The organism is Treponema socranskii subsp. socranskii VPI DR56BR1116 = ATCC 35536, from assembly GCF_000468115.1.
Classification (GTDB): domain Bacteria; phylum Spirochaetota; class Spirochaetia; order Treponematales; family Treponemataceae; genus Treponema_D; species Treponema_D socranskii.
The window spans coordinates 1-57,671 of sequence record NZ_AVQI01000016.1; the positions used below are offsets into that span (position 1 = coordinate 1).

The 57,671-nt window shown below is 50.4% G+C and carries 47 protein-coding genes (1 of these 47 running past the window's edge); 19 read left to right on the top strand and 28 right to left on the bottom strand.

From position 1 onward, the window contains the following. The first annotated feature begins 417 nt into the window (after positions 1-417). Together HMPREF0860_RS02175 and araD are read left to right on the top strand one after the other, a co-directional pair. Positions 418-2,022 carry a xylulokinase gene (locus tag HMPREF0860_RS02175; RefSeq protein ID WP_021495469.1) on the top strand — a complete coding sequence of 535 codons (1,605 nt, stop codon included), beginning with the start codon at positions 418-420 and terminating at the stop codon, positions 2,020-2,022. 28 nt (positions 2,023-2,050) lie between these two features. Then, on the top strand, positions 2,051-2,776 hold the full coding sequence (gene araD, locus HMPREF0860_RS02180; RefSeq protein ID WP_021329352.1) for an L-ribulose-5-phosphate 4-epimerase AraD: 726 nt from the start codon (positions 2,051-2,053) through the stop codon (positions 2,774-2,776). Between the two features lie 40 nt (positions 2,777-2,816). Here the strand turns inward: araD and HMPREF0860_RS02185 are convergent, their stop codons facing one another. The 8 genes from HMPREF0860_RS02185 to HMPREF0860_RS02220 all read right to left on the bottom strand — a co-directional run bounded on the left by HMPREF0860_RS02185 (position 2,817) and on the right by HMPREF0860_RS02220 (position 10,484). Further along, a complete protein-coding gene (locus tag HMPREF0860_RS02185; RefSeq protein WP_021495461.1) occupies positions 2,817-4,295 on the bottom strand; it encodes a peptidase U32 family protein in 1,479 nt (492 codons plus the stop codon). 18 nt (positions 4,296-4,313) lie between these two features. Continuing rightward, the gene (locus tag HMPREF0860_RS02190; RefSeq protein WP_021329824.1) at positions 4,314-5,318 is read right to left on the bottom strand and encodes an alpha/beta hydrolase; all 1,005 of its coding nucleotides are present in this window, start codon (positions 5,316-5,318) and stop codon (positions 4,314-4,316) included. 52 nt (positions 5,319-5,370) lie between these two features. Continuing rightward, complete coding sequence (locus tag HMPREF0860_RS02195; RefSeq protein ID WP_244870187.1) at positions 5,371-5,910, bottom strand: L-2-amino-thiazoline-4-carboxylic acid hydrolase; 540 nt, start codon at positions 5,908-5,910, stop codon at positions 5,371-5,373. A 47-nt stretch (positions 5,911-5,957) separates the two neighbouring features. Further along, the gene (locus tag HMPREF0860_RS14190; protein WP_021329747.1) at positions 5,958-6,560 is read right to left on the bottom strand and encodes an extracellular solute-binding protein; all 603 of its coding nucleotides are present in this window, start codon (positions 6,558-6,560) and stop codon (positions 5,958-5,960) included. Continuing rightward, positions 6,550-6,990 (bottom strand): type 2 periplasmic-binding domain-containing protein, encoded by a 441-nt coding sequence (locus HMPREF0860_RS14195; protein ID WP_021329756.1) that lies wholly within the window; start codon positions 6,988-6,990, stop codon positions 6,550-6,552. Before HMPREF0860_RS14195 ends, HMPREF0860_RS14190 begins: the two co-directional genes overlap by 11 nt. A gap of 73 nt (positions 6,991-7,063) precedes the next feature. After that, positions 7,064-8,734 carry an ABC transporter permease gene (locus tag HMPREF0860_RS02210; protein ID WP_021329775.1) on the bottom strand — a complete coding sequence of 557 codons (1,671 nt, stop codon included), beginning with the start codon at positions 8,732-8,734 and terminating at the stop codon, positions 7,064-7,066. After that, positions 8,731-9,843 (bottom strand): ABC transporter ATP-binding protein, encoded by a 1,113-nt coding sequence (locus tag HMPREF0860_RS02215; protein WP_021329792.1) that lies wholly within the window; start codon positions 9,841-9,843, stop codon positions 8,731-8,733. Before HMPREF0860_RS02215 ends, HMPREF0860_RS02210 begins: the two co-directional genes overlap by 4 nt. Positions 9,844-9,872: 29 nt before the next feature. Continuing rightward, positions 9,873-10,484, bottom strand: a complete 612-nt coding sequence (locus HMPREF0860_RS02220) for a GntR family transcriptional regulator (RefSeq protein ID WP_021329755.1) — start codon at positions 10,482-10,484, stop codon at positions 9,873-9,875. Between the two features lie 163 nt (positions 10,485-10,647). Here HMPREF0860_RS02220 and metA point away from each other — a divergent pair, with 163 nt between their 5' ends. The 14 genes from metA to HMPREF0860_RS02290 all read left to right on the top strand — a co-directional run bounded on the left by metA (position 10,648) and on the right by HMPREF0860_RS02290 (position 26,177). Beyond that, positions 10,648-11,580, top strand: coding sequence for a homoserine O-acetyltransferase MetA (gene metA / locus HMPREF0860_RS02225; protein ID WP_021329812.1), 933 nt, complete (start codon positions 10,648-10,650; stop codon positions 11,578-11,580). Next, positions 11,568-13,235, top strand: a complete 1,668-nt coding sequence (locus HMPREF0860_RS13150) for a sensor histidine kinase (RefSeq protein WP_021329759.1) — start codon at positions 11,568-11,570, stop codon at positions 13,233-13,235. The genes metA and HMPREF0860_RS13150 overlap by 13 nt, the downstream gene beginning before the upstream one ends. 2 nt (positions 13,236-13,237) lie before the next feature. Further along, the gene (locus tag HMPREF0860_RS02235; RefSeq protein WP_021329786.1) at positions 13,238-14,014 is read left to right on the top strand and encodes a response regulator transcription factor; all 777 of its coding nucleotides are present in this window, start codon (positions 13,238-13,240) and stop codon (positions 14,012-14,014) included. Between the two features lie 144 nt (positions 14,015-14,158). Continuing rightward, positions 14,159-15,142, top strand: a complete 984-nt coding sequence (locus HMPREF0860_RS02240; protein WP_021329840.1) for a tripartite tricarboxylate transporter substrate binding protein — start codon at positions 14,159-14,161, stop codon at positions 15,140-15,142. Between the two features lie 115 nt (positions 15,143-15,257). Further along, positions 15,258-15,704, top strand: coding sequence for a tripartite tricarboxylate transporter TctB family protein (locus HMPREF0860_RS02245; protein ID WP_021329777.1), 447 nt, complete (start codon positions 15,258-15,260; stop codon positions 15,702-15,704). Positions 15,705-15,722: 18 nt separating this feature from the next. Further along, positions 15,723-17,243, top strand: a complete 1,521-nt coding sequence (locus HMPREF0860_RS02250; RefSeq protein WP_021495466.1) for a tripartite tricarboxylate transporter permease — start codon at positions 15,723-15,725, stop codon at positions 17,241-17,243. 2 nt (positions 17,244-17,245) lie between these two features. Beyond that, complete coding sequence (locus HMPREF0860_RS02255) at positions 17,246-17,941, top strand: MgtC/SapB family protein (RefSeq protein WP_021329770.1); 696 nt, start codon at positions 17,246-17,248, stop codon at positions 17,939-17,941. A gap of 119 nt (positions 17,942-18,060) precedes the next feature. Continuing rightward, positions 18,061-18,405 carry a type II toxin-antitoxin system RelE family toxin gene (locus HMPREF0860_RS02260; RefSeq protein ID WP_021329764.1) on the top strand — a complete coding sequence of 115 codons (345 nt, stop codon included), beginning with the start codon at positions 18,061-18,063 and terminating at the stop codon, positions 18,403-18,405. A gap of 135 nt (positions 18,406-18,540) precedes the next feature. After that, a complete protein-coding gene (locus tag HMPREF0860_RS02265) occupies positions 18,541-19,569 on the top strand; it encodes an extracellular solute-binding protein (RefSeq protein ID WP_021329817.1) in 1,029 nt (342 codons plus the stop codon). Continuing rightward, positions 19,562-21,247 carry a sensor histidine kinase gene (locus HMPREF0860_RS02270; RefSeq protein ID WP_021329800.1) on the top strand — a complete coding sequence of 562 codons (1,686 nt, stop codon included), beginning with the start codon at positions 19,562-19,564 and terminating at the stop codon, positions 21,245-21,247. Before HMPREF0860_RS02265 ends, HMPREF0860_RS02270 begins: the two co-directional genes overlap by 8 nt. Next, the gene (locus HMPREF0860_RS02275; protein ID WP_021329813.1) at positions 21,244-22,041 is read left to right on the top strand and encodes a response regulator; all 798 of its coding nucleotides are present in this window, start codon (positions 21,244-21,246) and stop codon (positions 22,039-22,041) included. Before HMPREF0860_RS02270 ends, HMPREF0860_RS02275 begins: the two co-directional genes overlap by 4 nt. Positions 22,042-22,256: 215 nt before the next feature. Beyond that, positions 22,257-23,297: an ABC transporter substrate-binding protein gene (locus HMPREF0860_RS02280; protein WP_021329798.1), complete on the top strand. Its 1,041-nt coding sequence runs from the start codon at positions 22,257-22,259 to the stop codon at positions 23,295-23,297. Between the two features lie 74 nt (positions 23,298-23,371). Then, on the top strand, positions 23,372-25,087 hold the full coding sequence (locus tag HMPREF0860_RS02285; RefSeq protein ID WP_021495452.1) for an ABC transporter permease: 1,716 nt from the start codon (positions 23,372-23,374) through the stop codon (positions 25,085-25,087). A 13-nt stretch (positions 25,088-25,100) separates the two neighbouring features. Beyond that, entirely contained in the window at positions 25,101-26,177 is a 1,077-nt protein-coding gene (locus HMPREF0860_RS02290; protein ID WP_021495458.1) for an ABC transporter ATP-binding protein, read from the top strand. A 98-nt stretch (positions 26,178-26,275) separates the two neighbouring features. Here HMPREF0860_RS02290 and HMPREF0860_RS02295 read toward each other — a convergent pair whose 3' ends face one another. The 11 genes from HMPREF0860_RS02295 to HMPREF0860_RS02350 all read right to left on the bottom strand — a co-directional run bounded on the left by HMPREF0860_RS02295 (position 26,276) and on the right by HMPREF0860_RS02350 (position 38,826). Beyond that, entirely contained in the window at positions 26,276-28,870 is a 2,595-nt protein-coding gene (locus HMPREF0860_RS02295) for an ATP-dependent Clp protease ATP-binding subunit (protein ID WP_081688180.1), read from the bottom strand. A 21-nt stretch (positions 28,871-28,891) separates the two neighbouring features. Continuing rightward, positions 28,892-29,977 carry an ATP--guanido phosphotransferase gene (locus HMPREF0860_RS02300; protein WP_021329794.1) on the bottom strand — a complete coding sequence of 362 codons (1,086 nt, stop codon included), beginning with the start codon at positions 29,975-29,977 and terminating at the stop codon, positions 28,892-28,894. Further along, positions 29,970-30,506, bottom strand: coding sequence for a UvrB/UvrC motif-containing protein (locus HMPREF0860_RS02305; RefSeq protein WP_021329754.1), 537 nt, complete (start codon positions 30,504-30,506; stop codon positions 29,970-29,972). The genes HMPREF0860_RS02300 and HMPREF0860_RS02305 overlap by 8 nt, the downstream gene beginning before the upstream one ends. 15 nt (positions 30,507-30,521) lie before the next feature. Continuing rightward, positions 30,522-31,850 carry an ABC transporter permease gene (locus tag HMPREF0860_RS02310; protein WP_021329771.1) on the bottom strand — a complete coding sequence of 443 codons (1,329 nt, stop codon included), beginning with the start codon at positions 31,848-31,850 and terminating at the stop codon, positions 30,522-30,524. A 3-nt stretch (positions 31,851-31,853) separates the two neighbouring features. Further along, a complete protein-coding gene (locus HMPREF0860_RS02315) occupies positions 31,854-32,534 on the bottom strand; it encodes an ABC transporter ATP-binding protein (protein WP_021329781.1) in 681 nt (226 codons plus the stop codon). Continuing rightward, entirely contained in the window at positions 32,527-33,834 is a 1,308-nt protein-coding gene (locus tag HMPREF0860_RS02320; protein WP_021329779.1) for an ABC transporter permease, read from the bottom strand. Before HMPREF0860_RS02320 ends, HMPREF0860_RS02315 begins: the two co-directional genes overlap by 8 nt. Then, complete coding sequence (locus HMPREF0860_RS02325) at positions 33,818-34,633, bottom strand: hypothetical protein (protein ID WP_038080602.1); 816 nt, start codon at positions 34,631-34,633, stop codon at positions 33,818-33,820. Before HMPREF0860_RS02325 ends, HMPREF0860_RS02320 begins: the two co-directional genes overlap by 17 nt. Before the next feature lies 1 nt (position 34,634). Beyond that, positions 34,635-35,513 carry a signal recognition particle-docking protein FtsY gene (gene ftsY / locus HMPREF0860_RS02330; protein WP_021329769.1) on the bottom strand — a complete coding sequence of 293 codons (879 nt, stop codon included), beginning with the start codon at positions 35,511-35,513 and terminating at the stop codon, positions 34,635-34,637. Between the two features lie 10 nt (positions 35,514-35,523). After that, on the bottom strand, positions 35,524-37,161 hold the full coding sequence (locus HMPREF0860_RS02335) for a hypothetical protein (RefSeq protein WP_156002019.1): 1,638 nt from the start codon (positions 37,159-37,161) through the stop codon (positions 35,524-35,526). A 97-nt stretch (positions 37,162-37,258) separates the two neighbouring features. Continuing rightward, a protein-coding gene (gene prfB, locus HMPREF0860_RS02340) for a peptide chain release factor 2 (protein WP_156002022.1) occupies positions 37,259-38,396 on the bottom strand; the annotation gives its coding sequence in 2 pieces (ribosomal slippage) (positions 37,259-38,326 and positions 38,328-38,396; 1,137 coding nt in all). Between the two features lie 109 nt (positions 38,397-38,505). Further along, positions 38,506-38,826: a CRISPR-associated endonuclease Cas2 gene (locus tag HMPREF0860_RS02350; RefSeq protein ID WP_021329760.1), complete on the bottom strand. Its 321-nt coding sequence runs from the start codon at positions 38,824-38,826 to the stop codon at positions 38,506-38,508. A 101-nt stretch (positions 38,827-38,927) separates the two neighbouring features. On the opposite strand from HMPREF0860_RS02350, the gene HMPREF0860_RS02355 reads away from it, so the two are divergent. Further along, positions 38,928-39,833, top strand: coding sequence for a tetratricopeptide repeat protein (locus HMPREF0860_RS02355; protein ID WP_021329772.1), 906 nt, complete (start codon positions 38,928-38,930; stop codon positions 39,831-39,833). Positions 39,834-40,213: 380 nt separating this feature from the next. Here HMPREF0860_RS02355 and HMPREF0860_RS02360 read toward each other — a convergent pair whose 3' ends face one another. The 5 genes from HMPREF0860_RS02360 to HMPREF0860_RS02380 are packed head-to-tail and all read right to left on the bottom strand — an operon-like array spanning position 40,214 to position 46,377. After that, a complete protein-coding gene (locus HMPREF0860_RS02360; RefSeq protein ID WP_021329768.1) occupies positions 40,214-42,409 on the bottom strand; it encodes a tetratricopeptide repeat protein in 2,196 nt (731 codons plus the stop codon). Position 42,410: 1 nt separating this feature from the next. Further along, entirely contained in the window at positions 42,411-43,214 is an 804-nt protein-coding gene (locus HMPREF0860_RS02365) for a hemolysin family protein (RefSeq protein WP_021329778.1), read from the bottom strand. A gap of 8 nt (positions 43,215-43,222) precedes the next feature. Further along, complete coding sequence (gene ybeY / locus HMPREF0860_RS02370) at positions 43,223-43,705, bottom strand: rRNA maturation RNase YbeY (protein WP_021329819.1); 483 nt, start codon at positions 43,703-43,705, stop codon at positions 43,223-43,225. Further along, complete coding sequence (locus HMPREF0860_RS02375) at positions 43,698-45,458, bottom strand: HD family phosphohydrolase (protein WP_231364298.1); 1,761 nt, start codon at positions 45,456-45,458, stop codon at positions 43,698-43,700. The genes ybeY and HMPREF0860_RS02375 overlap by 8 nt, the downstream gene beginning before the upstream one ends. Further along, positions 45,436-46,377 carry a PhoH family protein gene (locus HMPREF0860_RS02380; protein ID WP_021329758.1) on the bottom strand — a complete coding sequence of 314 codons (942 nt, stop codon included), beginning with the start codon at positions 46,375-46,377 and terminating at the stop codon, positions 45,436-45,438. Before HMPREF0860_RS02380 ends, HMPREF0860_RS02375 begins: the two co-directional genes overlap by 23 nt. Before the next feature lie 583 nt (positions 46,378-46,960). On the opposite strand from HMPREF0860_RS02380, the gene HMPREF0860_RS02400 reads away from it, so the two are divergent. Next, on the top strand, positions 46,961-47,974 hold the full coding sequence (locus HMPREF0860_RS02400) for a CarD family transcriptional regulator (protein WP_021329788.1): 1,014 nt from the start codon (positions 46,961-46,963) through the stop codon (positions 47,972-47,974). A gap of 39 nt (positions 47,975-48,013) precedes the next feature. Continuing rightward, positions 48,014-49,192: a 2-C-methyl-D-erythritol 2,4-cyclodiphosphate synthase gene (ispF, locus tag HMPREF0860_RS02405; RefSeq protein ID WP_021329773.1), complete on the top strand. Its 1,179-nt coding sequence runs from the start codon at positions 48,014-48,016 to the stop codon at positions 49,190-49,192. A 57-nt stretch (positions 49,193-49,249) separates the two neighbouring features. Here ispF and HMPREF0860_RS02410 read toward each other — a convergent pair whose 3' ends face one another. From HMPREF0860_RS02410 to HMPREF0860_RS02425, 4 genes are all read right to left on the bottom strand, one after another. Next, positions 49,250-53,686, bottom strand: a complete 4,437-nt coding sequence (locus tag HMPREF0860_RS02410) for a SpiroCoCo family coiled-coil protein (RefSeq protein ID WP_021329785.1) — start codon at positions 53,684-53,686, stop codon at positions 49,250-49,252. Positions 53,687-53,779: 93 nt separating this feature from the next. Further along, entirely contained in the window at positions 53,780-54,463 is a 684-nt protein-coding gene (locus HMPREF0860_RS02415) for an HAD family hydrolase (protein ID WP_021329757.1), read from the bottom strand. A 261-nt stretch (positions 54,464-54,724) separates the two neighbouring features. After that, positions 54,725-56,821 carry an elongation factor G gene (locus HMPREF0860_RS02420; RefSeq protein WP_021329821.1) on the bottom strand — a complete coding sequence of 699 codons (2,097 nt, stop codon included), beginning with the start codon at positions 56,819-56,821 and terminating at the stop codon, positions 54,725-54,727. 135 nt (positions 56,822-56,956) lie between these two features. After that, a protein-coding gene (locus HMPREF0860_RS02425; RefSeq protein ID WP_021329806.1) for a hypothetical protein crosses the window boundary here: on the bottom strand, positions 56,957-57,671 show its 3' portion. The gene runs 647 nt beyond the window's last position; only the last 715 of its 1,362 coding nucleotides appear in the window; the start codon falls outside the window, past its right edge; it ends in the stop codon at positions 56,957-56,959.

Below are 57,671 nucleotides of genomic sequence, written 5' to 3' on the forward strand. Positions count from 1 at the left end.
TTTGCAATCGTAACGGACACTTCGATTGTATCGTTCATACCCTGTATGGACGAAGTGTAGGTTCCGTTTTTAATCGATTTACCGCCGCAAGAAATCAAACCCGCAACGGCAAACGCGATCAGTGCAAATGAAAATACCTTTTTTTGCATTACTAATGCCTCCAAATAATAATAACCGATCGCTACAACACATAGCGATTCCTTTCCATATTATGAACTTATATCCGATTTGTCAAGAAATATTCCACCCATTCCATCCGGGTAAAAGATAGTCTGTGTTCGCATACACTTCGCTACCGTCTGCACTCGACAACTTAACGCATTGTTTTCTCATCTCTTGACAATAAGTACCGAAAGATTATACCGTAATCACGGATAAATTATACGGGTACATCAGTTTTTAGGAGTATGAATATTTATGGAAGCAAAACTCATCGCAGAAGAAATACGATCGGGCAAAGCGATTCTCGGTATCGAACTCGGTTCGACGAGGATAAAATCGGTGCTCATCGATACGAAAAACGTCCCCGTCGCACAGGGCGCTTTCGATTGGGAAAACTCCTTTATCGACGGCATCTGGACGTATCCGCTCGATAAAGTGTACGAGGGTATTGCGGAAAGCTACGCTCGAATGAAAGAAGATGTCATGCAAAAGTACGGCGTAGAGCTCACAAAACTGCGAGCGCTCGGCATCAGCGCGATGATGCACGGCTACCTCGCCTTCGACAAGTCCGGCAATCTGCTCGTCCCGTTCCGTACTTGGCGCAATACGATCACGACGGAAGCGGCGGCAAAGCTTTCGGCGCTCTTCGATTACCCCGTTCCCGAACGATGGAGCATATCCCATCTGTATCAGGCTGTTTTAAACGGCGAAAAGCACGTCGGAGACGTCGCGTTTATGACGACGCTCTCAGGCTACGTGCATTGGAAGCTGACAGGGAAAAAAGTGCTCGGTGTGGGAGATGCGTCAGGTATGTTCCCGATCGACATCGCAACAAAAAATTACAATAAAAAAATGCTCGCACAGTTTTCATCGCTCGTCGCGGAAAAAAAGTACGGCTGGAATATCGAAAGCGTTTTGCCCGAAGTGCTCGTTGCGGGAGATAACGCGGGTTCTCTTACGAAAGAAGGTGCCGCTCTGCTCGACAAAGACGGTATGCTCGAAAGCGGCATTCCTCTCTGCCCGCCCGAAGGAGATGCGGGCACCGGCATGGTCGCAACGAATTCGGTCGCAAAGCGCACGGGCAATGTTTCGGCAGGCACCTCCGTATTCGCGATGGTCGTGCTCGAAAAAGAGCTTTCAAAAACGTACAGCCGCAAAATCGATTTGGTGACGACGCCCGACGGTTCGCTTACGGCAATGGCACACGCGAACAACTGTACAGGAGAATACGACAGCTGGATCGGCGTTTTCGGCGAAGCGGCGGCAGCTCTCGGCGCTCGCTTCGACAAGAGTACGCTCTACGATGCGCTGCTCGGCCTCGCGTTGAAAGGGGACAAAGACTGCGGCGGTCTCATGCCGTACAACTATATTTCAGGCGAATCGATGACGGGTCTCGAATCAGGACGACCGCTTTTTGTGCGAACGCAAAGTGCCGGCTTTAGCCTTGCCAATTTTATGCGCGCCCAACTCTTTACCGCACTCGGCGCGCTGCGTACCGGCATGGACATTCTGTTCGACAAAGAGCACGTCGCCCTCGATACCCTCGTCTGCCACGGAGGATTCTTCAAAACGGCGGAAACCGGTCTTCGCGTTATGGCGGCGGCAATGCACACCAAAGTCGCCGCTCTCGACACAGCGGGCGAAGGCGGCCCGTGGGGAATCGCCCTCCTCGCTTCATATATGGTACATAAAAACGGACGCAGCCTCGCGCAATTTTTAAACGAAGACGTATTTGCATCGAGCGAATCGAAAACCGTCGTACCCGATCCCGCCGACGTCGAAGGATTCAATACATTCTTTACGCGCTATACGAAGGGATTGCCCGTCGTAAAAGCCGCGACGGAGTACATCGATTGGTAAGAACGGCAATTTTTTACGGGAGACAAATATGGCAGGTGCATATCAAAGTTTAAAAGAAGAAGCATACGAAGCGAATATGGAAATCCCCAAACACGATCTCGCCGTGTACACGTGGGGCAACGTTTCCGCATTCGATGCGGGAAAAAGCGTGTTTGCGATAAAGCCGTCGGGCGTCCCTTATTCCGAATTGACGAGCGCCGCTATGGTCGTCGTCGATTTGGACGGAAAAATCGTCGAAGGGAAACTGCGCCCGTCTTCGGATACGCAGACGCACATCGTTTTGTATAAAGAATTCGCTGTAAAAGGCGGATGCAAAGTCGGCGGAATCATCCACACGCATTCGCCGGCTGCAGTCGGTTGGGCACAGGCGATGCGCGCCGTTCCGCTCTTCGGTACGACGCACGCCGATCACATCCAAACGGAAATCCCGTGTACGCCCTATCTTTCAAAAGAAGCCGTCGAACGCGATTACGAAAAAGAGACGGGTACGCTGATCGTCGAACATTTTAAACAACACGGCTACAATCCGGCCGAAACGAATATGGTACTCGTCGGCGGACACGGCCCCTTTGCGTGGGGAAGCGATGCGGCAAAAGCGGTGTACAACGGTGTCGTCCTCGAAGAAGTGTGCAAGATGGCGCTCAATACGATACTCGTCAATCCGGGCGCGATGCAGCTTCCCGACTACATCGTCAACAAGCACTATATGCGAAAGCACGGTCCCGGCGCATACTACGGACAGCAAAACAGATAGAGGCAATTTAAATTGCTCGACAGCCCGCCGAATAATCCGTCTACCGTTTCGATGCTTTCGCCCGCTCAGGTAGGTACGCTTCGTCGCGGATACGAACGAGAGAAGAGCTTTCAAGCGCCGTCGAACTGTAGAGCACACACGGATGTCCGTCGAATGCCCATGAACGAAGCGTGCCCGTTTCGGAATCGATGAGGAGCCACTCGCCCGCTTCCGCTTTTCGAAGCGCGCATCCGGGCGAAATGATTTCAAGCGTATCGGCCGTATCGATTTTATTAAAAGGCGTAAACTCATACATACGCCAGCCGTCTTTTTTTTCGGCTGCGGCGGGTATTTTTTCAGGATGATTTTTTAAATCGCGTTCGCGCGCAAAGCGCGCTTCGTTACACAAAGCCGCAAGCGATTTTTGAAAATCGCACACCGTTTTTTTCCCGCGCAAAAAGATCACACTTTGCTCCGCTTCGCTCACTTCGCTTCCGATTTCCGCCGCAAGCGCATAGGGACTGTCCGACGCGCCGCTTGTCGTCACGTCGGCGTCTTCGCGGCTGTAGTAAAATCCCGTCGTCGATTCCCGATGCGGCACATTGTCGAGCTCTGCGATAAAAGGAAAAGCCTCTTCGAAAGAAATTTTGCCGTCGAGTGCGTCGAGCGCTTTACGGTACGCCCTCGTTACGAGCGCAACGTAATACACGCTTTTCATCCGCCCTTCGATTTTTATCGCGTCGATACCCGCGTCTTTCATATCCGAAAGCTTATCGATCATATTGAGATCTTTACTCGAAAGGACTGCGGTAAAATTATCACCTTCAAAAATCGGAAAATATTCACCTGCTCTTTTTTCTTCCGAAAGCCGCAATACACCCGATGAGGCGAGGCGCTTCGCAGCATCAGAATCGAAAAACCGATTTTCGTCCGCGCTCACGCTGAAATTCCAGCGGCACGTATGAGAGCAAAAACCGCTCTGAGCGCTCCTACCTGTAAGATAGGCGCTCATGAGGCAGCGACCGGAATAGGCGATGCACATGGCGCCGTGACAAAAGGCTTCGAGCTCCATATCGGGAACGGCGTCTTTAATTTCGCGGATTTCTTTAAGCGAAGCTTCCCGCCCGAGCACGATGCGTTTAAATCCGAGCCGCTTATAAAACAAAGCGGCGGAAGCGTTGACGCAGCTCGCCTGCGTGCTCAAGTGAAGCGCCGCGTCGGGGAACTCTTTTTGCAAAATCGGCACGATGCCCAAATCCTGCACGATAAACGCATCGATCGGATAGCGCTTAAAATAATCGATATTGTTTTGAAAAGAAGCGATATCGTCATTGTGAAAGGCGATGTTGAGCGCGCAGTAGAGTTTTTTTCCGGGAAAGCGTTTTTTGAGCTCGCATACTTGCTCGTATTCGTCGTCGTAAAAATTGTCGGCTTTGACGCGGAGCGAAAAATGCTTGAGACCGATGTACGCGGCATCCGCTCCGTATGCGTATGCACAGTATAATTTTTTTACATTACCTGCAGGCGAAAGAAGTTCCATCGCAAATCGCCGCGCGCGCTACGCGTCCGCCTGCAAAGAGTTTTCGAGACGCGGCTTATTGTGAAAGGATGTGCCCGCATCCGTATCGCCTTCTCCGGATATGACGCTGCCCGCCTTTCCGATCGCGAGGTGCGTTTCCCACAGGTGATCGTCGGCAAACTGAAAAAACGGCATCATCTTCGGCCACACATCGAGTTCGCACTCGACGCCGTTCGATACGAGCAAATTCGAAAACCGTTCGGTATCGCCGAGTAAAAGCTCCTTTTCGCCGCACTGTATATACACAGGCGGAAAATCGGAAAGCTGTTCCTTTGCCGCATACAGAGGAGAGACGAGCGGATTCGTTAAATTGGAAGCAAAGGTATATATCTCCCCGCAGCGCAAAAGCGTTTCTCCGTTTATCAATTCGTCCGAAGCTTTTTTACCCTTTGAAGCGGCAGCCTCTTCGGAAAAATCGAGCCACGGAGAAAGAAAGACGAGGCGGGAAACACCCGTACGGTATTTTTCGCGGATGCTGAACAGGAGCGCGCAAGCGATGGAAGCGCCCGAGCCGTCGGCAGCGATGACGATCTCGGGATGAGCGGCAGCTTTTTCCGCAGAAGCGTCGAGCGAACAGGCCACCTGCAATTCCGTGTACACCGTACGGAACACCGCCTGCACGTCTTCGAGCGCAGCCGGATAGGGATGAGCCGGTGCGAGGCGAAATTCCGGCACGACGACGCGGCTGAAAGATTTTGCCGCAAGGCGCGCGCAAAAACCTCGCCATGAAGCGCGGGAGCCTGCGATAAAGGAGCCGCCGTGAATATAGATGACGATGCGCCTCGAAGAATATATTTCCGGCGAAAGGACGTCACAGGAAACTCCTCCGTAATTGTAATCGGCGCAGTCGACGTGATTGGGCAAAACGGGACAGGCAAAACCTTCTTCCATCCTGCTTCGGAACGAGTCGACGTTTAATTTCGGAGCGTAGACGAGAAGCTTGAGCCGTTTGAGCGCCGCGCGTCTGTCCTGCTGTACTGCCATTGGATCAGTATAGCATTTTGCACGGAATTAGGCTATCATTTTTACGGCTATTTTACTTGTTTTTACGATAATGTAATTTACACGCAGCCGCTCCGTCGGCAATCGTATCTGCGATATCGAGCTCAAAGCCCATAGCTTTTGCGATTCCTCTATCACCGTCCATTGCAATATCACATAAGGTCGCGCGAGTTTGTTCATCCAACCCCAATTTATCCCACGCTTCACACAGCGGGCAATATTTAAAGGAAAGATGCACATCGTCGTAACCGGAACTGACAGGATCCATATTGAATGTCGCCTGACCGGTTTTACTCGGTGTCTTATCCGCAAACTGTCTCATATCTTGCGGATCTGCGCATGCATTCTTTATCTTTTCTCCCTTGATAGTACCGTAGCGGGTTATAGCTTTCCTCAGTATTTCTTCCGTATTTTTAATTCCCGCTCTCAGCATTTCGTCATATATCAAAGCAAGCCATGTCGCCCTTACTTCGATTTGATTTCGATTCACTTGAATATCCTTGGCAACTTGATTCGCGACATTATTATACGACATAGTTCCAGCCTCACATCCGTTAATTAATAAAATTTTCAAACCGCTTTCTTATCGAAAAAAATCCGATAAGAAAGCTGAAAGCATAATCAATTCAAACTCGCCCAGATTTTTGTCCATGCGTCTTTGATCTTTGCAGTATTTTCACCGACAAAAGCCTTGTTGTAATCAAGCAAATGAATCGTATCGAGCGGGGCAAGGATAGGATTAATCGGAACTTTCGGGTGAACGGGACGACCGCCGTATTTTTCGGCATATATTTGCTGTCCTTTTTTGCTGACAATCCATTCCACAAAATCTTTGGCGATCTCCATATTCTTTGCATTTGCGACAACGGCTGTTGCAAACATTCCGACAATCGATCCCTCTTTGGGGTATACGATGCGGATATTATTTGCTCCATCGAGAAGCTGCTGCGTAATTGCGCTTTCATACGAAAGCCCGACAACATATTCTCCGTTCATAACCTGTTTGTAAACTGTAGATGAAGAGTTTGTCGTAACGCCTTTCAAATTTGTAATAAACGATTTCAGATAATCGGTAAAACGGGTACTTCCGAGTCCTCCGTAAATTTCTTCCATATTCACAAGATGTCCCCACGCGCTGGAAGAGGAAGTCGGATTGGCATTGATGATTTTTCCCTTAAGTCTCGGATCGAGCAACGAATCGTATCCGGTAATCTCAAAGCCCAATTTTTTTCTCCAGATCTTTATTGACGACAAAAACGCTGATCTGCATAGCATAGGGATTCAAATATCCCGTCGGATCGATAGCATACGAGGGATATTCTTTCGTACTCGGGCATTGATACGGTTCGATAAACGATTGAAATCCTCTAACGCCTTCATATGTCAATGCGCCGAGAACCGCATCCGCTTGAGGATTGTCTTTTTCCGCTTTTAATTTCGCAATCAATTCACCGGCGGAACCGGTAACGATTTCAATATCCAAATCGGGATGCTTTTCCTTAAAGGGAGGAATAACCGCTTCCAGCTGAGCATCGTTACAAGTCGTGTAAAGAACAAATTTGTTATTTACCTTTCCCGCATCTTCGCCTCCTCGTGCAAAGACAAAACCCGTTGTAATCGCTGAAACAACCGCAATAAGCAAAGCTTTTTTCATAAAAAACCTCCTTTTCTAAAATCATCACAGATGATTTCCCTATATATGTCGTCACAAGACGAACGATATCAAATCAAACGGATATTTCACCGTCTTTCGATACAAACATATAGACTGCTATCGAAATCATTGTCAGCAGCATTAACATGGTTGCATACGCAGTAGCTATCCCTTCCGTACCACGAACAATATTCGTATACACGGCAAGGGTGAGTGTCATGGTCTTATTACTGTACAGAATTATCGCAGAGGACAATTCGGTTATGATCGCTACCCAGCTCATAATTGCACCTGAAATGACCCCGCCCGACATCATAGGAACCGTGATTCCCCAAAATGTTTTCATCTTGCTCGCACCGAGGTTTATCGAAGCTTCTTCAATGCTCATAGGTATCTGCTGTAAGATGGCGACAGAAGAACGAATCGTATACGGCATTCTTCTAATGACGACGGAAACGATCATTATCGTCACCGTTCCCGTCAATATAATAGGCTTCGTATTAAACGCCATTATCATCGCTATGCCCACAACGGAACCGGGGATAATATACGGAATCATTGAAAGCGTATCGATCATATTGTTTACCGTTCGCTTTCTTCGTACGACAAGATATGCTATCAGAATTGCGAACAACAAAATTAAAAACAATGCCAAGCCGCCGACTTTCAGAGTATTGCCCATATATCGAAACGCGCCCTTACTTACGGCTCCCTTGTAATTATTCAAAGAATATCCGGGCAGCATCACTTGATTTTTCATATTTCGAAACGAAGCCGCGATCACATAGATTTGCGGTAAAAAAGCAAGAGCAACGACTGCATAGGAAAATATATGCGCAAAAACATTTACGCTGCAAACCGTTTTTTTTGCAACGATCGAATGCATGGAATTGATTGTAAATCCGAATTTTCGCGCTATAGTCTTTTGAAAAAGAAAGACCGCTGCCGTTATGAGAATTGCAATTACGCTTATCGCAGCGGCAAAATTGTTATTCCCTCCCATTTCATTTAAATATTGATTGTATATTTCAACGGTAAAGGTTCTGTATCCCTCCCCGATTAAAAGCGGTACTCCGAAATCGGAAAACGATCGCATAAAAACCAAAAGAGAGGCGGCAAGGATAGTCGGCATGGTGAGCATGAGCGTCAGGTTAAAAAAACATCGAATCCCCGATATGCCGAGATTTTCAGATGCTTCCAATAAGGAATTATCGATATTTTTAAATGCACCTATCATGTATATGAATACGAGGGGAAACAACTTTAAAGACTGAACCAGAACAATACCGTGAAAGCCGTAGATGCTTCCCAACGTCATCCCGAACGCCGAAAAAAGTTTGGTTATCATGCCGTTCCTTCCCAACAGAAGGATCCAAGAATACGCACCGATAAAAGGAGCGCTCATAGAGCAAAGAATACATAGAATGTATAAAATTTTTTTGCCTTGAAGCGGGAAAAAACAATAAAAATATGCCAACGGTATACCAATCAATAAGGAAAAAAACGTAACGAAGATACCGACTTTAAAACTGTTGACAAGCGTCGCAAAATAATATTTTTGACTGAAAAATTGAAGAAAATTTGCAAACGTAAAATTTCCTTCGCTTGAAAAAAAAGCCTGTCGAACAATTTTTAACAAAGGGTAACAAAGAAATAATCCGAACAACAGTAAAAGCCCGATACTCACAAAAGTCCAGATATCAATATTTTTTATCCGTTCCGCGAACGTTTTATATCTGTTCATATACCGGTTTCCTCTTTATTTTTTTTTACACACATGAAAATATTTTTTTCGGTTTCTTTGTCGAAAATATTGATCTTCGATGCCTTGACGGTAAGCACAACGGAAGAGCCGACGGGAAGGATTTCATCGGTCGTCGATTCTTGAATTATTTCAACGCTTTGTCCGCAATCCAGATTTACGAAATAATGCGTATTCAAGCCGAGAAATACACTGTCTTGTATAATACCTTTGAGTCCCCGGCTGCCGGTTTTATTTATCATAAAGTCTTCCGGTCTGACACAAACGACGACGTCCCGCTTTCCAAGCGCTTCTTTTTCCGCGTTTTCCATGCCGACTTTATAAGTATCGTCAAATAAAATATCACCGCCGCTTTGCAACTTCGCATCTAAAAGATTCGATTTTCCGATAAACGAGGCGACAATTAAATCTACCGGTCGTTGATAAATATCTTTCGGAACTCCGATTTGATGAATTACCCCGTCTTTCATGACCGCTATGCGATCCGAAATAGCCATCGCTTCTTCCTGATCATGGGTCACATAAACCGTTGTAATCCCGATAGTATGCTGTATGTTCTTGATAACAGCTCGCATTTCAACTCTCAGTTTTGCATCAAGATTCGACAGCGGTTCGTCCATAAGCAACACATCGGGCTTTATGACAAGAGCTCGTGCAAGAGCAACCCGCTGCTGCTGACCTCCCGAAAGCCGCTCGGGCATACGATCCGCATATTCCGCGATCTGCATAAGGTTGAGAAATTTTGCAGCTTCTTCACGTATCGTTTTCGGATCCAGATGTCTCGCTTTGAGACCGTATTCAACATTCTTTCTGACAGTCATATTCGGGAAAATAGCGTAGTTTTGGAAAACCATTCCCGTATTCCGCTTTGCAGGATTCAAATCGTTTACTCGAGTATCATTAAAAAGAAAATCACCCCCTTCGATCGTATTAAAACCCGCGATCATTCTCAGCAGCGTTGTTTTTCCGCATCCGGAAGGTCCCAACAAAGTAAAAAATTCACCTTTGTTGATTTTCAGATTCAAATTCTTAATAATTGTCTTATCGCCGTATTTTTTTACAGCATCTTTGATCGTTATATTTACGCTCATATATGAATCCTCCGCATTAAAGTTTATATTCAAACATATTTTATCATTGCAAATTTTCGCGCTTCTTCAAGATGCGTTCGAACCGCTTGAGCCGCTCTTTCAAAATCGCCGCGCAGTACGTATTTCGCTATAGTAATATCTTCACTAAAGCTTTTGTTTAAACGTATTTCATTCGGATGATACGTTCGATTTCTGATATTTTGACTTTCAAGATTGAGCAATATTTCACGCAAACGCCGATTCGGACACGAATTATACAAAATCGAATGGAATTCCATATGCAAATGAAGTTTTTGTCCTAAAGATGAAACGCGCTCGCATTTTTTGATAAATTTCTCCAGTTTTGATTTATCAAGCATATCGCCGTATCGCCGTACCAATTCCGGTTCCAAAAGAAGCCGTATATCCAACACTTCAAGCATATCTTTGAGTGTTATCCCGCAGACAATCGCCCCTTTTTTCGGAATAAGAGTAACAAGATTTTCACTTTGCAGCTTAGCCAAAGCATTGTGGACGGGTGTTCTGCTCACGCCGATATCTTTAATGAGTAAGGTTTCATTTAACACGGTTCCGGGTTCGTATTTACAATCGAGAATATTTTTTTTGATTATTTCATAGGCAGTATCTTTTAAATATTTCATACACGATATATTCCATTTTTGTGTTATGCATATTCAATAACAGATGCATACATCTGAATTCGATTATACCTCATCCTGCCGACTTGTCAAGAAAAAAATCAAAAAGTTTATTAAAAATGCGTAGGCTAGCAGTATAAAGCATTTTCCGCTATACTTATTCACTATGCCAATTAAGATTCAATCGGATTTGCCGGCGCGCAGTATCCTCGAGCGCGAAAACGTATTCGTCATGACCGACACGCGGGCTAAAGCGCAGGATATCCGTCCGTTGAAAATCGCGATCGTCAATCTTATGCCGGTAAAAGAAATAACGGAAACGCAGCTTTTGCGCGTTTTGGCAAACACGCCGCTGCAAGTCGAAATATCGCTCGTGCGCATGGAAAATCACGTGTCGCGCCATACGAGCCGCTATTATCTCGAAAAGTTTTACATCACGACGAGCGCGCTTTTAAATCACAAATTCGACGGCATGATCATAACCGGCGCACCCGTCGAACAACTGCCCTTCGAACAAGTCGATTACTGGGACGAACTGTGCGCCATCATGGACTACGCGAAGACGAACGTGTTTTCGACGCTGTACGTGTGCTGGGGCGCGTTCGCGGGATTGTATCACCTGTACGGTATCGATAAACATCCGCTCGACAAAAAAATGTTCGGCGTATTTATGAACACGCGCCTTACGAACGCCGATCCGCTGCTGAGAGGCTTCGACGACAGTTTTCCGATTCCGCAGTCGCGCCACACAACGATCCGAGCCGAAGACATCGCTTCTTGCAAAGCCCTCGTCGCCCTCGCTTCTTCACGAGAAGCGGGAACGACGCTCATCAAATCGAAAGACAACCGCGAAATCTTTATGACCGGTCACCTCGAATACGATACCGACACGCTTGCCGAAGAATATGTCCGCGACAAAAAAAAGAATCTTCCGATCGCAATCCCCGAACACTATTTTCCGGGCGACGATCCGGGGGAAAAACCCTCTTCGACATGGAGAAGCACGGCTCATTTATTCTATTCGAATTGGCTCAACTATTACGTCTATCAGGAAACGCCGTTCAATTTCGTCACAAGTTGTAAACGATGCGTGCTGTAAAACACGAAAAAAACAGTTTTCACGATGCGATGCTCCGTATCGTCGCCGTTTCGTCTCTCCTGCCTCTTTTTTCGGCAGCGGTCGCATTTTTTATTTTCGCCTATATTTATTTCAACGCAGGTGTCCTTGCGGAAAACAAAGGAGACAACGAAGCGGTCGTGCGCGAATTGCGTTCGATTTTTCAAACGTATGCGCAGGAATTGAATTCGTCGGCTTTCGACTTTGAAGCGAAACTGCCGCAAGATAAAAACGACAATACCTTTTTGACGCTCGAAATTCAATTTATGAACCGGCAGGGACATTCGGCCGATTTTTACCTCTTCGACGACGCTTCGCGCCTGATCCTTTCTTCGACTTCCATGCCGCTCTCCTTTATGCCGCCCGATGTCGGACGGAACTGGGGTGTATACAAGCGGATGACGGATCGGCCGGGCACCGTTCAATGTGCATTTTTCCGCGGTAATTTCCTCATCGGAAAAAAGCTCGCCGAAAGCTATGCCGTATTTGTCATCCCCGCATTCTATTTTATAAACCACACGCTCGAGCACGTTTCAAATATCGTCGTCGCAAACCGTTACGGAGAAATCGCGCTTGCATCGACGGCGATGTTTACCGGTAATTTTAACCGCTTGAATCCTCAGACCGCAAAAGCATCGTCTTTTTTTTCTTTTAAGAACAACCGCTATTTTAAAACGGAGCGCCGCATACGTCTTGCAGATGAAGCGCTTATCGTTTACGCCTTTTCCGCCGTAAAACGGAGTTTCGCGATGCTCGTCTTAGGCGGTTCGATATTGCTGTGCATCATCGCGCTTTCAGGCGTCATCACCTATGCGGCCGTCGCGCGTTCGGTTACAAAGCGGACGGAATCGATCGACAAAATAACGGCGTGTTTCGATGAAGTGCAAAAAGGCAATTTAACAAAGCGGATGATACTCGAAGAAAACGACGAATTCGGCGTCATCGCGGATTCGTACAATACGATGATTCAAAGCATCGACGAGCTGCTGCGGAAGAATAAGGAGATAAACGAAGAGACGACGAGGGCGCAAATCAAACAGCTTGAAAGCCAATTCAATCCGCATTTTCTGTCGAACACGCTGCAGGTTATCAAATACATGGTAGCCCTCGAACCGGACGCCGTCCCTGCGATCATCGATCATCTTTCAAAACTGCTCCGCTACAGCATAAACGCTTCGGAAGCTCGGTGTACGCTTGCCGAAGATTTGGAATACACGAAAAACTACATCGCGATCCAGCGCTTCCGTTTTACCGATACGCTCGACTGCAAAATCGATGTTTCAGAAGCGGCGCAAAGCTGCATCGTGCCGAAACTCCTCGTGCAGCCGCTCATCGAAAACGCAATCCAATACGGTTTTGCCGCCGAAAAACGAAAATTATTAATTATTATACGCGCTCATATCGAAAACGGAAACCTCGTCATCAACGTTACGGATGACGGTAACGGCATGGACGAAAAAAAAGTTTCCGAACTGCACGAGATGCTTTCCGAGCGTACGCGGACGACGAATCACTTCGGCCTGTACAATATCGCAAAACGCATACGCTTGCTCTACGGAGAAAAATCGGATATGATTATTAAAAGCGGTTTGCATCGCGGAACTTCAATAACGCTATCTTTTCCCGCAGTATTTTGATTATGTATAAAGTGCTTATCGCAGAAGATGAAGAATTGATCCGACGAGGACTGGTCTACACGATAGATTGGCTTTCACTCGGCTGTACCGTCGCAGGAGAAGCGGCGGACGGCCTTGAGGGCTTGCAAAAGATCAAAGAGACGCATCCCGACATCGTCATCGCCGATATCCGTATGCCGGGCATGAGCGGCCTCGAAATGATTGAAAAGGCCAAAGCCTGCGGTGAGCGTTTTTACGCGATCATCCTGTCGAGCTACAGCGAATTCGATTATGCGAGACAGGCGATCCTCCTCGACGTCGGCGAATACTTGGTTAAACCGATCGTCGACGACGAACTCGAAGAAGCGATCGAAAGAGCAAAAGAAAAAATCGGCGAATCGGCGAAAACCGATATCGACGGAACGGCAAAAACGGAAGTCGATCAAAGCGGCCGCGTGCTTCGGTTTTTCAACGGCAGCGTACAAAGCGGCAACTTTTACGTTGCGGAAACGATCAAACACATCAAAGACGACTACCGAACAAAGATTACTATAGAAGATATAGCGGCCTCTCTCGGCGTTTCCGTAAGCTATTTGAGCAGAAAAATCAAACAGGAAACGAATATGACCTTTGTCGATCTGCTCAACGGCTTGCGTATCGCAAAGGCAGCCGAATTGCTGAATACGGGAAAATACCGCATGTACGAAATCGCCGAAATGACGGGCTTTACGAATTACAAATATTTTTGTACGGTTTTTAAGCGCTACACGGGTTACGCACCGTCAAAGCTCGTCCGATAAAAGTCTCGACGCAGAGGATTTGCACGGCAAACGAAGACGCAGGCACAAACGTGCGAAGTTCATTTTTTCGAACCTTTTTACCGAATTTTAGGATTGTGTTATTAATAAAGGGGAATTAAAATTAATAAATAAGAGGTATTAACTATGAAACGAAGCATTATTTTAACGGCGGCTCTTGCGGCCGCCGTGCTCGCAGGCTGCTCGAAAAAATCGGGAAGCGGCGCGGAAAGTGCAGCTTCGAGCTGGAAGCCGGAAAAAGACGTAACGGTTATCGTCGCATACAAAGCCGGAAGCGGTACGGATACGGGCGCACGTATTCTGTGCTCGGTCGCCGAAAAATACGTCGGCAAAACGCTCATCGTCACGAACAAAGAAGGCGCCGACGGAAAAATCGGATATACGACGCTCGCAACTTCAAAGCCAGACGGCTACACGATCGGCTTTATCAATCTGCCGACCTTCAGTTCGCTTTCCATCCAGCCGAACAGCCCCTTTACGAAAGATTCGATCGTTCCGATCTGCAATCACCTGTTCGAACCCTCGGTCGTCGTCGTACGCAAAAACGCGCCGTGGAACACGATCGAAGAATTGATCGAATACTGCAAAGCGCACAAAAACGAAGTAAAATGCTCGACGAACGGCGTCAAAGCGTCGAACCACATCGGCGCGCAGCTTTTGGCAAAAGCGGCCGGCTTTGAAATCAGCTGCATCCCCTACGGCGGAACCGCCGACCAGCTTCTCGCGCTTCGCCAGGGTGAAGTCGATATGTCCGTTCCGAAATCGGCCGACGTTGCGCCGCTCATCGGAGATAACGGAGAGCTCAAAGTGCTCGCGACTTACACGGAAAACCGTCTCGCAGAAATGCCGGACGTTCCGACGCTGAAAGAAAAAGGCTACAATCTCGTCTACGGTTCGGCACGCGCCCTCGTCGCGCCGAAAGGTACTCCGCAGGCTGCAATCGATTTCTACGTCGATGCGTTCGAAAAGACGATAAACGATCCCGACAATATCGAAAAGAGCAAAAACGCGGGTCTCGCCCTCGACTTTATGTCGCCCGATGCGCTCGGCCAGTTTATGGACGCGCAGGAGGACTTCGTCAAAAATACGCTTCCCACATTGTTTAACTGACGAAGCGACCATCAAGCGCCGATTGATCCGCATGGCACCGATCGGCGTTTTCAAAAAGCTGCGGTCGGCTGTTTTATGCCGACGCGGCTTTACCCTCTCCTTCTTCGGAGGTTATATGAAAAAAAGCGACATCATTTTAGTTGCGGCGGTCTATGCGATTACCGCTTTTTTCTTTGTTATGGTGCTGCAGTACCCGAGCGATGTGCGCATCTATCCGATCTTTATCATGACAGTGCTCGCCGTATTGACGACGATGCATTTGGTCGGCTGCCTCGTAAAATTCGCCCGGGAGAAAAAAATCGAAAACGATATGCCCCTTCTCTTCGAGCATTTTAAAGCCAAGCAATTTTTTACCGTTTTTGCAATGTTGTCCGCATACGTCGTTTTAATAAGCATACTCGGTTTTTACATTTCAAGTCTTTTGTTTATCGCGGGAACGCTTATATTTTTTAAGATCAAACCGCTGTACATCATCATAACGACCGCCGTGTTTCTCGTTTTAATCTACGGCGGATTTTCAACGTTCCTGCATGTTCCGCTGCCGCGCGGTCTGCTGCTCTAAAAAGGCGGGAGGTACTTTATGGATTTTTCATTAATCGGCGCGGGATTCGTCAACGCACTTATGCCGCTCAATCTGCTTGCCATGCTGTTAAGCACGACGATCGGCATCATGATCGGAGCCCTTCCCGGTCTTTCGGCTGCTATGGGTGTCGCGCTCATCATTCCGATCACCTTCGGTATGCCGCCTTCGACCGGTCTCATCGTACTCGCAGGCATTTACTGCGGTGCGATTTTCGGCGGATCGATTTCAGCGATATTGATTCACACGCCCGGTACTCCCGCTTCCGCAGCGACTGCGATCGACGGTTATCAGCTGACGCTCCAAGGCAAAGCGGGCAAAGCGCTCGGAACTGCGGTTATCTCGTCTTTTTTCGGCGGGCTTTTAAGCTGCATTTCCCTTTACTTTTTTTCGCCGCCGCTTGCAAAGCTCGCGATGGCCTTCGGAAGCCCGGAATATTTTTGGCTTTCGATTTTCGGTTTGACAATCATCGCCGGCGTCAGCTCCGACTCCATGATAAAGGGGCTCATCTCCGGTGCATTCGGTCTTTTGCTTTCGACGATCGGTATGGATACGATGAACGGCGTATTCCGCTTTACCTTCGGACAGGCGGCCTTGTATGAAGGGCTTCCGTTTACCGCGACGCTCATCGGTCTCTTTTCGATGTCGCAAGTCCTCGTACTCGCCGATCACAAAATCCGCAAAGCCGGAGAATTGGTCGAGTTCGACGACCGCGTCCTCCTCAACAGAAAAGAGATGAAGCTGATCGCGCCGACGATTTTGCGCTCGTGGATTATCGGCAACGTCATCGGTATCCTCCCGGGAGCGGGCGCGTCGATTGCGTCGTTCCTCGGCTATAACGAAGCGCGGCGTGCATCGAAGCATAAAGAAGCGTTCGGGCACGGAAGCATCGAAGGAGTTGCCGGCTCCGAAGCGGCGAACAACGCGGTTACCGGAGGTTCTCTCATTCCGACGCTCACGCTCGGCATTCCCGGCGAAAGCGTTACGGCGGTTCTCATGGGCGGTCTTTTGATCCACAATATGCAGCCCGGCCCCGACCTCTTCAACAAATACGCTGCCGTCACCTATACTTTTTTTGCGGGCTTTGCGTTCGTGCAGTTTTTTATGCTCGCGCTCGGATTGTGGGGCAGCAGGTGGTTTGCAAAGATTTCGCGCGTATCAGACGCGATTTTGATCCCGATCATATTCGCGCTGAGCGTCGTCGGCTCTTATGCGATCCGCAACAGCATGGCCGACGTCGTCATCATGTTCGTATTCGGCGTCATCGGCTATTTCGTAAAGCTCTTCGGATTGAACTCCGCAGCGATCGTCCTCGCGCTCATCCTCGGCCCGATCGGAGAACGGGGGCTCCGCCGCTCACTCTTGCTTTCGAAGGGAAATCCTGCTATCCTGTTTTCAACACCGGTATGCTGGGTATTGATAGCTTTATGCGTATTCAGTATATTCTCTCCGATGCTCATGCAAAAACTGGAAAACAAATACAAGGAGCGCGATCCGAACGCGGATATGCCGAAAGACTGACAATGACGAATGCTGTTTTTGATTTGCCGGAAATACTGACATCGCTGAATACCGTTTCGGTGTTTGCACGCCTCGCACTCGCCGTAGCGTTCGGCGGTATACTCGGATTGGAGCGGGGCAGAAAGCATCGGCCTGCGGGTTTTCGCACGTACATGATCGTCTGCCTCTCTTCGGCTCTCGTTATGATCACCGATTTATACCTCGTCGAATTTTACGGTACGGGAGATCCCGCGAGGCTCGGTGCGCAAGTTATCAGCGGCATCGGTTTTCTCGGCGCCGGCAGCATTATGATAAGCAATATGCGCATCAAAGGTATTACGACCGCCGCCGGCCTTTGGGGATCGGCGGGATTGGGACTGGCGCTCGGCGCGGGGTTCTACATCGGTGCATTTATCACCGGAGTCTTTTTGCTTATCATCATGACGATTATGAGCCGGATCGACGCACGGATGAACGCGATGTCTCGCTCCATGATCATCTTCGCCGAATTCAAATCGACGGAAGCGCTTTCGTCGTTCGTAAAAGAAGCGCGTAAAATGAACTGTACGCTGTCCGACATCGAAATGAAAAAATCGCTGCTCGACGGTGATTACATCGGCGTCAACATCGCGATTTCGCTTCCGAAACGGCGAAATCACGCCGAAGTCATCCAGCAGTTCGGTGCGCTCAAAGGAGTAAAATACATCGAAGAACTGTAAAGCGCGGTAAACAATCGACTCAGGACAACCGCACGGAAATCAAGTTTTACCCAAAAGCGGTAACAATGCCTGAGGATTCATAAGAGCGCCGAACATAATGCCGTTCAAAGGCGAACGTCGTGGCCGCCGCAAATAAAAAAATTCATATCGAATTGATACGAAAAGAGCCGGAAGATTATAAAAAGCTTGGCAGCAGCGTGCGGAAAGACGTAGCAAAAAAAATTGATAAGCTGGCGGACAATCCTTTTGCAGGTGATTCGCTCGGCAACAAAGACAATATCGATTTAACCGGCTACTACAAACTCTATGCCTGCGATAAAAAGATACGTATCGTATACAGACTTATCACGCCCGAAAGAGTGGAAATCATAGAAATTGGGGGAATCGGGAAAAGAGATACAATGGCAATTTATAAAACGATCGGAAAAAGAATTAAAAATCATATCGAAAAACCGCAAACTTGATAGTTCTCCGACGATTTGCGGATCAGCGTATAAAGTGTATAGTACATTAAGAAAACTCTCTGAAAACCGAAGTTTATGGATAGCTCATAAAGTGCGCCCGTGTCAAACGAGGGCGATCCGTGCTATACTGGTATCATGCGTACCATTTATCGCGCGCTTTGTTTTTCCGCCGCGCTTTTCGTTTTTACAAGCTGCTTTCAAAAGGCGAAAGGATGCGATGATGAAAACACGCTCGTCGTCGCAAGCCCCCATCCGCTCGTGCTCATCGTTCCCGTCATAGAAAATTTCGAAAACGAAACGGGGATTCGAGTCGAACTCGTACAGGGCGGCACAAAAGAAATACTCAAAGCCCTTCAAATGCACCCCGACGCATCTCCGTACGATGTGCTGTGGGGCGGCTCCTACGCGTCGGTGCTCCCCGCTTCTTCTCTCTTCGATTCCTACATCAGCGTAAACGAAGCGTATATCCGAAGCGAATACAAAAACGTCGAAGGGATGATGAACCGCTTTTCCGACGTGCCGAGTGTTCTGATGATAAACAAAAAACGGTTGGGAGACGTCGCCGTTTCGGGTTACGGAGACCTCCTCAATCCGAAATTAAAGGGCGCGATCGCCTTCGGAAACCCGGAAACGTCGTCGTCGGCATGGGAACATTTAATAAATATGCTCTATGCCGAAGGCAAAGGAAATCTCGGCGTCGGCTGGGACTATGTGGCAAAGTTGTGTGCAAATCTCGACGGCACCCTCTTAAACTCTTCGAGCGCGGTGTACAACGGAGTAGCGGACGGGCGCTTTGCCGTCGGCTTGACCTTTGAAGAAGGCGGCGCCAATTTTGCCGAAAAAGACGACAACATCGCTCTCGTGTACATGCAAGAAGGCGTCGTCTTTACTCCCGACGGCGTCTATATGCCGAAAAAAATCCGGCACAAAGACAATGCCGTCCGATTTATCGATTATGTGACGGGAAAAAACGTACAAAGCTATATCGCAAAAAAAATGAACCGCCGCTCCGTGCGAAGCGACGTCGAAACGAAAAGCCTGCTTCCGGCAAAGAACGCAATCAAGTGCATCTCGGTAGATTACGCATATACAACTTCGCACCAAAGCGAATGGGTCGAACGCTTTCTCGATATCTTCGAAAGCGCGAGGCAAAGCGATGAATAATACTATGCACTTTAAAGAAGAGATACGCCGCTCGTTTATAGCGCACTCGCTCGTCCCGTCCGTTGCCTTTGCAAGCATCGTCATTTTCATATCCGCTTTGCTGTGGAACATCAATCTCTATCGTACCCTCGCGCGTGAAAACAAAAATGCCCTAGCCGTTTTGAGTGAAGCCGTAGCCTCATACGACGCTTTTATCAACGAACAAAGTTTTTTCCCCGAAGCGCTTTTTGACGACGCATCGTCCGTTTCCGGAGCATATACCATGCTTAAGGAGTTTATCCATACGCAAAAAATTCCCGCCGATTTTACGCTGCTTTCCCCGTCGTACGCCGTTGTGCTTGAGGGAAGCGCGGACAACGACTTTATAGTTCCCGAATGGCAAAATCAATTCATCTGGGGTGCCCTCGGCAGAATGCGGGAAAAGCCTGATCAAACGGTGATAGAACTCTCGTCCGAGTATAACGCGGGCGGCAAAAGCGAAATCGTCATCGGACGCGCACTCGACGCAAAAGACAGGATCGGCGGTTACATCGTCTTTACGATAGATGAAAAAGACATACGCGCATCGCTCAATCCGCTTCTTTCCTTTGCGATCACCGACAGAAAGGGTACGCTTTTTACGGCTTCTTTTCCGTATGCGGCGAACGCATTCGGAAAGCTTTCGGACAACTATCGAAGCGATAAGCGATATTATTTTACGGAAAACGAAGCGGTATTCCGCACGTCGACGGCAGACGGCGCCTTCGACGTCTATACGTTTCAAAGTACGCAGCAGATGCGAAGCGCTTTTTTAATAATCGCTTTGACGACGCTTTCGCTTCTCGCCTTGGTCATCGCAGGGCTTTTCGTAAGCGCGGGCAAAATCGCCGAAAAAGAATCGCGTTCTCTTATGCAGATCGCAGAAGGGTGCGCTGAAGTCGAACGCGGCAATCTCGCAGAGCGCCTTTCGGTCACGGGCAATATCGAATTCCAAAAGATCGCAAATGCGTACAACGATATGCTCGACACCGTACAGCGCCTCATCGATGAAAACAAAAAGGAAGCGCACGAACGCTACGTCGCCGAAATCAAACAGCTCGAAATGCAGTTCAATCCGCACTTTTTATACAACACGCTCGAAAATATTAAATTTTTAATAAAACTCGATCCCGATAAAGCGCAAAAAACGATCCTCCGTCTTTCGGAACTCTTGCGCTATAGTGTCGACAACGAAGCGCCGACTGCTCGGATCGGTGAAGACATCCGCCGCATCGAACATTATCTGTACATCTTAAAACTCCGTTTCGGCAAAAAATTCGTGTACGAAATCGACGTGCCGGACGACGTACAAAACTGCGTCGTGCCGAAGCTCATCGTGCAGCCCTTAATCGACAATTCCGTCAAACACGGCTTCGCAGACAGAGAGCGCATGAAAGTCTCGATCGGAGCGCATACGGTCGGGAAAAAACTGTATATTGTCGTGCGCGACGACGGAGCGGGCATGAGCGAAGATGCGCTTAAAGCGATGCGAAAACTCATTCGTTCACAGAGCAACAAAACGAATCACATCGGCTTATACAATGTCGAGAGACGCATCGAGCTTTTGTACGGAAGAGAATACGGCATGACGATCGACAGCGCATCGGGCAGCGGAACGACCGTGCACATAAGCCTGCCCGTCATTCGGAGCAAACTATGATACGCATACTGATTGCCGAAGACGAAGAGATTATCCGTTCGGGACTTTTGTATACGATCGACTGGCTTTCCATGAACGCCGTCGTCGTCGCTTCTGCAGCAACGGGTACGGAAGGACTCGAAAAGATAAAAAGCCTGCGCCCCGATATCGTAATCACCGACATAAAGATGCCGGGCATGAGCGGACTCGATATGATAGCGGGAGCGCAAAAAGAAAAAATCGATTTTATCCCGATCGTGCTTACAAGCTATTCCGATTTCAACTATGCGAAAAATGCCATCGCCCTCCGCGTCTTCGATTATCTTTTAAAACCCGTAGACGAAGAAAAGATCAAAGAAGTCGTATCCCGTGCAAAAGCGGAGCTTACAAAAAACCGCAGCGCGCAAAAAGCCGAACGCGAGGGAAACGCCGGCAGCGCCCCGTCGCCGTTTCTTCCGCCCTTGGTTTCCGACAATCCGTATATCGCAGCCTGCCTCAGCGCGATCGAACAAAACTACGCGGGGCATCCGAACATCGAAACGCTTGCCGAAACGCTCAAAGTGAGTGCAAGTTATTTGAGCAGATTATTTAAAAAACACACGTCGATGACTTTCCTCGATTTTTTGAACACGTATCGGATTCAAAAAGCCGTAAGCCTCCTTTCCGATCAAAAATACCGCGTCTACGAAGTCGCATCGATGACGGGTTTTTCGTCATACAAGCGATTTTACGAAGTGTTCAAATCCTATGCGGGTTTTCCGCCGACGGAACTCGCAAAGCCGGACGTAAAACGGAAAAACCGAACACCCGACTGAGTGCAGCTGATTTTTTACATTCACGTCATTATTTAGAAAATATAGTTTTCGGTACGCTTGTCCCGATCGGCTGCAAGCCTGCTTCGCCGTCTGTCCGCGTCGTACTCCGTTCGGTTCATTTTTCGGGATATTTTTATATAAAATCGGCATTGCGAATATGGAATTCCCCCCTTACAATTTTCTTAAAGATATTCAATATCCGGAGGATTTCCATTATGAAAAAGATTTGTGCAGTCATCGGCTCGCTTTTGCTCGCCGGCAGCATGCTCTTTGCCGCCGGCAACAAAAACGCCGGTTCTCTCGTCGTCTACGGCTCTTGCGAAGAAGAATACGTCAGCGCCGTATGTGCAAAATTCGAAAAGCTCACCGGTATCAAAACGAGTTACCAGCGCCTTTCGACGGGCGAAGTGCTCACGAAGATCGCCGAAGAAAACGGTAAGCCGTCGGCGGACGTATGGTTCGGCGGCACGACGGATCCGTACAACGAAGCTACGGCAAAAGGGCTTTTGCTCCCGTACAACGCAAAAAATGCAAAACACATTATCGCACCGCAGTTCAAAGATGCGAACAACAACTGGTTCGGAATTTACCGCGGCATCCTCGGCTTTTTTTGGAACACGGAAGAGATGAAGCGTCTCGGTATCCAGCCGCCGAAAGACTGGGACGATTTGACAAAAGCGCAGTACAAAGGCTTGATTTCGTTCGCAAACCCGAATACGGCGGGAACGGGAAAGCTCATCGTCAACACGATGGTGCAGATGAAGGGACACGACAAAGCGATGGAGTTCTTCAAAGCGCTCGATAAAAATATCGTACAGTATACGAAGTCCGGTTCCGGCCCGTCGAAGCTCGTTCCGACCGGCGAAATCGTCATCGGTATCGGCTTCCTGCACGACGTCGTCTATCAGATCGTCGACAACGGCTACGACAATTTGGGCATGACAGCTCCCTCGTCCGGCACGAGCTACGAAATCGGAGCGACGGCGATTTTCAAAGGCGCGAAAAACGTCGAAAACGCACAGAAATTCATCGAATTCGCGCTGTCCCCCGACTGCGTAAACCTCGCTCAGGAAAACGGTTCGTATCAGTTCCTCGTCATCGACAATGCGAAGCCCGTCAAAGCCGCCGTCAAAGCCGGCCTCGATAAAATCAAAACGATCAACTACGATTTCGAAGACGCGAAATACCACACGTCGCAGTACGTACAGGATTTCTTTAAAGTCATCGCAAGCGACGACCGCGTTAAGACCAAATAATAATTATTAATTTCAATTACCGCTGCGGTGCGATCCGTGCCGCAGCACATCATCTTTTTTCGTGGATTTTTATTATGACAAAACCATACAGCGCCGGAACGCAAAGCAAAACGCTCGAAAGAAAAAAATTGTTTGCCGATCCGATTCTCATCACCGCAATATTCGCAATATTTTTATTTTTGGTTTTATTTATCGTCTATCCCCTGTCGATTTTGCTTGTCGACAGCGTGTACGAAGAAAATCAAATCACGCTTTCCGTATTCGCCCGCATTTTCGGGATGTCGGGCTTCCGAAAAGCGATTTCAAATACGCTGCAGCTCGGTTTTATCTCAGGCATCCTCGCCACTCTTATCGGATTTCTGTTCGCATACGTCGACATGTACGTCAGCGTCGGAAACAAATTCGTCAAAGGCCTGTTTAAAATCGTTTCCGTATTGCCGGTCGTCTCACCGCCTTTCGTCCTCTCTCTTTCGGCGATCATGCTTTTCGGCCGTACCGGTATAATCACGCGAAGCCTGTTCAATTTGAGTACGACAAAATTATACGGCCTTCCGGGTATCTGCCTCGTACAGACGCTTACCTTTTTTCCCGTCTGTTACCTCATGCTCAAAGGCTTGCTTAAAAACATAGATCCTTCACTCGAAGAAGCCGCCCGCAACATCGGCGCTTCCCGGTGGAAAGTGTTTACGTCGGTAACGCTTCCGCTTTTGCTTCCCGGCCTCGGAAACGCCTTTCTCGTAACCTTTATCGAATCGGTTGCGGACTTTGCAAACCCGATGATCATCGGAGGAAACTTCGACACGCTCGCAACGTCGATTTATCTGCAGCTCACCGGCGCATACGATAAAAGCGGAGCCACGGCAATGGCCGTCGTGCTTCTCTTCATTTCGATGAGTTTATTCATCGTCGAAAAATATCGGCTTGAGCGGAAATCGGTCGCCACCCTTACGGGTAAAGCCTCTCGGGAGCGCATGCGCATAAAAGACAAAAGCGTGCGCGTTCCGCTTGTCACGATCAGCATCGTCATTTCGCTGTTCGTCATCGTGCTCTACGTTCTCGTCGTATTCGGCTCTCTCTTTAAAATCTGGGGACGGAACTACAGCCTGTCGCTGAAATGGTATCAGTACGTGTTTAAAAACAACGGATACAAAGTATTCCTCGATTCGATTTGGCTTTCGCTCATCGCATCTCCCATCACGGCGCTCATATCGATGATAATCGCCTACCTCGTCGTAAAGCGGAAGTTTGCAGGAAAGGGATTTATGGAATTCATCGCGATGCTCGCGATGGCGGTTCCGGGAACGGTTCTCGGCGTCGGCTTTATACGAGGATTCAACAGCGGCATCTTTCACTCCGGTTTTATGCAGGGGCTCTACGGCACCGGAGCGATCCTCGTCATCGTGTTTATCGTGCGTTCGCTTCCGATCGGAACTCGAAGCGGCATCGCGGCTCTCAGACAGATCGACAAATCGATCGAAGAGTCCGCCTACGATTTGGGCGCAGACAGCTTCACCGTATTTACGACGGTGACGCTTCCGCTTATTAAAGATTCGTTTTTCAGCGGACTCGTTACGACTTTCGTGCGCTCCATCACGGCGATTTCCGCGATCATTCTGCTGGTCACTCCGCAGTTCGTGCTCATCACCGTGCGCATCAACGAACATGCGGAAAAAGGCAACTACGGCATAGCCTGTGCATACGCGACCATACTGATCGTCATCACGTATACGGCGATTACGCTGATGAATCTGTTTACCGGAAAATTCGGCACAAGCCGCAAACAAAAATAACAAGGGGAATATTATGTCAAAAGAACAAAAGGGCGTACGCCTCGATCACATAACGAAAATTTACAAAGATTATAAAACGGAAAAAGATTTCGCCGCCGTTGACGACATTTCGCTCGACATCAAACCCGGCAGCTTTGTCACCATCCTCGGCCCTTCAGGCTGCGGAAAGACGACTACGCTCCGCATGGTCGCGGGATTTGAAAGCCCCGACAAGGGCGAAATCTACATCGGCGCTCAAGCGATCAACGAACTCACGCCGAATAAGCGCGATACGGCAATGGTGTTCCAAAGCTACGCGCTTTTGCCGCACTACAACGTCTTCGACAATATCGCCTACGGCTTAAAGATCAGAAAAGTTGCAAAAAACGAAATAGCCGAGCGCGTCATGGCCATGCTCAAGCTCGTCGAACTCGAAGGGCTCGAAGGCCGCATGACAAACCAGCTGTCGGGCGGACAGCAGCAGCGAGTCGCCCTCGCGCGCGCGCTTGTCGTGCAGCCGAGCGTTTTGCTTTTCGACGAACCGCTTTCGAATCTCGACGCAAAGCTCCGCGTCGCAATGCGCACCGAAATCAGACGCATCCAGCAGACGGTCGGCATTACGGCGATTTACGTTACGCATGATCAAGCGGAAGCTATGAGCATCTCCGACCAAATCATCATTATGAACAAAGGAAAAATCGCGCAGATGGGAACGCCCCGCGAAATCTACTATCAGCCGAAAGACGAATTCGTCGCGGACTTTATCGGCGAAGTAAACTTCCTAACCGGAAGCGTAACGTCGATCGATTCCAAAGCCATACATGTCGACGTCGGAGGCGTCGATATCACCGCCGAATCGTTTGAAAAAGTTTCTAAGGGTGATCCGTGTAAAATCGTACTGCGCCCCGAATCGATTACGCTCGCAGACCAAGGAGTGCTCCCGTGTACGGTAACGCTTTCGACGTTTATGGGTTCGTATCAGTATTATCAGGCTGATGTAAACGGCATGATGATCAAGATCACCGAATACAACCCGAAAAACCGTAAGCTCTACCAAGCAGGCGACAAAGCATACCTCAACTTCGAAAGCGGCAACCTGCACATTCTCTAGCGCAAGTCCCGTACAAAACCCCGACTCGGCCGCATGCACCTCGCATTTGCCGGCCGAGCGTTCGGGAACGATAGAGCAGCAAGCGGAAACGGCGCGCTTTATTGACGCCCGTCTTGCGTCAAGGAATTTGCAAGCACCGTTTCGACTTGTTTCGGTTTAACAAATTTGACGCGGAGTTTACCGTTTGCATATTCGACCGAAACGCTGTTCGACTTTTCCCCTCCACCCGAAAGGATTTCGACGGAAAGCGGATCTTCGATCTCTCTGCGGATAAGGCGGCGCATCGGGCGGGCACCCAATTCGGGTTCGTATCCGTGCTCGATGAGGTATTCCCGCGCTTTCGGCTTTACGGAGATGACGATATTTTGCTCACGCATTCTGTCGGCAAGCTCTTTGATCTGTATGTCGAGTATCTGTCCGACTTCTTCTTTCGTAAGCGCGCCGAAAACGACGACGTCGTCGATACGGTTTAAAAGCTCGGGGCTCAGCCTCTTTTTCAATTCCCCGAGCGCACTCGCTTTTATATCGTCGTACGACAAAAGCCCTTCGCCCGACGGCAAAAACCCGACACGGCTCCCGCTCGTAATCTGCCGCGCGCCCGCGTTGCTCGTCATGATGACGACGGTATTTCGGAAGTTTACGGTGTGGCCGAGATTGTCGCTGAGTTCGCCTTCTTCGAGCAGCTGCAAAAGCAAATTGAATACGTCGGGATGCGCTTTTTCGATTTCGTCGAGGAGGACGACCGAATACGGATGACGGCGCACCGCTTCGGTGAGCACGCCTCCCTCTTCGTAGCCGACATAGCCCGGAGGCGCTCCGACGAGCCGGCTCGCGTTGTGTTTTTCCATATAGTCGGACATATCGATACGCACAAGCATATCTTCGCTGCCGAATAAAAATTTCGCGAGCGCTTTTGCAAGCTGTGTTTTTCCGACACCGGTCGGGCCGAGAAAGATAAACGAGCCGAGCGGATGCTTCGGAGAGGAAACACCCGCCCTACTCCGCCTCACCGCGCCTGCGATGAGGTGTACCGCTTCCGCCTGCCCGATAACGCTTTTATGCATCTCTTCTTCCATGTGTACGAGGCGTTTCGTTTCCGACGAATCGAGCTGTTCGACGGGTATGCCGGTCATCGAGCCGATAATGCGGCAAATATCCTGTTCGCTCACGTGTTTCCTGTTTTGCAAATTGCTGTTCCGCCAATATTCGCTGTACAGGTCAAGCCTTCTGCGAAGTTCGAGCACTTTGTCTCGCACGATTGCCGCACGTTCGTAATCCTGTTCTTCAACGAGGCGCCGTTTTTCCGCCGCAAGCTTTTCGATGCTCCGCTCCACTTCCGCAAGCTCCGCAGGTTTCGCTTCTTCCTGTATTTTTTTTGCGGCGCCCGCTTCGTCGAGTATGTCGATCGCTTTGTCGGGAAGAAAGCGCTCGGGGATATAGCGCCGGGAAAATTTGACGATCGCCGGAATCACGTCGTCGTCGAACACGATGCCGTGAAAATCTTCGTAGCGTTTTTTTATGCCTTCGAGAATGCGCACAGTATCGTCGTCCGTCGGCTCTTCAACTTTAACCATTTGGAAACGGCGTTCGAGAGCGGAATCCTTTTCGATATAGCGGCTGTATTCCTTTGTCGTTGTCGCGCCGATGATTTGTATCTCTCCGCGGCTCAATGCGGGCTTGAGCATATTCGATGCATCCATCGTCCCTTCAGGGCCGCCCGCACCGATGATCGTGTGCAATTCGTCGATAAATAAAATGACATTTTTATCGTCTCGAACTTCTTTCATCATTTTTTTCATGCGGTCTTCGAACTCTCCGCGGTATTTCGTACCCGCAATGAGAGCCGCCAAATCGAGGGAGAGGATGCGTTTTTTAAGCAAATTGTGCGGTACGTTTCCCTTTGCGATGCGCTGGGCGAGGCCTTCGACAATCGCCGTCTTGCCGACACCCGGCTCTCCGATAAGTACGGGATTGTTTTTCGTGCGGCGAGAAAGCACTTGCACGATGCGCTGTATCTCTTTGCTCCGTCCGACGACGGGATCGTCTTTTTCTTCCCGCGCAATCTTTGTAATGTCGCGGCTGAACTCGGAGAGGAATGTCCGCTCGCTTCTGCTTTGCCGGACTTGGCCTTGCGCCGCCGGACGGCCGATATCCGACGAAGGAAGAGATGCGCTCTCAGGTGTACCGAAAAAATTCTCAAGCGCGGTTTTTGCAAACGAGCGCGACGCTTTTTCGTTTACCGACGAAGGGGAATGCGCTTGGATTTCGGGGACGATGCGCCGCGCATCTTCGATCGTTATGTCGGCGTTTTCGAAAAATCGCGCCGTCGCGCTGCCCTCTTCTCTGATAGCCGAAAGCACTATGTGTTCCGTCCCCACATAATCGTTTCCGAGCGCACGGGACTCCATGCCTGCGATATCGAGCATCGCTTTTAAGCGGCGGCTCGGCGGCAAATCCGAAAGGGCGACGGATGCCGGATTCGATTTAAATTGCCGTTCGAGCGCGCGCTGAAACGAAAGCGTATTGATGCGAAGCGAGCGGAGCAGCGTATAGCCCAGCCCCTCCGCACTTTTCAAAAGCGCAAGCAGCACGTGTTCCGGCAAAAGCTGATCGGCGCCGCTCTTCCGCCCTTCATCCTGAGCAAGGGCGGCGACAAGACGCTGTGCGCGCGGTGAAAATCCGATTCCGTTCATCATATCCCCCAAAGATTACAATCATAAATTAAACTGTACGGCTTCAAAAGCTTCCTGCACGATGAGCGCGCGCAGCCGTTCGATTTTCAAGCGTGTATCGTTTTGAATATCCGCTTCAAACGAAAAGCCGCCGTTTTTCAGCAAAAACTCGAGGTGTCCGTCCTGCACGCGGTAAAGCAGACTGCACAGAACGCCGTCGTCGATCCCCTGCAAAATGCCCGAATCGAGTCCCCATTTGACCGCGGAGACGATCGACACGCTCTGTTTGAGCGAAAGGAGCACGCTGAACTTCGCTTCGGCAAAAGCGCGCAGTATGATATTGCGCACTTGTGTCGATTTATTTTCGGCACATCGCTTCCGAAACTTGCGCTCGGCTTCCGCAAGATATTTACCGGCGCTTTCAACGCTCGCCGTCTGATCGAATTCACTGCCCGAAAGCGACGAAGCGGTTGCGATATCGTAATACGATCCGAGCGATACGCCGTAGCCGTCGCCCGTACCGTATACCGAAAACACGTCGAGTCCCTTTGCGCGCACGTCGTTGAGAACCGCATCCGCTTCTCCTGAAAACGTCAGGGAGGGCAAGTGGACTCGGATCGAAACCTTCATGCCGCTTCCCGCATCCGAAAGGATCGACGTGAGATAGCCGAATTCGTAGGAAGCGGCGAATTGCAGCGTCTTTTGCATACCGTCGTCGCAAAGGCGGCACTCATCGAATGCACGGGCACAATTCAAGCCCGGCTCAAAAGACGCGATGCGCACGTGGTCTGTGCTGTTGACGCGGCACGAAAGACGCCCGTCTCCCTTCATGACGATACCGGAAGCCCCGCTGCCGTCGAGCACGCCGCGCTCTTCCAAAATCTTTTTTGCGAGAGCATCGAGCATCTCCGTATTCACGACGTGATAATCGTCGGGATTTTCAAAATGCGAAAAAGCATCGAACACAAGCGTCTGCACGCGTTCGGCTTCGTCTTTTTTTTCAGCCGACGGAAATAAAAAATCGGCGAGGTTCCGCGCAAGACGCACGCGCGTGGACACGACGACATCCCCGTCTTTTCCCGCATACGAATACCACGGTCTGCCGGCAGGGACTGCGGCGCTAGGCATTTTCCGCCCCCGTACCGGCATCCGATCCGTCGGCGACCGCCCCCCGTTCGAGGGCGCGCAGGTAATCGCGGTAAATCGCCGCTTTTTCATAATCTTCGTTTTGTATCGACTGTTCGAGCTTCGCTTCCAAATCGATGCGGTCGGTCAAACGCGAACGGAAAGTCGCAATCCGTCTGGGCATCGAACCGGTATAAGTACCCGTAATGCCGTGCTTCGCCATCACCGCCGGCAGTTCGGATTTGAAAGTTTCGTAGCATTCGGGACAGCCTGCTTTGCCGGATTTTTTTATCGCGGCAAAACTCGTGCCGCAAACTCGGCAAAGCTTTCCCGCTTCCATCGTACCGATAGCTTCCGTCTTTGCGACGGCGTCGAAGAGCGAGCGGATCGATTTTTGAATGCGTTCGGGATCCGGGGAGAGACCGTTTTTGACGGCACACTCCATGCAGATATGGATTTTCTTTTGAGACGTTTTCGTTGTCTGTTCGATAAAGAACACCGCTTCGCGTTTGCGGCAAAAATCACACAGCATAGCGCACTCACTATATCACACTTTGCGCAATGTTTCGAGCGGCTTTTCATTACCGGCTCTGTACGCCGGAATGACGGAAGCCGCAAGCGCCAAAAGCACCGTCGATACGACGATCACTGCCGTATCTCGGAACGGGATGACGACGGATATCTCCGAAAGGTAATAGGCGGGATCCATCAAATCGATATGCGCAAGAGAATTAATATCGTATCCTCTTATAATATACAAAAATTTTGCCGCAGCGTTTACGCTTTTTTCAAAAAAAACGATGATGCTCTTTACGTTTACCGCGCACGCGAGTCCTATCGGAAGACCGATGAGCACGCCGCCGAAACCCGCAGCCGTTCCCGCAGCGAGAAACGCGAACGCGATGCCGTGCCGGGTGCCGCCGAGACTTTTTATAACTGCGATTTCGCGCCGCTTTTCGGCAACGAGCATGACGAGCGATGATGAAATATTGATCGACGCGACGAGCACGATGAGCAGCATGATAAAGACGAGCATGATTTTCGTCGAAGCGAAATTTTCATACTTGTCCAGATTGAGTTCATCCCAGCGGTAAAAGTCGGCATCGAACGGAAACGCATCGCGCAGCGAGCTTTGAACGCGCACGAGTTCGGGAGAAAACGCGTTTTCGGTTTCGACAAGCACCGAATACGCTCCCGTTCCCGCCCTGATGATATCGAAGCCCGTATCGAGCGGCACAAAGAGCCACGCCGCATCGAGCTCTTGATACCCCGACGAAACGACGGCGGCGACGGAAAGCAAAGCCGCTTTCGGCAGCACCGTTCCGTCCGCATTCGCTTGAGCGGTTATCAATCGGAACTTATCGCCCGAGCGGATGCCGAGCCGCTTTGCCGTCTCTTCTCCGACAACGGCAGCTTTCGCTCCGCTTTTAAAATCACCGATATCGCCGTCCGTGACGCGAAAGAGAGAAGCGAAGGATTTGTTTTCCGAAAAGACTTCAGGCAGGACGGCGCGCACTTGCACACCGCACCGATACGAAGCGCCCGAGGCGAGCGCGGAAGCGTCGATTTCGGGATAGGCATTCGTAACGCCTTCTACCGTTTTAAGACGGGACGCAAAACGCGTAAAAGAAGCTGCGTCCGAAACGAAGGGAGAAGACGATTCGACGGCCGCTTCGATGTGAGAGCTTGAAAGACCGATGATGCGTTCCGTCATCCCTTGAATCATACCGTTTGAAACGGCGAGCACGACGATGAGCGGTACGAGACTTATGCCGATGCACAGAAGAGAGGCAGAAAGACTCTGCCGCGCGGCCGAACTTTCACCTTTCGGAAAGAGGATGCGGTATGCCAATAAAAGCGAACTCTTTATCGTCATACTTCAATCCGCCGCTTCGAGTTTTCCGCCGGCAATCGAATAGCGCACCGATCCCTTCGCCGCCAAGTTTTGATCGTGCGTTACCATGATGAGCGTTTTGCGGTATTTATCCGCAATCGAAAAAAGCAGATTTCCGACGATCTCAGCGTTCACGGGATCGAGGTTTCCCGTCGGTTCATCCGCGAGGATGAGATGCGGATCGTTGATAAGAGCGCGTGCGACCGCAGCCCGTTGGCGTTCGCCGCCCGAAAGCTCGGAAGGCAGATGGTGCAGGCGGTCTTGAAGACCGACATCTTCGAGCAAACGCTCGGCGCGGCTTATCGCGTCTTTTTTTGAAACGCCTGCCATATATGCCGGAAGATAGACGTTTTCAAGAGCCGTAAAATCCTTTAAGAGATAATGAAATTGAAACACGAATCCGAGAAAATGCGAGCGGTAATCGGCTTGCGCGTTTTCATCGAGGGCGGTGATATCCCGGCCGCCCGAGCGCACGATACCCGACGTCGCCGAATCGATGCCGCCGATGATGTTGAGCAGCGTGCTTTTGCCGCAGCCGCTTTCTCCGGTAATGACGACTTTACTGCCTTCTTCGACCGAAAGGTCGAGCGCTTTTAAAACGGTCAGCGTCTCTCCCGTCGAGACATAAGTTTTTTCAAGATTTTCGATATGAACGATTTCACTCATCGTGGAGCACCTCCGCAACCGTCATTTTCAAAATATCCCTGCTCGCAGCGTACGAGGCAGCAAGAGGAGATGCGATACCGAACAGCGCGATCATAAAAACTTCAAACGGAAAGATACGCGCGGGAACGGCCGCATAGAGCATAAACATCGGATTTTCGCGGATAAAGGCCGCGCTTTCGGGTGAAAACAAAAGCGTAAAAAAATACTGCGTACGGTACAGCGCTTCCGACGCGAACAAAAATACGCCCCCGATATTGACGCAGATCAAAAGTCCCAAAAGTACACCGCCGACGGCTCCCGCACAGCCGGTAAAAAATCCGCGCAGGATAAAGATCGATTTGATTTCGCCGCCTTTTCCTCCGAGAGCCGCCAAAATCGAAATCTCGCGACGCCGCTCGTAAACCAGACGACGCATACCGCTGTAGATATTGATCGCAACGACGACAAAGATCAACAGCACGAGGATCATGAGCATATTTTTTTCCACGCGAAGCGCGCCGAAAAACGAGCGGTTATACTCCCGCCAGGATACGGCCGTAAGTGCCGGAAAGAATGCCTTAATTTTTCCGATGATATGGGAGTCGAACGATTCGCGCCGCAATTTTACGCCGTATACTTTTTCGGCGCTTCGCCCGAAATTCTTTTTTCCCGATTCGAGGTTGATAAATGCGTAGGATGCGTTTATATCGGCATAGCCCGAATAAAAAATACCGGCAACGCGAAAACGTCTCGTCCGCGACAGGAGCGCAACATCGCTTCCTCCCGAAAGCGCGAGCAGCGTCACTTCACTTCCCGTCCGCACACCGAGCGAATCGGCAAGGGACGAGCCGAGCACTATCTCGTCTTCGCCTTCGATCGAAAAGCTGCCTGAAACCATGAGCACTTCCCGTGCAAACCCCGCGTCCCTTTCCGCGATATCCCGAGGCAATGCACGGATGAGGGCAGGTGCCTGTCCGCCCGAAGAAGCGGCCATAAAGCTCTGCGCTTCGTAAAAGGGTATTGCCGAAACGATGTCTTTTTCGCTTTTGCACCACGACGCAAAGCGCTCCTCCGTATCGTCCGTCACGCCGCGCACTTGAATGTGATACGACGAAACTTCCATGATCGCATCTTTGAATTCCATTTGAAAGCCGTTCATAACGCTCATGACGACGATGAGCGTCATAATGCCGAAACAGATCCCGAGAGAAGCGAAAAAGGACGTCACCGCCGAGCGGCCGTTTCTGTCGACTCGCGAAAATCGTCTCGACACGAAAGCGATCCAGCGAAAACGAAATATATTATTAATGTTTCGTATCATATTTTTTCGTCCGCAGTACGCGGTCTCCGTTTTTTATCGTTTCGCGAATCTTTTCCCCTGCGGCATACTCCGAAATCACGGTATATCCGTCATCGAAATAGAGCGTCGTTACGTATGCATCGTCTTGCGCGTATACCGTCTTTATGCGCAGCGTTCCGTCTTCATAAAAATAATAATCGGGCTTTTCTCCGCCTGCGGCATAGTCGTATATTTTTTTTTGCACGCGCACGGCGGCAAGCTGCGATTTTTTTTCATCGGCGTATTCATAGCGCGATTTTTCTTCTTCGAGAATTTTATTTCCATCCGCATAAAGCCGCGTCATCTTCGTGTCGGGAATCTGCGTGCCGTCTTTATCGACAAAAAAATCGGTACGGGAAATCACTCTCCCCTCATCGTCATAAAACCTTTCCTCTCGGCAGCCTTCCCTTTCGGTCACCGAAGATGCGGGATACGCTCCCTCCGTTTTATAATAAAAGGTTTCGGTGCTTTCGCGCACGCTTTCCTTCGCCGTCGAAGCGATCTTCCATACGTCGCGTTTGACAAGGCGCATGAGAGCGTCGTAGGTTTTCCGCACCGCCGTTTTGCCGGATGCGTTTACCGTAACGCTCTCATCGTTTGCGTCCGAAAGCGTAAAGCGCTCCGCATCGAATGCAAAAGCTTTGAGCTTTCCTTCGGCATCGAGGGAAAACCGGCTGAGGGCATCGCTTTCCGCGCCATTCCCTTCCGGCGATTCGCCGGCTCCCGTCTGCACGGCAACGAACGCGAGACAGCATAGTATGAATGCAGCTCTTCGGTTCACCTTATTCCGATCCTAAAAATTCTTTTACGTAGCGTTCGGCGCTGAACGGCGCGATATCTCCGTATTTTTCTCCGGTACATACAAAGGCGACCGGAATACCGAGTTCTTTGCCGACGGAAACGGCGATGCCGCCCTTTGCCGTCGAATCGTATTTTGTCAAAACAAGCGCGTCGACGGAAACGGCTTCTCCGAAAACTTCCGCCTGTCTGAACGCGTTTTGTCCCGTCGTCGCATCCACGACGAGGATACGTTTATAGCAACCTTCGTCGGCTTTTTGGAGACAGGTACGGTCGATCTTTCCGAGCTCGCGTACGAGGTTTTCTTTATTGTGCAGCCTGCCCGCCGTATCCGCAAGCACGAGCCCCCCGCCCTTTGCTCGGACGGCGTCTGCCGCATCGAAGACGACGGCGGCGGGATCCGATCCGTGCTGATGGCTTACGACGCGCACGCCGAGATTTTCCCCGTGCAGGGCAAGCTGTTCGATCGCGGCGGCGCGGAAGGTGTCGGCTGAAGCAAGCACCACTTCGCCCGAAATCGCATCTTTAAACGCGTTCGCAAGTTTTGCGCTCGTCGTCGTCTTTCCGACACCGTTTACGCCGAGCAGCATCCACACATTCGTTTTGCCGGAAACGGGAACGAGAGAGACCTCTTTGACGCAGCGCAAAAGAATCGCTTCGAGTTCGTGCATGACTTCGTCTTTTCCGTGCGCATGATTTTTTTGACAGGCGACTCTAAGCTCGTCCGCGATTTCGACCGCCGCCTTTGCGCCGACATCCCCCTCGATGAGCGCATCGGTTAAATCGTCGAAGATCGCTTCATCGTCTTTATCGCGTCCTCCGAATAAATCGCGCATCCGCTGCGCAAAAGAAATCTTTGCCATAATATCTCCGTTATCTTCCGATCGAAATCGACTCGGCATCTCCCGCATCGTCAATTTTGCCGTCTTTTACGACACGGGCGCGGGCGGGAAGCACTTTATCCGCAGCGATAAAATACCGCACGAGTTCGTATATACACCATGCCCCGCATCCGATAGATATGCCCGTACACACTTGAGATGCACTCTGCCACTTTTTTGCGCTTTCGATATCCGTATAGCCTTTCGAATACGCGATGCTTTCGGTATAAAAAGTGCCGTAGGTATAAAACGTCGCCAAAAGGGATGTGACAAGCACACTGTACGACGTGTACAACCGACGTCGACGCCTATCGATATATTTGCTTCTGTCAAAGGGTTCGGCGCGGAACGCAAGGGAAGCGTTGTCTTTGAGCATGCGATACGCGATGTAAAACGGAGCGGCGGATCCGTCTTTCGTGATAAATTGACCGAGCACCGGCTCGTCGTTGATTATTAATTTTATCGGAAGATTTTCTTCGTCCGTTTTTCCCGCTTCCGTTCCGTTTGCAAAGAGCGTTCCGACGATCGGTTTTTTTAAACGGACAAAAAGCGACGACGGATTATCGGGTACGAGTTCCGCCGAAATAGAAAAACTCCTCGCGCCGCGGAACGCATAGGACGTGCCCGCCTGTTTAAAACCGGGAGCCGAAAACAAAACCGAATGAACGCCCGCCTGTACGACAAGACGGTCGGGGACTTCCCGGTACACGATATCGTCGACGCTGATCGTGATGTGCTCGGCGGCTTCCGGCGGCGAGACCGTAAAAAGCAATTCCACGGGCATAGCATTCGTTATTTCGGGCGTAAGGAAGCGCGCAATGCGTACGGCAAGCGGACGAATATCCTCAAGGCTCCCGACGTCGGTTACGGTGCCGATAACCTTCGCACCCGGATACACGATGAGCGACACGCTTACGGAAACATAGCCTCCGTAAGAAGTCATCGTACCGGTTAAAAGCGCGTTGATCTTTGCGGCGACGACAGCGTTTTCAAACGCGCGGCTTTCGTACCCCGCTTTTTTCGCAGCTTCTCCCGCATCGAAGAGCGCGGAAAAATCGCCTTTATACAAACTCACACGTTCGCTACGAGGAGTATCGTCTGCATCGCTCCGAAATAAATTAATAAAACGCTCCCTGTCGCTGCGCTCCGCGTCAGGCCTTCTGTCTTCGACAACCGCACCCGCTTCGATGTTTTTTTTGCGCCGCCTCTCGCGTTCCATATCGGGTGCGGCTTTTTCGCGTTCTCGTTCCTCTTCGATAAGATTTTTTTCAATTTTTATTTTCAATTCCGCAATCTTTTTGTCGGCATCCTTCAGTTTCGCTTCCAGCTGCTTTTCGGTATAATCTCCGAGCACGAGAGAATCGCGCACTTGCACTTCCCGCGAAAGCTGCAAAAAGAGATCGATTCTGCTTCGCGAAAGCGCGTATTCGCTTCGGTCGAGCCGCTCTTCAGCCGTCGGCATACGCTCGAGGTTTTCGGCAAGCTGTTCGAGGATAAGGGCGGGAACAGTCCGAGAGGCGGCACCGTCGGACGGAAAAACATCGCGCTTATCGGCAAGCGTAAATTGTTCCGCGCCGATAATCCAATCGGGAGAGGCTGACACCTCGTCCGCGGGTGCAATCGAAATCAAACAGAAAAGATGAATAAAGCCGCAGAAAAAAAATTTAGCGGTGGAACGTCGAAACGGCCGAAAAAATTCGATTTTTGGAAAACTCGAAATCAAATGTTTACACTTCTTCGTCATCGTCTCCGCCGCCTTCCATCGGAAGACCTTTCCACCGGGCAATGAGAAACGCGTCCATAAATTGATCGATGTCGCCGTCCATAACCGCTTGGATATTGCCCGACTCGCATTTCGTGCGGTGATCTTTGACCATCGTGTACGGCTGGAATACATAGGAGCGAATTTGATTGCCCCACGATATGTCTTTTTTTTCTCCGCTGTATTTGGAATTCTCTTTTTCTCTTTGTTCGCGGTAATACTCATACAAGCGCGAGCGCAGAATATTCATCGCGATTTCGCGATTCATCAACTGACTGCGTTCGCTCTGGCACGCGACGACGATGCCGGTCGGAACATGCGTAAAGCGCACCGCCGATTCGGTTTTATTGACGTGCTGCCCGCCCTTGCCGCCCGCGCGGTATGTGTCCACGCGGAGGTCTTCCGGACGGATATTTACTTCGATCGTATCGTCGAGGACGGGATACACGTACACCGACGAAAAAGATGTGTGACGTCTCGCATTCGCATCGAAGGGGCTGATGCGCACAAGCCGATGGATTCCCGCTTCGCACTTTAAATAGCCGTATGCGTAATCGCCCGAAATCTGCATCGTAACGGACTTCAGTCCGCCTTCGGCTTCTTCCTGATCGACGATTTCGATTTTAAACCCGTGCCGTTCCGCCCATCTCGTATACATGCGGCTCAGCATAAAAGTCCAGTCTTCCGCTTCCGTTCCTCCGGCTCCCGCGTGAATCGAAAGGAAGGCGTCGTTCGGATCGACTTCGCCTGAAAGCAGATTCAAAATGTTGAGCTTTTCGAATTCAGCTTTTGTCTCTTCGTACATCTGCTCTACTTCCGCTTCTTCATCCGCACCGCCGCTTTCTTCGGCGAGCTCGAGCATCGCTTCCAAATCGTCCTGTTTTTTCAATAAAGCGCGCCACGGCTCGACGCGGTTTTTCAAGCGTTTTATTTCATTCATGACGCTGCCGGCTTTTTCACTGTCGTCCCAAAACCCCGGAGCGGCGGTGAGCGCTTCTTTTTCGGCGATTTTTTTGTCTACGCTCGCAGCGTCAAAGACGCCCCCAAACGTTCATGATATCTTCGCGAAGAGCGGAAACGGGCATTTTTACATCTTCTATCATATAGACACTCCAAAATTAATAATCGCATTTCAAATTAACAACCGACACCATTCAAAATCAACAACCGGTATCCTGATTAATACTATATCGCTTTTTGAAATTGCAATTTTCAGAAATTTTCCTTAGACGGATTTATACCGCCTTCGTTTTCCGTATCGTCCGCTTTCAAAACGCATCTCCGCCATTTTTTACGATGCAGCTCCGTTATGGAAAACATACCCTGCACCGGATACTGATACATGCGCACCGTATCGTAGTAATTCGTCACGCGGTCGATTTCCCGCTTGAGCTGCGAAAGCTGCATGACACCGACGTCGGCGCTTTCCCAGCACGCGCGCTGCACTTTGTGAAATCCGTAATGAGCGAGCACCGAAGCGAGCGACTGAGCCGTATCGACTCCGCCCGGATCGAGAACAACCGATACGAACATATCGTATAAGCATAAAAGAAAGAGCGAATTATGTCAAACGGACGCGCGACAACGAACGCGCAAGAATTGATTTTCCCGCCGTTTCGCGCTATCATAATCTCATGAAACGCTTTCGACCGATTGTCACGGGAATCTTCTTTCTATCCGCAGCTCTTCCCTTTTTTGCCGCCGAGCGTCCCATCGTCACCGGCATAAAAGCCGAAGCCGGGTCGGGAAAACGCATTTTCCTTACGTGGACGCCGCCTCGAAATCCCGAACCCGCCGTCACGTCTCTCGCAGTATTCCGAACGGAAGAGCCGGCCGCGTTTTTTTCGGATCCGGATTCCCTCGTCCCGATCGTAAAGCTTGCAAAAGACAGCGCATCGTTTACAGACAACGTTCCCGACTATAAAGATTATTATTACGCCGTCATCGCCCTTACGGAAAAAGGACGCTACGACATCGTTATCCCTTCGGTAAATGCGACGGTAAACGGCGTGCGCCCGCGGCTCCCGCGAAAAAACGCCGCAAAGGATACGAGCGCATCCGTGCAGGAAAAGCTCTACCCTGAAGGCGCCGTCCGCGAAACGCCGCTTCCTTACATCGATTTGATTGAAAGCGTAAACGAAAACAAACGGACGGCTATGGGCAGAAGCGCGCGAGCACAGGCGCGGCTTCTTGCAGGCTCCGCGGAAACTATGCACAAGATGCTTTCGCCCTATGTGTTCGAAGAAGATTTGATTTCGCCCGACGGAGGCGATGATTATCTTTTATTCGACGTTTTGAAAACGACCTTTATCAAACGAAAATACGCCGATGCCGAAACCGAACTTTTACGCCTGCTTGCGACGAACCGGAGCGAAGCGGTTACGTCCCGAGCGCGTTTTTACTTGGGCGAATCCTACTATTTCAGAGGAAACTACGCCGATGCGGTAAACGCGTTTTTGTACGCGGCCGACGCCTACCCCTCCCTCGCAAAAAAATGGATCGATTCGTCGCTCGACTTCATGCAGCTGCCGAAAAATTAATAGGTTCAATTTCGAGTTTGCTAAAACTCGCAGGACTGTCGAAAAAGCAAGTAACTTTTAAGACAGTCCCTTTTCCATCCGTTTCGTTCACCAACTGAAGGGCGAGTTTGGAAAGTAAATACAATTATGCATACGGCAAGATTCCGACCGTATGCCGAAACATCTTGACGTGTGCGCGATGCGGCGTAGCAGCGGGAGACACGCGTGCGACTTTGTGCGTTCCGCTTGCGGAAGCCTTGCTTAAAAGCACAACCGGAGCGTAAGCGGGGATTCCGCTGCGAAAGCCGCGTTCGCATATGTCTACAAAGATTGTACGTTGGTCGTCCTCGCCGTAAACATGGCGCTATTAGCTGATACTTTCCAAACTCGCCTTTCGCCAATTAATAAATACTTCGGATAATGTCGACGAGCACGGGTTTCCGCCTTTCGCCCAAATCGCCGGCCGGTACCGCTTTCGGCCGTCCCGAATCGGCGGCACTTCCCGTACCGGCAGACGGCGCATTATCGACGACGCGGGATGCGTTTCCCGCTTTGCTTTCCGCAGCTTTATCGGGCATCGAAACGAGCACCACTTCATCGCCCGTGTTTACTCGATCGTAAAATCCGCTCTTTACGAACTCGCCTTCCGACACTTCTTCTCCCGCTTCGGTGATCGTAAGCGTACCGAGCGCGTCCCTGTCGGCGTATGTCAATCCGATTTCCGAATCCGCCGTTTTGAGAGAGTCTTTGGGCACGACGGCGAACACCGCGCCTTTTTGCAGCAGTTCGGATCGACCGACATCGATCAATAAATTCGTCCCGCTCCTGTCGAGGATTTTTCCGCGGACGGGCAAACTTGAAAGGACTGAGGAGCGCAACCTGCGCAGCACGTTCGTATAACGTCCGCTTCCGGTGCCGTAAAACGACATAGGTCTGACTGCCGAACCCGTACGACCGGAATACATCGTCGCATCGAGGACGATGTCGCGTTCGCCTTCGTCGAACGAAAGCATGATAAAATAATCTTCGCCCGCGCTCTGTGCTTTTCGGTACGCTTCCCCGAAGCCCGAAACGGGAGCCGTTCGTGCACGCACGAACGTGACGGAAACGCCCGAAAACATATCGGCGGCAAACTCGGCGGTGATCATCGGAAAATCCGCGTGAACGAACTGTGCTGTATTTTGCGTATAGTACAAACCGATGCGCCAGCGAATTTTATCGAGGTAAAAGGGTTCGACGTTCCACCGCTTTGCAAGCGAATCCTGTAAAAGCGAATCGTAAGCTTCGACGGTGTCGTCCAAGCACTTTTCGCTCGTACGGCGCGCTTCCGAAGAAACGCTTGAAAGGGGATCCCGGTTATCCTGTACGAATTTAAGCTGTTCGAGGCAGAGTTCGTGCAAACCGTTTATGTCGAGCATTTCGGCAAAGGCTCTGCGCGCCGCGGTATCCGTCGGGTTTACTTTCAGCGCCCGCTGGTACTCGTAGCTTGCGCCCGTGCCGTCGAAACGCTTCATATATTCGCCTGCATTTTTTATGTGCCACTTCGACCATTCCTTTCTCCGCGCATCTTCGATCGGAACGGTTTTATTGACCTCGAGTTCGAGAGCCGCGCGCATCACTTCATCGAAGGGATCGACCGAAAGCCCCGTCGTCCACGTTGCGATCGCAGCCGCCGTATTTCCCTCGCGGTACTGGGAGAGCCCTTTTAAATACCACGCACCGCGCGCGTTCCTCGACCTCGCTATTCTGAAATCCGAAACGTCGATCGCATCGGCGTATTTTTTTTCCGAATACAATATCGAAGCGAGCAATTCGTAGGCTTTGTCGTAGCGGCCGTTTATCTCAACTGCCGTGCGAGCCGCTTTTTCGGCGGCTGAAAGATTGCCCTGCATTGCGGCAAGCTTTGCGCTCATATAGTGCACTTCCGCTTCGCCCGAATGACAGCGCAGCGCCTGCGACATATAGCGGGAAGCAGCTGCCACATTGCCGCGCTCGGCTGAAACGAAAGCGAGACTTAAAAGCGCTTTGCGGTTCGACGGATCTCGCTCGAGCGCTTCGGCGTATTTCCCTTCGGCGGCGGAAATCCTCCCGCTGAAAAGGTCGAGCTCGGCCATACCGAATCTCGCGTTGACGTCGTTCGGATACTGCGCCAATATTTTTTCGAATATGAGCCGAGCTTCCGAAAGATTTCCGAGCGCAATGCGGCACATACCCCGAAGATTTTGCACAGCCGTACTGTTCCGCGCATATTTTTCGGCGGACGAAAGATAGCCGAGCGCCGTATCGTATTGACCGAGCTGATACGCGCACTCGGCGAGACGAAACCACGCATCTGCGTAAGCGGGATTTACGCGCACGGCTTCCAAAAAAAGTTCCGTCGCTTCGTACCACTCTTCCCCGTTTTGCCGTTCGACGCCGCGCGAATAAAATTCGGCAGCCGTCGGAGGAGAAGCAAAAAGCGGAAGCGCCCAAAGGAGAACACACAGCGCACAGAAAACGGTTTTCCGTTTTTTTTGCGCAGCCGGATCGATGACGGACTCCGTCGATATGTGAAAACGGAAAAAGCGGTTTTCGCCCGCATTCCGCTTATCTGTCATATTATTTGTCATCCTCTTTTTCATCTCCGCTTTTTCGAATTACTTTTATCATATTGATACGGTGACCTTCCATATCCTGTACGATAAAATCGAATCCGTCCCACGACGCCTTTTCGTATTTTACCGGAATCTTTCCGAGCAAATCGAATACAAAGCCGCCGAGCGTATCGAAATCTTCCGTCGGAAACTCCGCGCCGATCGTTTCGTTCAAATCGTCCAAATCTATGCGCGCATCACACAGCCAAATATTGTTTCCGAGCGTGATGATATCTTCCCGCTCGTTGTCGAACTCATCCTGAATGTCGCCGACTATCTCTTCGATGATATCTTCCATCGTAACGATGCCGGAGATACCACCGTATTCGTCGATAGCGATCGCGATGTGCAGGTGCCGCCGTTTAAACTCGCGCAAAAGCGAATCGATGCGCTTCGATTCGGGAATAAAATACGCTTTGCGGAGAATCTTTTCGAGATCGACCGTTTCGTGAGAAGCGAAAATGTGAATCAAATCTTTGACGTAGAGTATGCCGACGACATTGTCGATGGATTCGCTGTAGACCGGAATGCGCGAGTGACCGCTTTTGGCGATCTTTTCCATGAGTTCGTCGAGTTCGGTATCGACGGAAATAAAATCGACGTCGATACGCGGAATCATCACTTCCTTTACCGTCGTGTGCGACAAATCTTCGATGCCGCGTATCATGCTCCGTTTTTCTTCGTTGATAATCTCCTGCTGTTCGGGACTGACCGCTTCCGCATCGGAAGCGGCTTCTTCCTTTTTGCGTCCTAAACCGAATAATCCCATATACCACCTTACCCAATTATTTTTTCGCCGCACAATTTCGCAAGCACCTGTTCCTGTATGACAAGCATATCGCATTCGGGAGCTTTACCCTCTTCGATATGCTCTTTTCCGTGATCGTATCCGTTTAAATGCAAAAGACCGTGCACGATAAGACGCTTGAGCTCAGAGTCTTCATCCGTCTCGAACGCGGCCGCATTTTTCGAAAGCGTGTCGAGACTGATCGCAATGTCGCCCGCACACTTCCACTCCGTGCCCTCTTCGTCTATATATGAAGTTCCGTTTTCAAACGAAAGCACGTCCGTCGCCCCTTCGATGCCGCGATACGTTTTGTTGAGAAACGCCATGTATGCATCGTCGCACAGCAAAATCGAAATCTCCTCACCGGAAAAACCGAGCACGCCGAGCGCCTTTTGTGTAAAAGGCGCGACGTTTTCAATCCATGACGGAAGCGCGGCATTTTCGGAAAGGGACACGGCGATCCTGTCAGCCATTCGATTTTCCCGCATCCGATTTTTTATCGTCGTTTTTATCGCCCGGCTTTTTTTCATCCTTTTTGTCGCCGGATTTATCGGCTCCTTTTTTATCGGAAGCTTTGTTTTCTTTTCGATCTTCGTCGGGATTTTTTTGATTCGGGTATTCGATTCTGTTGTGATAGTAACCTGCAAGCAGCTGAACGAAAGCGCCCTTTATCTTTGCGATATCGCGGAAAGTCAAATCGCAGTTGTCGAGCTGACCGTGTTCGACCTTTGCGTTGAACAGCGTTTGAATGAATTTATCCAAGCGCGACGCGGACGGATTTTCAAGCGTGCGGCACGCGGCTTCGACGGTATCGGCGAGCATGACGACGGCGCTTTCGCGGCTCGTCGGAGGAGTACCCGTGTAGCGGAATTCTTCGGGGCTCACGTTCGGATCTTTTTCTTTTGCCGCGTTGTAAAAATACGAGATGACGCTGTTTCCGTGGTGCTCGGCGATGATGTCGATGATCTGCTGCGGCAAGTGCATTCTATACGCTTTTTCGACGCCGCGCTTTACGTGGCTTTTGATGACGGCGACGGAAAGGGAAGGATTGATATCGTCGTGTTTATTCGTGCCCGTTTGGTTTTCGACAAAGTATTCGCTCTGATCCATTTTGCCGATGTCGTGATAATATGCGCCGACGCGGGCGACGAGCGAATTTGCTCCGATTTCACGGCATGCGCTTTCGGCAAGCTGCGCGACCATGAGCGAATGCGTATAGGTGCCGCTCGCGGTGAGCATAAGACGACGCATCGTCGGATTGTTGAGATCGCTTAAATCCATAAGGCGGAATACCGATGCGGTATTCAAAAGCAATTCGAGCGGCGTCAAAAAACCGAGTGCGAGAATACCGGAAATAAATCCGTTGAACGCGGCGCCGGCGAGAGCGGCCGGCATCCGTTGAAAGCTTTCATTATCGATGACGATGAGTACGATCATACACACGATATCGACGAGGGCAAGCAGGAGCGATGCCACGACCATATCGATCCGCCGCTCGATCCGCCGCACGATATTCGTCGCCGCAAAACACGAAAGTATCGTGTAGAGAAACGGAATGAGCGCCCAGTCGGCGGCATTGTATACGCCGAAAGCGGCGACGGCGCAAAACAGTACGGAAGAAAGCTGACCGTACAAAATCGCAACGAGCAGCGTACAGAACGCCGACGGAATGATCACCGGCAGCATATACGGAGAAGAAAAGGCGGGCATTTTGAGCGCAAATGCGGCGGCGGCATAAATAAAAAGAAAAAAGACGACTTGCAGCACAGATTCGCTCAAAAGGATTTTTCTGCCGAACGGAAGAAACGCAAACAGCAAAAACCACACGACGCCGAGAACAAGCAAAAATAATTCGTTGTTGAGGAATTTACGGTAATCGAAATATGCGGGTGATTCGGCGAGCTTTCGAAGCTTGTCGTAATTTTCCTGCTCGATCGCAAAACCCTTGTGAATGATCCGCTCTCCCTTTTGAATCGCGATCGGATTATCGTAAGTCGCCGCAATGTCCCGCGGAGCGATTATATCGCGGTCGGCGATCTGCCCTATTTCAAAATCGTGAAGCGAAAACGACGCAATCGTCTGACTCGTCGCAACGTTTACGAAATTGAGAGCGGAAACGGCGATATAACCCGCAACGATCAAAAGGATAACGCTGTAGTGCTTTTTAATATAATCGGTACATGCCGCTGCAAAACCGCGATTGTCATTGTCTTTCTTCATCTTCATACGCCTTTACTATCTTTTTTACAAGCGGAGCGCGGATCACGTCGTCCGCCGTCAATCTCATCGTTGCGATTTCCGGAATCGATTTTAATAATTTGAGCGCGTGAACGAGCCCGCTTTCCGTCCGGCGCGGCAGATCGATCTGCGTGATATCGCCGGTGACAAACACTTTCGCGTTTTCGCCCATCCGCGTCAAAAACATTTTCATCTGTTCGCGCGTCGTATTTTGCGCTTCATCGAGGATGACCACGCTCGCTTCGAGCGTACGCCCGCGCATATACGCAAGCGGCGCCGTTTCGACCGCACCCGATTCGACAAGGCGCCTCACCATTTCCCGCGGCACGAGAGATTCCATCGCGTCGTAAAACGGACGCAAATACGGGTTGAGTTTTTGTTCCAAATCGCCCGGAAGGTAGCCGAGACTTTCTCCCGCTTCGACGACGGGGCGCGTTACGACGAGTTTCGATGTATTGTGCGAAAGAAGCATTTTCAGCGCTTCGGCGACCGCGAGAAAGGTTTTGCCGCTGCCGGCAGCTCCCGTGCAGATGACCATATCGAACGAGCGGAGCATATCGATATACCGCGCTTGATTGTCCGAACGCGGATATATCTTCCGAAAACCTCTGGGGATCGAAATCGCACAGCGTGAAATGTCGAGACGCGGCTGCGTATTTAAAACGGACGCGATGATATTTTTGCCGTCTTCGTCACCGCTTTCTATTTCGTCGAGAATCCGATCGATGATAAAGCGGAACTTTTCGCGGACGACAGGATCCTCTTCATCTACGGAAAGCTCATTCCCCCGCGTAAACACCGGCACGCCCAAATGCTCTTCGATGAGTTTCAAATTGCTGTCGTTCGTACCGCAGACACAAGACAAAACGTCAGCATCCGGCACGACTATCGTATAAGCGCTATCCACAACCCTCCGGCACCCGCACCCCGATCATCACCGTCAAATATTGTATAAAATTATAAAGGCAGAGGATAATTTATGCAAGAGCGGATAATTCCGAGCAGTGCGCAGGAATTATGCGCGTCTCCGATAAAAGAAAAACGGCTCGGCCGTTTTTCGCCTCCCGACTTACAGAGCAATTCCGAGCAGTGCGCGACTTGCAACGAGCGCGTTAGCGCAAAGTTCCCCGCGCAGGAATTATGCGCGTCTCCTATCACACGGAGCAACGCAAGCGTTACTCCGTGTGTCCTCATAAGGAATTGCAGTCGGCTTTCATACCTTCTATTTCATCCGGAAGGATGAGATATGAAAGCCTCCGCACGGATAAAAGAAAAACGGCTCGGCCGTTTTTCGCCTCCCGACTTACCAGAACAAATCCGAGCAGCGGAAAATCGGTTCAAACGGGGCGTTGCGGGGTGTCCCCGCTGGAAGGGGCAGCGCGCAACGAAGTGCGCGCGAGGGGAAGACTTTCCCCCTTTATTAAATTTGAACGTACATTCGAAATTGCAAGTTTGATTATTTTTCCATTGTGTGCTATACTTTAGAGAATATGGCAAAAGCTACGACTTCGAAAAAATCGATAAAACCGGCAGCAAAAGCTAAGTCGCCGGTAAAAACAAAAAAAGCTTCGGTTAAACCTGCAAAATCCGTTGCTAAACCTGCGGCAAAAACCGCTGCAAAACCCCGTATAAAAACCGCAGCAAAGGCTTCCGTAAAAGCCGGTGCAAAAACGCCTGCAAAATCCGCCGCAAAAAAACCGGTAAAAGCTGCGCTCGAAAAAACAAAAAAGCCGATGCAGGCTAAAGCTGCTTCAAAAACTGCTGCGACAAAATCGAGATCGGCGTCGCTTTCGAAAACCGCAACGGCGAAATCCGCTTCAACGGCAGTATCAAGAATCGAAGCGGCAAAGACGGTGTCGAAAAAATCGAAAGCTTCAAGGTTCCGTATAAATCAAAAAATCGTCTATCCGAGTCAGGGCGTCGGAAAAATTACCGACATCAACGAGCAGATTTTCCGCGAGCAAACGATGCTGTATTACAATATCTATATCGAAGCGTCGGATATGGTTGTCATGGTGCCGGTAGAGCGGGCGGAAGATCTCGGTATCCGAGCCATCGTCTCCGCTTCGGAAGCGGAAAAAGCGCTCAACCTGCTTTCCGACGATTTCGAGCCGATTACGTCGGATTGGAAGCTTCGCTATCAGATGAATCTCGATCTTCTCAAAAAAGGGAGCATCAACGACATCGCGACGATCGTGCGCTGTCTGTACAACCGCAGCAAAGTAAAAGAGCTTCCGATTCTCGAACGAAAACTCTACGATTCCGCGCGGAAATTGCTCGAAGATGAAATTTCATTTGCAACGGGAAAGTCGCTCAAAGAAGTCGAAACGCTGATTCACATCAAACTCGAACCGCCCGGATCCGCACCGAAAGTCAAACACGTCATCAATATCGACGATGACGAAGACGATAATCTTATGGACGACATGAACGCGAGTTCGAGCGAATCCGACGACGGTGATGCTTCGGATGACGATTCGTCTTACGACGACGATTCGTTTTAATGTATGAATGGCAAGTTTTGAAAGTAAAGCATCATAAAAATGGTTAAAAAGCACAAAATCCCCGCTGCCGTCATCATCGTCGCGGCAGGCGCTTCTTCCCGCATGGGCGAAGGGGTGCGAAAGCAGTATCGACCGCTCGGACGCGGTACCGTTCTTTCGGAAGCCCTTAAGCCGTTTTTAAAAGCGCTCGACTGCACTTCCCTCATCATCGCGATCCCCTTCGATGAAGACGAAAGTCATGCACGCAAGGCGCTCGCATCCGATGCGGAAATCGAAGCGCTGCTCGACACAAAACCGCTCTTTGTGCGTGGAGGCGTAACGCGGCAAAGCTCCGTAAAAATCGCGCTCGAAGAAGCGGCAAAAAACAATCCTCCGGCGATCGTCTTAGTGCACGACGCCGCTCGCCCCTTTGTCACCGAAAAAATTATCGTGCGTACTGCGAAAGCCGCGCTCGAATACGGGGCCGCCGTACCCGCAATCCCTCCGGCGGATACGCAGAAAATTATTAATGACGAAGGCTTTATCGTCGAGCATCTCAAAAGAGAACGGATGGCTGCGGTTCAAACGCCGCAAGCATTCGATTTTATGCGCCTGCTCGCCTCCCATCGCAAAGCGGAAAACGACGGAAAAGCATATACGGACGATACGGAGATTTGGGCAAAATACGAAGGGGACGTGATGACGGTACAGGGTTCGCCTGAAAATCGCAAAATCACGTACGCAGGAGATATGCATACGCAGACATTTCACACGGGCTTGGGCTATGACGTACACCGGCTTATTTCCGGAAGAAAATTGATGATCGGAGGAGTCGTCATTCCGTTCGATAAGGGCGAAGACGGTCACTCCGACGGAGATGTGCTCCTCCATGCGATAACCGATGCGCTACTCGGAGCCGCTTCTCTCGGCGATATCGGAAGTTTTTTTCCGCCGGAAGATGATGCGTGGAAAGACGCCGATTCCGTTTTTTTATTAAAAACCGTTTGGGAAAAAATACGAAAACACGGTTGGAAACTTGTCAATATGGATTGTGTCGTAAAACTCGAGCGCCCGAAATTTCTCCCGTACCGCGCGCAAGTTATCGAATCGATCGCACACGCGCTCGGCGGCGAAAGCGATTCGATATTCGTAAAAGCGAAGACGGGAGAAGCGCTCGGTGACGTCGGTAAGGGAGAAGCCGTAGAAGCGTGGTGCACCTGTCTGCTTGCAAAAAACTGAACACGCGGCGCCCTCGTTTGCGGCGCGCCGTCCTCTCTTACGGCGAACGACGCGGTTTTATTCGGGCAGCTCGAGCACCATCTCTATTTCCGTCTGCGTCCGTTTCATCGTGCGCGCAATCTCCTTTACCGTCCAACCCTGCTGTTTGAGCTGTTTGATATTGTCCCTGTCCTGGGGCGAGAGGCGCTTGTCTTCTTTTGCCGGATGCTTTTCCAAATCTTTTTTCGTCAGCTGATTGAGCAGCTTAAATTTCGATTCGATATCGGTTTTAAGCTCTTCGAGACGAGCTTCACTTCTGCCGATGCCCTGCCGCGCGGAAACGAGCGCATCCATGCGCTTGTCGGCTTCGGTGAGAATCGCATCGAGCGATTCGAGCTTCGTCACCGCCTGTGCGAGTTTCGGCCCGCTCTTTAAAAGCTTGTCGACGTCTTTTTGCACGTCTTTGATTTCTTGCGGCAGCGATTCCGTTTGACGGACACACTGCTTTAACTTGTCTTCAAGCGTTTTGAGCGCGTCAAACGATCTGTTGACGTCTTCGTTTACGCGCTCGATTACCGTTTGCTTTTGCTCGAGCCTGTCGTAGGAGCCGCTAAGCGAATGCAGCTTTTCCTGAAAATCGCGCACGGCGACTTCAAACGTCTGCAGTTCGTCGTAGGAGGTCTGCAAGCCGCTTATCTTTTCATCCATCGCACTCGAAAGATTGATCATCTTGTCGTATTTTTGTCCGATCGAATCCACTCGCGCTTTTTGCGCATCGAATTCTTTTAAGCGGCCGTTTATATCGTCGTACATTTTGTGCAGAGCTTTATAACTGTCGGCAAGCGAAAGCGCCGTTTCGTTATACGAAGCGAGTCGGGCAAAATCGTCGTCGAGGGCGGCGATCCGTTCGTCGAGCGCTTTTTTCATCGCTTCCGCTTTTTCATACTGCAGCATCTGCGACCGAACGTTTTGCAATTCGCGGTTCAGCTCTCCCATGCGGCTTTGCATTTCGTCCTGATCGCTTTGCATTTTAAGCACGAACTTCGCTTGGTTTTCGCTCGACTGTGCTTCGAGCGAATTGATTTTCCCGCGCAGATCGCTGAGCGTTTTTGCCGAATCGGCGCTCTGCTTGCTTACGCGCTCTTCGGTATCTTTGAGCATCTCTTCGTACATGGCCTGCAAGCGCTCGAGTATTTCTTCGGAACGCGACTCGTACATATCGAGCGATTCGTCGGTTTTCGTCTGCAGTTCATTGACCGAAGCCGAAAGAGAAGCCTGCTTTTCTTTCATGTCGGCGGAATAGGTTTGGAAATCAGCGAGGAGCGATTCGCGGGCTTCGTCGATTTTATTTTGCGAAGACGATTTCAGCGTATCGAGCTGCCCTTTAAAAACGGCATTCGATTCGTCGAGCTGCTGTTTGAGATGCTGCTTCCACGTATTGAATTCGGAAAGCGCGGCATCGATCGTCGACGCGCCCGTCTCTTGCCGGTTCAGCACGGCTTCTTCGAATTTTTTCAAGCCGTCGCTTAATTCCGACTTTACCCTTTCGAGCTCATCGTTCATCTTCGCTTCGTATTGACCGGCGACCGTTTTCAAATACTCATCCGAAATCGCCTGCGTTTTGTTTACGCGCTCCTTCGTCGTTTCGGCAAAATCGTCCACCGTCTTTGCGATGCCGTCGATCTGTTCGCGAAGCGCGCCGTTCGCTTCTTTGACGCCGGAAGCGATGCGGCTAAGCTGTTCGTCGTTTTTTTCCTGCAGCGCGTCGAGCTTCGCTTTTAAATCTTCGCTGTACTTTATTTCGAGCGAACGCCGGCCGTTTTCACAGTCTTCCGTAAACAAGGCGAGCTTTCCGTCAAACGAATTTTTCCACACCGTCAAATCTTCGGCAATCTTTTCGGCGCGCGTTTTCAAATCGTCGTCGATGCCGTCTTCAAAATCTTTCAGTTTCGCTTTTACGTTTCCGATCGCCGACTGCTTTAATGCGTCGACGGTTTCTTCAATCGTGTGCAGCTGCGATTGAATCGCATCGGAATCCGCCTGCAGGGAATCCGAAAATTCTTTATGCTTTTTCTGTTGAGTTTCGGTAAACAAATCGAAATCCGAAAGAACACGTTTGCGTATTTCATCCATCGCTTTGCGGAGATTCGCTTCGAGCGAATCGATATCTTTGCCCGACGTTTCGAGCCGCGAAAACTGATATGCCAAATCCTTTTTATACGAACCGAATTGAGAATCAATCGCATTGAGCGCATCGGACTGCTGCTGTTCGCACTGTTTCGCAATCTTGTAAATCGATTCGGTGAGCGCTTTGTCAAGATCTGCAAGTTTCGTTTCCGACTGCGCACGGAATTTTTCGATCTGCTCGTCGACGAGCTGTATCTTTTCGGCAAGCTGCGGTCCCGCGCTGTCGGCTCTGCGCTGCGCTTCATCGCAGGCGGCGCGAAGCTCTTTGATCGCACTTTCGGCATCGTTCACGGAATCGTCCGTACGGCGGGAGATTTCGACAAGCGTTTCGGAAAGCGATGTTTTAAACGCGTCGATTTTATGCTGGACTTGCGCCTGATATTTTTCCAAACGCTCACCGGAGGCGGCGGAGAATTTTTCGAATGCGGCTTTTTCCTTTTCGTCGGCGGCGGAAACGGCGTTTGCAAACAGATTGTTGTAGCGCGACTCGATATTTTTCACTTCCGATTCGAGCATTGCGCGCAGCCCTTCAAGGCTCTTTGCATTTCCTGAAACGTTTTGTGAAATAAAATCGGACGTCGCCTTCACCTCCGAAAGAGATGCTGCGAGATCGGAGGAAAGCTTTTCGATCCGTCCACCGTATTCGGAACCGAGAGAAACAATGCGCTCGTTGAGGTCGGCCGCTACGGCACCTTCTTTTTCATCGTACATCGCCGCAATCGATTCGGCCTGCTTTTCAAGCGACGAAGCTTTTTCTTCGTAGGCGCTGCTCAGCTTCGAAAAGAGCGCATCGAATTTCGCATCGAGAGAAGCGATGCGTCCGTCGTTTTTTCCATCGATCGATTCGAGCTGCTTTGTATATTTCCCCTGCAACGAATCGATTTTTTCGTCGTAGCGTTTTCCGAATTCGTCGATGTGCTGCTTGTATTTTTCATCGAGCGATGTCAGCTGTTTTTTTATATTCGCAACGATGTTGCCCGTCGAATCTTTAAAAGCCGCAACCGCTTCCGCAGTCTTTTGCGTAAGCGCCCCGTCGATTTCGGCTGCTTTCTTTTTATACGTTTCCGACAGGGCGCCGTATTGAGAAGCGAGTGCCGCGTTCGTCTTCGCCGCAAGCTCTTTGTATTTTTCCGACAACGCGCCGTATTGCGCCGTAACGGACGCATCGGTTTCGTTCGCTTTTTGCATATATTTTTCGGAAAGCTCGGCATACTGCCGATCGAGCTTTGCACCGTAGTCTTCCAACCGCTTTTTATACACGTCGGTAAACTGCGTATACTGCGCATCGTATTTTTTTATCATCTCCGCAGTGCGGCTGCCGATTGCGCCGTCAATCGAGAGGATTTTGCCTTCAATTTCCTGCATCGCTCGGGCAATGCCCGAATCGAGGCGGGCGGCAAGCGTCGTCATTTCGCCTTCGTATTTGTCGGAAAGAGCACGATAGCGCTCCTGATACTTTTCGTCGACATCCGCTTCCGCTCCCGCGGCGGCTTCAATCGCTTCGTCGGCACGGGCATGCACGCGGCTTTCCGCTTCAGCGATGCGCTCGTCGACGAGGGATTCGATTTCGGCAATCTTGTCTTCGATCGTCTGCACGTATGCGTCGCTCCTCGCCTGCGCCTGTTCGCTCAAATGGCGGAACGCCGTATCTTCAAGCGAGTCCGCTTTTTTCGCCGCCGAATCGTACACGCCTTCTATTTCCGATTGAAAGCGAACGAGCGCATCATCGGCCTGCTTTCCGAGAGAGGCGATATGCTCGGCGAGTTCTTTTGAGCGTGCATCGTATTCCTGCAGCAGCTTCGCGCCGAGCAGTTTCAACTGTTCGCCGTTTTTTTGCGAAAACTCTCCGGCGATGTGCGGAATGCTCTTTTCGATTTCGTCGATCGTCTTTTTTTGTGCGTCGATGCGCGCGTCGAGTTTTTCAACGATGAGCGCTTCCTTTTTCAGCCTCGTTAAATTTTCTTCGACGTTCATCGTCATCTCTGCAAGAGACGCGAGCGATTTATCGTAGCCGTTGATTTTCGCTTCGGCGGCCGCGATCGCTTGTTTGTATTTTTGCAGTTCGTCCGCTCCCGCTAAAAAATCGTCGCGCTCTTTTTGCAGACGTTTGATCCCCGCAGCCGCCTGCAGGTATTTCGTTTCGAGTTCCGCTCCCGCGCTCGCTATATTCGCATCCTGTTTTTTAAAATAGTCGTCAAAGCCTTCGAGCCGTTTATCGGCATATCGCTTGACCTTTTCCATGGAATTATTGTCTCTGTCGAATTTTCTAAATACAACGACGATTACCGCGGCGACGGCGGCCGCTATCAAGATTGTGACGATATCCACTTTTCCCACCCGTGCGGTTTAAACCGCTTTCTATATTAGGATCGGCACTGAGTAATCCGCATTCGGATTCAATGCATCCCTATACCACATTCTTTATTGTAACACAATTTTACGCAATTGGCGATAGTCGCAAAAAGAAATATCGGCTTTTCGGGAAGATATGCCGAGCAAATTACGCCAGAGAGGCTCAAAATGCGCCGCTTTCATGCCCGCATTTTTTGCGCCGACGACGTCGTATGTAACGCTGTTTCCGACATATAAAATATGTTCCGGTGCGATGCCGAGTTTTTCCGCAAGCACTCGGAAAGGATGCACCGCAGGCTTCAGCGCACCGGTGGTTTCGGTACCGAGCAAAACATCGCAGTATTTTCGAAGCCCCCATAGGCTGCCTTTTTGTTCCGGAGGAAAATCCGACATGAGCGCGATTTTTAAACCTGCAGCGTGGAACGCTTGAAACGTTTCTTCGACATGAGCGCACAGCGGAATCGATTCGAAAAACGGAGAAAGCCCCTTGTATACGATCCGCTCGAGCCGCGCTTCGGCCGTTTCAACGCTGCACCCGATCCGCTTTGCAAGCATTTCGGCCTGCGTCGCATAAAAATCGTCGAGCACGCCCATATCGTGAATTTTCGAACGTACGATTCCGTACTGCAAAAAAAAATGATTGAATCTGAAAAAGTGAAACATCATGCGCGCATGAAGATCGCGCGGCTTATACAACGTGCCGTCGATATCAAATGCAACCGCCTGTATGTCTCCGATGTTCGCCGTAAGCACTCCGCACCTCTTCTTTCAAGCTTACCGTAAAATTCGACGATTAACAATAGCGAATGAAAGCGCAGACGGCTGCACGCAACTGTCGTATGCAAGAAGTCCCGCAAAAGCGACACAACGTGCAATTTCTCCTCGCAGCGTTTATATATTTGAAAATCGACATCCGGCAAAGCACCGTTACAAATCTTTCGCATCTTGAAAATATTCCGCAGCGGTTTTTTCCACGAGCATTTCAAAAATTCCGCAAGAGGCGGCACGGAGCCCCTACTCTTCTGCGAATCCGGCTGCGGCTTTTTCGGCACGCGCAGCGACTTCTTTGCTTTGAATGTCTGAAGGCGCCTGTTCGTAGCGCGCGAATTCGTAGCTGTAATCTCCGCGGCCGCCGGTCATCGAACGGAGTCCCGTACAGTAATCGAAAAGTTCCATCTGCGGAACGTCTGCTTCGATTATCTGTTTGCCGCCGGGAGCGGGATTCATACCGAGCACGCGGCCTCGCCTTTTCGTCAAATCTCCCATGACGTCTCCGGTGTACGCATCGGGGACGACGACTTTTAAATTGACGATCGGCTCGAGCAGTACGGGACTTGCTTCCATAAAGCCTTTTTTAAACGCAAACTTCGCCGCGGTTTTAAATGCGATTTCGGAAGAATCGACCGGATGATACGAACCGTCGTAGAGCGTCGCCTGCACGCCGACGACAGGGTATGCCGCAAGCGGGCCGCGGGCAGTCGATTCGGCGATGCCTTTTTCGACGGCGGGAAAATAATTTTTCGGCACGGATCCTCCGACGACTTTTTGATCGAACGCGTACGGCTTTGTAAAATCGCCGGTCGGAGCAAAGCGCATTTTGACGTGTCCGTATTGTCCGTGCCCGCCGGTTTGTTTTTTGTATTTGTGTTCGACGTCGGAATTCTTTTTTATCGTTTCGCGGAACGCAACTTTCGGTTTTTCGATCCGCAAATCGATTTTATATTCGTCTTTCAAAATATTTTGAATGACATCGAGATGCAGATCTCCCATGCCGTACATGAGCATCTGTCCGTTGACGGAATCGTTGACCGTTTTAAACGTCGGATCTTCCGCAGAAATTTTCGCCATCGCCTGCGCAATTTTATCGACGTCGGCTTTATTGACCGCGTGGTAGCGCAGGTACGTATACGGAACCGGGAGATCCTGTTTCGGATATTGAATCGGCGTCGCCTTCGTCGAAAGCGTATCGCCCGTCTTTACGTCACCCAGTTTTGCGACGGCGCCCAAATCGCCGGCATGGAGTTCGGAAATTTCCGTCGTTTTATTGCCCTGCATGATGTAAAGCTTTCCGATTTTAAATTCGGAAGCCGTCGATGCGTTGTAGACGAGATCGTCGGTTTTAAAGATACCCGAGCGGATTTTAATAAGGCTGTATCTGCCGAGAAAAGGATCGACAATCGTCTTAAATACGAAAGCGGTCTTCGGCTTAAGCACGTCGAAGTTAGCTTTGAAGATTTCGTTCGTGCTCGTATTGATGCCGGACACTTTGCGGCTTTCCGCCGCCGGCATGTATTTTTCAATGTCATCCATAAGATTGTACACGCCGTGCACCGCAGTACCCGACCCCATGCACACCGGTACAATCGAGCCGTCCTGTATGGAAAGACGCACCGCTTCGCGTATTTCCGTTTCGGAAAATTCTTCGCCCGCAAAAAAGCGTTCCATAAAATCTTCCGACGTTTCGGCAACCGCTTCCATCAAAATCGTGTGATAGGATGCCAAATGTTCTTTCGAATAATCGGGTATGTCGGTCGGTTCGACGACACCGATCGCTTTATAGCGGAACGCCTTTTGCTGAATGACGTTGACGTAACCGGTAAACTTGCCGTCGTCGCGGATCGGCATATTGAACGGTGCGATCTTTTTGCCGTACACCGCAGTCAAATCTTCGATCGCTTTTCTGTAGGAAACATCGTCGATATCCATATCGGTTACGAAAAACATGCGCGGCAGATGATACTTTTCGCACAGCTCCCACGCTTTTTCGGTACCCGCTTCGATGCCCGATTTCCCCGATACGACGATGATTGCGCCGTCGGCGACGCTCATCGCTTCGTCCACTTCGCCGGAAAAATCGAAATAGCCGGGAGTATCGAGGATATTGAATTTATAATCGTTCCACTCGACGGGAACGAGAGACGTTCTGATCGATATGCCGCGCTTTTGCTCTTCTTTCGTAAAGTCGCTGACGGTATTTTTGTCTTCAACGCGGCCGAGCCTCGTCGTCAGTTTGCTCAAATAGCACATCGCTTCGACGAGCGTCGTTTTTCCCGCCCCCCCGTGTCCGAGAACGGCAACATTTCTGATTTTATCGGTTGTGTAGACCTTCATGATGCATTTTCCTCCAAATTTTATAAATATATACGAATATTGTACTACGGTATTTGTGAAAACGCAAATAAATTTTTCGGAGATTGCGGAAGACCGACGATTTACTGTGAGGCGGCGTTGAAATCCGAAAAGGTCTTACTGCGGGTTGAAAGTTGCGGTCGTGCGCATACGCACGAGATGGATAAAATCGCCTTGAAACATGCGCGAGAATTCTGCGAGCGTCGATTCGGCATTGTTTCGGAATACGGTGCACTGAAATTTTCCAGCGTCGTCGAAATACGGAAAGAAAATCGCGCATTGATTGAACGCGTGCACTTCGGGAATTCTTTTGCGATCGGTTTCGCGAATCGCCGCGAGGTAGCATTCACCGGGATATTCGGCTGCAAAGACGTACAAAAGAGAAGCGAGTGCGGACGCGGGATAGCCGGAATCTTTGACATACCCGACGGTATTCTTTATGCCGTCCGCCGTCATCTCCGCTGCAAACGGATCTTCGGTCATATCGACGCCCGATTCGGGATAGCGGTAGGTTTTGCCCGTCGCGACGGAAAACACTGCCGCGGCAAGATTCCGCGTCCAGTCGAGCGCAAAGGATATATTGTATTGTTCCGAAACTACGCCTTGAAAACCTACGGGATCGTAGCTCACCGTCGGCTCGAGGAGCGGCCGCCGCTTGAGTCCGCCTCTCGTCATCGGATAGACGATACCGTCGGCGATCCATTTGACGAAGCCCGCGGAAGAAAGCGACATTTTGCCCGCGTCTTCGGCGTGCATACGGCGGGGCGCACCGGTTAAAATCGACACGGGATTTCCGTCTTCGTCGTACATCGCGTCGTCGGCATAGACGAGG

Bases quoted from the DNA above. Each gene is read 5' to 3' on its own strand.
- HMPREF0860_RS02265 (WP_021329817.1), top strand. From the start codon at position 18,541: ATGCGTACCATTTATCGCGCGCTTTGTTTTTCCGCCGCGCTTTTCGTT.
- HMPREF0860_RS02250 (WP_021495466.1), top strand. From the start codon at position 15,723: ATGGATTTTTCATTAATCGGCGCGGGATTCGTCAACGCACTTATGCCG.
- HMPREF0860_RS02245 (WP_021329777.1), top strand. From the start codon at position 15,258: ATGAAAAAAAGCGACATCATTTTAGTTGCGGCGGTCTATGCGATTACC.
- ispF (WP_021329773.1), top strand. From the start codon at position 48,014: ATGGTTAAAAAGCACAAAATCCCCGCTGCCGTCATCATCGTCGCGGCA.
- HMPREF0860_RS02290 (WP_021495458.1), top strand. From the start codon at position 25,101: ATGTCAAAAGAACAAAAGGGCGTACGCCTCGATCACATAACGAAAATT.
- HMPREF0860_RS02305 (WP_021329754.1), bottom strand. From the start codon at position 30,506: ATGCTGTGTGATTTTTGCCGCAAACGCGAAGCGGTGTTCTTTATCGAA.
- HMPREF0860_RS02215 (WP_021329792.1), bottom strand. From the start codon at position 9,843: ATGAGCGTAAATATAACGATCAAAGATGCTGTAAAAAAATACGGCGAT.
- ybeY (WP_021329819.1), bottom strand. From the start codon at position 43,705: ATGGCTGACAGGATCGCCGTGTCCCTTTCCGAAAATGCCGCGCTTCCG.
- HMPREF0860_RS02235 (WP_021329786.1), top strand. From the start codon at position 13,238: ATGTATAAAGTGCTTATCGCAGAAGATGAAGAATTGATCCGACGAGGA.
- HMPREF0860_RS02355 (WP_021329772.1), top strand. From the start codon at position 38,928: ATGAAACGCTTTCGACCGATTGTCACGGGAATCTTCTTTCTATCCGCA.
- HMPREF0860_RS02275 (WP_021329813.1), top strand. From the start codon at position 21,244: ATGATACGCATACTGATTGCCGAAGACGAAGAGATTATCCGTTCGGGA.
- HMPREF0860_RS02315 (WP_021329781.1), bottom strand. From the start codon at position 32,534: ATGAGTGAAATCGTTCATATCGAAAATCTTGAAAAAACTTATGTCTCG.
- HMPREF0860_RS02255 (WP_021329770.1), top strand. From the start codon at position 17,246: ATGACGAATGCTGTTTTTGATTTGCCGGAAATACTGACATCGCTGAAT.
- HMPREF0860_RS02360 (WP_021329768.1), bottom strand. From the start codon at position 42,409: ATGACAGATAAGCGGAATGCGGGCGAAAACCGCTTTTTCCGTTTTCAC.
- HMPREF0860_RS02175 (WP_021495469.1), top strand. From the start codon at position 418: ATGGAAGCAAAACTCATCGCAGAAGAAATACGATCGGGCAAAGCGATT.
- HMPREF0860_RS02185 (WP_021495461.1), bottom strand. From the start codon at position 4,295: ATGGAACTTCTTTCGCCTGCAGGTAATGTAAAAAAATTATACTGTGCA.
- HMPREF0860_RS02375 (WP_231364298.1), bottom strand. From the start codon at position 45,458: ATGAAGATGAAGAAAGACAATGACAATCGCGGTTTTGCAGCGGCATGT.
- HMPREF0860_RS02240 (WP_021329840.1), top strand. From the start codon at position 14,159: ATGAAACGAAGCATTATTTTAACGGCGGCTCTTGCGGCCGCCGTGCTC.
- HMPREF0860_RS02320 (WP_021329779.1), bottom strand. From the start codon at position 33,834: ATGATACGAAACATTAATAATATATTTCGTTTTCGCTGGATCGCTTTC.
- HMPREF0860_RS02210 (WP_021329775.1), bottom strand. From the start codon at position 8,734: ATGAACAGATATAAAACGTTCGCGGAACGGATAAAAAATATTGATATC.
- HMPREF0860_RS02350 (WP_021329760.1), bottom strand. From the start codon at position 38,826: ATGTTCGTATCGGTTGTTCTCGATCCGGGCGGAGTCGATACGGCTCAG.
- HMPREF0860_RS02190 (WP_021329824.1), bottom strand. From the start codon at position 5,318: ATGGCAGTACAGCAGGACAGACGCGCGGCGCTCAAACGGCTCAAGCTT.
- araD (WP_021329352.1), top strand. From the start codon at position 2,051: ATGGCAGGTGCATATCAAAGTTTAAAAGAAGAAGCATACGAAGCGAAT.
- HMPREF0860_RS02285 (WP_021495452.1), top strand. From the start codon at position 23,372: ATGACAAAACCATACAGCGCCGGAACGCAAAGCAAAACGCTCGAAAGA.
- HMPREF0860_RS02365 (WP_021329778.1), bottom strand. From the start codon at position 43,214: ATGGGATTATTCGGTTTAGGACGCAAAAAGGAAGAAGCCGCTTCCGAT.
- ftsY (WP_021329769.1), bottom strand. From the start codon at position 35,513: ATGGCAAAGATTTCTTTTGCGCAGCGGATGCGCGATTTATTCGGAGGA.
- HMPREF0860_RS02280 (WP_021329798.1), top strand. From the start codon at position 22,257: ATGAAAAAGATTTGTGCAGTCATCGGCTCGCTTTTGCTCGCCGGCAGC.
- HMPREF0860_RS02295 (WP_081688180.1), bottom strand. From the start codon at position 28,870: ATGAACGGAATCGGATTTTCACCGCGCGCACAGCGTCTTGTCGCCGCC.
- HMPREF0860_RS02270 (WP_021329800.1), top strand. From the start codon at position 19,562: ATGAATAATACTATGCACTTTAAAGAAGAGATACGCCGCTCGTTTATA.
- HMPREF0860_RS02300 (WP_021329794.1), bottom strand. From the start codon at position 29,977: ATGCCTAGCGCCGCAGTCCCTGCCGGCAGACCGTGGTATTCGTATGCG.
- HMPREF0860_RS02310 (WP_021329771.1), bottom strand. From the start codon at position 31,850: ATGACGATAAAGAGTTCGCTTTTATTGGCATACCGCATCCTCTTTCCG.
- metA (WP_021329812.1), top strand. From the start codon at position 10,648: ATGCCAATTAAGATTCAATCGGATTTGCCGGCGCGCAGTATCCTCGAG.
- HMPREF0860_RS13150 (WP_021329759.1), top strand. From the start codon at position 11,568: ATGCGTGCTGTAAAACACGAAAAAAACAGTTTTCACGATGCGATGCTC.
- HMPREF0860_RS02420 (WP_021329821.1), bottom strand. From the start codon at position 56,821: ATGAAGGTCTACACAACCGATAAAATCAGAAATGTTGCCGTTCTCGGA.
- HMPREF0860_RS02220 (WP_021329755.1), bottom strand. From the start codon at position 10,484: ATGAAATATTTAAAAGATACTGCCTATGAAATAATCAAAAAAAATATT.
- HMPREF0860_RS02400 (WP_021329788.1), top strand. From the start codon at position 46,961: ATGGCAAAAGCTACGACTTCGAAAAAATCGATAAAACCGGCAGCAAAA.
- HMPREF0860_RS14195 (WP_021329756.1), bottom strand. From the start codon at position 6,990: ATGAAAAAAGCTTTGCTTATTGCGGTTGTTTCAGCGATTACAACGGGT.